The sequence below is a fragment of the Vibrio ponticus genome (genome assembly GCF_009938225.1).
In the GTDB taxonomy this organism is placed as follows: domain Bacteria; phylum Pseudomonadota; class Gammaproteobacteria; order Enterobacterales; family Vibrionaceae; genus Vibrio; species Vibrio ponticus.
Window position 1 is genome coordinate 288,358 of record NZ_AP019658.1, and the last position, 57,671, is coordinate 346,028.

The 57,671-nt window shown below is 45.4% G+C and carries 48 protein-coding genes and 2 pseudogenes (2 of these 50 only partly in view); 24 read left to right on the forward strand and 26 right to left on the reverse strand.

What is annotated here, in order from left to right; genetic code table 11:
* On the reverse strand, positions 1-539 hold the 5' portion of the coding sequence (gene lldD / locus GZN30_RS15840; protein ID WP_075648540.1) for an FMN-dependent L-lactate dehydrogenase LldD. Its footprint begins 601 nt before the window's first position; only the first 539 of its 1,140 coding nucleotides appear in the window; its start codon is at positions 537-539; its stop codon lies off the left edge, out of view.
* Positions 540-852: 313 nt separating this feature from the next.
* On the opposite strand from lldD, the gene GZN30_RS15845 reads away from it, so the two are divergent.
* Entirely contained in the window at positions 853-1,332 is a 480-nt protein-coding gene (locus GZN30_RS15845) for an aminoacyl-tRNA deacylase (RefSeq protein WP_075648541.1), read from the forward strand.
* A gap of 72 nt (positions 1,333-1,404) precedes the next feature.
* On the opposite strand, the gene GZN30_RS15850 is transcribed toward GZN30_RS15845, so the two are convergent.
* Positions 1,405-2,364, reverse strand: a complete 960-nt coding sequence (locus GZN30_RS15850) for a hypothetical protein (RefSeq protein ID WP_075648581.1) — start codon at positions 2,362-2,364, stop codon at positions 1,405-1,407.
* A gap of 347 nt (positions 2,365-2,711) precedes the next feature.
* Here GZN30_RS15850 and GZN30_RS15855 point away from each other — a divergent pair, with 347 nt between their 5' ends.
* From GZN30_RS15855 to GZN30_RS15875, 5 genes are all read left to right on the forward strand, one after another.
* The gene (locus tag GZN30_RS15855) at positions 2,712-4,397 is read left to right on the forward strand and encodes a GGDEF domain-containing protein (RefSeq protein WP_083627140.1); all 1,686 of its coding nucleotides are present in this window, start codon (positions 2,712-2,714) and stop codon (positions 4,395-4,397) included.
* A gap of 103 nt (positions 4,398-4,500) precedes the next feature.
* Entirely contained in the window at positions 4,501-5,043 is a 543-nt protein-coding gene (locus GZN30_RS21460; RefSeq protein ID WP_075648543.1) for a type II secretion system protein, read from the forward strand.
* A 36-nt stretch (positions 5,044-5,079) separates the two neighbouring features.
* On the forward strand, positions 5,080-6,345 hold the full coding sequence (locus tag GZN30_RS15865) for a sensor histidine kinase (protein WP_075648544.1): 1,266 nt from the start codon (positions 5,080-5,082) through the stop codon (positions 6,343-6,345).
* A 302-nt stretch (positions 6,346-6,647) separates the two neighbouring features.
* Positions 6,648-7,796, forward strand: a complete 1,149-nt coding sequence (locus GZN30_RS15870; protein WP_075648545.1) for an S-(hydroxymethyl)glutathione dehydrogenase/class III alcohol dehydrogenase — start codon at positions 6,648-6,650, stop codon at positions 7,794-7,796.
* A 174-nt stretch (positions 7,797-7,970) separates the two neighbouring features.
* Positions 7,971-8,303, forward strand: a complete 333-nt coding sequence (locus tag GZN30_RS15875) for a DMT family transporter (protein ID WP_075648546.1) — start codon at positions 7,971-7,973, stop codon at positions 8,301-8,303.
* A 62-nt stretch (positions 8,304-8,365) separates the two neighbouring features.
* On the opposite strand, the gene GZN30_RS15880 is transcribed toward GZN30_RS15875, so the two are convergent.
* Positions 8,366-9,043 (reverse strand): response regulator transcription factor, encoded by a 678-nt coding sequence (locus tag GZN30_RS15880; protein WP_075648547.1) that lies wholly within the window; start codon positions 9,041-9,043, stop codon positions 8,366-8,368.
* Positions 9,044-9,242: 199 nt separating this feature from the next.
* Between GZN30_RS15880 and GZN30_RS15885 the strand changes: the two genes are divergently transcribed.
* Positions 9,243-9,878 carry a hypothetical protein gene (locus GZN30_RS15885; protein WP_075648548.1) on the forward strand — a complete coding sequence of 212 codons (636 nt, stop codon included), beginning with the start codon at positions 9,243-9,245 and terminating at the stop codon, positions 9,876-9,878.
* Here the strand turns inward: GZN30_RS15885 and GZN30_RS15890 are convergent.
* The 6 genes from GZN30_RS15890 to gloA form a co-directional block, all read right to left on the reverse strand.
* The gene (locus tag GZN30_RS15890) at positions 9,875-10,822 is read right to left on the reverse strand and encodes an endonuclease/exonuclease/phosphatase family protein (protein WP_075648549.1); all 948 of its coding nucleotides are present in this window, start codon (positions 10,820-10,822) and stop codon (positions 9,875-9,877) included. The genes GZN30_RS15885 and GZN30_RS15890 overlap by 4 nt on opposite strands.
* A gap of 76 nt (positions 10,823-10,898) precedes the next feature.
* Positions 10,899-11,669: a helix-turn-helix transcriptional regulator gene (locus GZN30_RS15895; RefSeq protein WP_075648550.1), complete on the reverse strand. Its 771-nt coding sequence runs from the start codon at positions 11,667-11,669 to the stop codon at positions 10,899-10,901.
* A gap of 28 nt (positions 11,670-11,697) precedes the next feature.
* On the reverse strand, positions 11,698-12,228 hold the full coding sequence (locus tag GZN30_RS15900; protein ID WP_075648551.1) for a YbhB/YbcL family Raf kinase inhibitor-like protein: 531 nt from the start codon (positions 12,226-12,228) through the stop codon (positions 11,698-11,700).
* Between the two features lie 296 nt (positions 12,229-12,524).
* On the reverse strand, positions 12,525-16,151 hold the full coding sequence (locus GZN30_RS15905; protein WP_075648552.1) for an Ig-like domain-containing protein: 3,627 nt from the start codon (positions 16,149-16,151) through the stop codon (positions 12,525-12,527).
* A 442-nt stretch (positions 16,152-16,593) separates the two neighbouring features.
* Positions 16,594-17,694, reverse strand: coding sequence for an alkene reductase (locus GZN30_RS15910; protein ID WP_075648553.1), 1,101 nt, complete (start codon positions 17,692-17,694; stop codon positions 16,594-16,596).
* Between the two features lie 12 nt (positions 17,695-17,706).
* The gene (gene gloA, locus GZN30_RS15915) at positions 17,707-18,093 is read right to left on the reverse strand and encodes a lactoylglutathione lyase (protein ID WP_075648554.1); all 387 of its coding nucleotides are present in this window, start codon (positions 18,091-18,093) and stop codon (positions 17,707-17,709) included.
* A 228-nt stretch (positions 18,094-18,321) separates the two neighbouring features.
* Here gloA and GZN30_RS15920 point away from each other — a divergent pair, with 228 nt between their 5' ends.
* Positions 18,322-18,861 carry a redoxin domain-containing protein gene (locus GZN30_RS15920; RefSeq protein WP_075648555.1) on the forward strand — a complete coding sequence of 180 codons (540 nt, stop codon included), beginning with the start codon at positions 18,322-18,324 and terminating at the stop codon, positions 18,859-18,861.
* A 77-nt stretch (positions 18,862-18,938) separates the two neighbouring features.
* On the opposite strand, the gene rodA is transcribed toward GZN30_RS15920, so the two are convergent.
* Positions 18,939-20,048 (reverse strand): rod shape-determining protein RodA, encoded by a 1,110-nt coding sequence (rodA, locus tag GZN30_RS15925; protein ID WP_075648556.1) that lies wholly within the window; start codon positions 20,046-20,048, stop codon positions 18,939-18,941.
* A 396-nt stretch (positions 20,049-20,444) separates the two neighbouring features.
* On the opposite strand from rodA, the gene GZN30_RS15930 reads away from it, so the two are divergent.
* The 3 genes from GZN30_RS15930 (at position 20,445) to GZN30_RS15940 (ending at position 22,461) form a co-directional block, all read left to right on the forward strand.
* Complete coding sequence (locus GZN30_RS15930; RefSeq protein ID WP_075648582.1) at positions 20,445-21,020, forward strand: phosphohydrolase; 576 nt, start codon at positions 20,445-20,447, stop codon at positions 21,018-21,020.
* A 108-nt stretch (positions 21,021-21,128) separates the two neighbouring features.
* Positions 21,129-21,806, forward strand: a complete 678-nt coding sequence (locus GZN30_RS15935) for a glutathione S-transferase (RefSeq protein ID WP_075648557.1) — start codon at positions 21,129-21,131, stop codon at positions 21,804-21,806.
* Between the two features lie 190 nt (positions 21,807-21,996).
* A complete protein-coding gene (locus tag GZN30_RS15940; protein WP_232060513.1) occupies positions 21,997-22,461 on the forward strand; it encodes a GNAT family N-acetyltransferase in 465 nt (154 codons plus the stop codon).
* Positions 22,462-22,774: 313 nt separating this feature from the next.
* On the opposite strand, the gene GZN30_RS15945 is transcribed toward GZN30_RS15940, so the two are convergent.
* Positions 22,775-23,737 (reverse strand): transposase, encoded by a 963-nt coding sequence (locus tag GZN30_RS15945; protein WP_139312214.1) that lies wholly within the window; start codon positions 23,735-23,737, stop codon positions 22,775-22,777.
* A 166-nt stretch (positions 23,738-23,903) separates the two neighbouring features.
* On the reverse strand, positions 23,904-24,800 hold the full coding sequence (locus tag GZN30_RS15950) for a DMT family transporter (protein WP_075648559.1): 897 nt from the start codon (positions 24,798-24,800) through the stop codon (positions 23,904-23,906).
* A 116-nt stretch (positions 24,801-24,916) separates the two neighbouring features.
* Here GZN30_RS15950 and GZN30_RS15955 point away from each other — a divergent pair, with 116 nt between their 5' ends.
* Positions 24,917-25,399 (forward strand): MarR family winged helix-turn-helix transcriptional regulator, encoded by a 483-nt coding sequence (locus GZN30_RS15955; protein WP_075648560.1) that lies wholly within the window; start codon positions 24,917-24,919, stop codon positions 25,397-25,399.
* A 105-nt stretch (positions 25,400-25,504) separates the two neighbouring features.
* Here the strand turns inward: GZN30_RS15955 and GZN30_RS15960 are convergent, their stop codons facing one another.
* Together GZN30_RS15960 and aceB are read right to left on the reverse strand one after the other, a co-directional pair.
* Positions 25,505-25,942: a GlcG/HbpS family heme-binding protein gene (locus tag GZN30_RS15960; RefSeq protein WP_075648561.1), complete on the reverse strand. Its 438-nt coding sequence runs from the start codon at positions 25,940-25,942 to the stop codon at positions 25,505-25,507.
* A 63-nt stretch (positions 25,943-26,005) separates the two neighbouring features.
* The gene (gene aceB, locus GZN30_RS15965) at positions 26,006-27,625 is read right to left on the reverse strand and encodes a malate synthase A (RefSeq protein ID WP_075648562.1); all 1,620 of its coding nucleotides are present in this window, start codon (positions 27,623-27,625) and stop codon (positions 26,006-26,008) included.
* 313 nt (positions 27,626-27,938) lie between these two features.
* On the opposite strand from aceB, the gene gcl reads away from it, so the two are divergent.
* From gcl to GZN30_RS15990, 5 genes are all read left to right on the forward strand, one after another.
* The gene (gcl, locus tag GZN30_RS15970; protein WP_075648563.1) at positions 27,939-29,714 is read left to right on the forward strand and encodes a glyoxylate carboligase; all 1,776 of its coding nucleotides are present in this window, start codon (positions 27,939-27,941) and stop codon (positions 29,712-29,714) included.
* 80 nt (positions 29,715-29,794) lie between these two features.
* Positions 29,795-30,571: a hydroxypyruvate isomerase gene (hyi, locus tag GZN30_RS15975; protein ID WP_075648564.1), complete on the forward strand. Its 777-nt coding sequence runs from the start codon at positions 29,795-29,797 to the stop codon at positions 30,569-30,571.
* A gap of 48 nt (positions 30,572-30,619) precedes the next feature.
* Positions 30,620-31,516, forward strand: coding sequence for a 2-hydroxy-3-oxopropionate reductase (locus tag GZN30_RS15980; RefSeq protein WP_075648565.1), 897 nt, complete (start codon positions 30,620-30,622; stop codon positions 31,514-31,516).
* Positions 31,517-31,840: 324 nt separating this feature from the next.
* Positions 31,841-32,977: a glycerate kinase gene (locus tag GZN30_RS15985; RefSeq protein ID WP_075648566.1), complete on the forward strand. Its 1,137-nt coding sequence runs from the start codon at positions 31,841-31,843 to the stop codon at positions 32,975-32,977.
* Positions 32,978-33,109: 132 nt separating this feature from the next.
* Positions 33,110-33,724: a TetR family transcriptional regulator C-terminal domain-containing protein gene (locus tag GZN30_RS15990; RefSeq protein WP_075648567.1), complete on the forward strand. Its 615-nt coding sequence runs from the start codon at positions 33,110-33,112 to the stop codon at positions 33,722-33,724.
* 150 nt (positions 33,725-33,874) lie between these two features.
* On the opposite strand, the gene GZN30_RS15995 is transcribed toward GZN30_RS15990, so the two are convergent.
* On the reverse strand, positions 33,875-35,218 hold the full coding sequence (locus GZN30_RS15995; protein ID WP_075648568.1) for an NCS2 family permease: 1,344 nt from the start codon (positions 35,216-35,218) through the stop codon (positions 33,875-33,877).
* 148 nt (positions 35,219-35,366) lie between these two features.
* A complete protein-coding gene (uraH, locus tag GZN30_RS16000; RefSeq protein ID WP_075648569.1) occupies positions 35,367-35,720 on the reverse strand; it encodes a hydroxyisourate hydrolase in 354 nt (117 codons plus the stop codon).
* Positions 35,721-36,066: 346 nt separating this feature from the next.
* Here uraH and puuE point away from each other — a divergent pair, with 346 nt between their 5' ends.
* From puuE to GZN30_RS16030, 7 genes and pseudogenes are all read left to right on the forward strand, one after another.
* A complete protein-coding gene (puuE, locus tag GZN30_RS16005; RefSeq protein WP_075648570.1) occupies positions 36,067-36,990 on the forward strand; it encodes an allantoinase PuuE in 924 nt (307 codons plus the stop codon).
* A 1-nt stretch (position 36,991) separates the two neighbouring features.
* Positions 36,992-37,507 (forward strand): 2-oxo-4-hydroxy-4-carboxy-5-ureidoimidazoline decarboxylase, encoded by a 516-nt coding sequence (uraD, locus tag GZN30_RS16010; RefSeq protein WP_075648571.1) that lies wholly within the window; start codon positions 36,992-36,994, stop codon positions 37,505-37,507.
* 116 nt (positions 37,508-37,623) lie between these two features.
* On the forward strand, positions 37,624-38,610 hold the full coding sequence (alc, locus tag GZN30_RS16015) for an allantoicase (RefSeq protein WP_075648572.1): 987 nt from the start codon (positions 37,624-37,626) through the stop codon (positions 38,608-38,610).
* Positions 38,611-38,624: 14 nt separating this feature from the next.
* The gene (locus GZN30_RS16020) at positions 38,625-39,188 is read left to right on the forward strand and encodes an ureidoglycolate lyase (protein ID WP_075648573.1); all 564 of its coding nucleotides are present in this window, start codon (positions 38,625-38,627) and stop codon (positions 39,186-39,188) included.
* Between the two features lie 59 nt (positions 39,189-39,247).
* Positions 39,248-40,163, forward strand: a pseudogene (locus GZN30_RS16025) (urate hydroxylase PuuD); the annotation flags it as partial.
* 140 nt (positions 40,164-40,303) lie between these two features.
* Positions 40,304-40,546: pseudogene (locus GZN30_RS21485) on the forward strand (urate hydroxylase PuuD); the annotation flags it as partial.
* 217 nt (positions 40,547-40,763) lie between these two features.
* Positions 40,764-42,683: a methyl-accepting chemotaxis protein gene (locus tag GZN30_RS16030; RefSeq protein ID WP_075648584.1), complete on the forward strand. Its 1,920-nt coding sequence runs from the start codon at positions 40,764-40,766 to the stop codon at positions 42,681-42,683.
* 513 nt (positions 42,684-43,196) lie between these two features.
* Here GZN30_RS16030 and guaD read toward each other — a convergent pair.
* From guaD to uhpB, 10 genes are all read right to left on the reverse strand, one after another.
* Positions 43,197-44,534 carry a guanine deaminase gene (guaD, locus tag GZN30_RS16035; RefSeq protein WP_075648575.1) on the reverse strand — a complete coding sequence of 446 codons (1,338 nt, stop codon included), beginning with the start codon at positions 44,532-44,534 and terminating at the stop codon, positions 43,197-43,199.
* Positions 44,535-44,574: 40 nt separating this feature from the next.
* Positions 44,575-45,426 (reverse strand): xanthine dehydrogenase accessory protein XdhC, encoded by an 852-nt coding sequence (gene xdhC / locus GZN30_RS16040; protein WP_075648576.1) that lies wholly within the window; start codon positions 45,424-45,426, stop codon positions 44,575-44,577.
* A gap of 39 nt (positions 45,427-45,465) precedes the next feature.
* On the reverse strand, positions 45,466-47,856 hold the full coding sequence (gene xdhB, locus GZN30_RS16045) for a xanthine dehydrogenase molybdopterin binding subunit (protein ID WP_075648577.1): 2,391 nt from the start codon (positions 47,854-47,856) through the stop codon (positions 45,466-45,468).
* Positions 47,849-49,294: a xanthine dehydrogenase small subunit gene (gene xdhA, locus GZN30_RS16050; RefSeq protein ID WP_075648578.1), complete on the reverse strand. Its 1,446-nt coding sequence runs from the start codon at positions 49,292-49,294 to the stop codon at positions 47,849-47,851. Before xdhA ends, xdhB begins: the two co-directional genes overlap by 8 nt.
* Before the next feature lie 497 nt (positions 49,295-49,791).
* On the reverse strand, positions 49,792-50,523 hold the full coding sequence (locus GZN30_RS16055) for a GntR family transcriptional regulator (RefSeq protein WP_075648391.1): 732 nt from the start codon (positions 50,521-50,523) through the stop codon (positions 49,792-49,794).
* Between the two features lie 226 nt (positions 50,524-50,749).
* Positions 50,750-51,811 carry a ferric ABC transporter ATP-binding protein gene (fbpC, locus tag GZN30_RS16060; RefSeq protein WP_075648389.1) on the reverse strand — a complete coding sequence of 354 codons (1,062 nt, stop codon included), beginning with the start codon at positions 51,809-51,811 and terminating at the stop codon, positions 50,750-50,752.
* An 18-nt stretch (positions 51,812-51,829) separates the two neighbouring features.
* Positions 51,830-53,914 (reverse strand): ABC transporter permease, encoded by a 2,085-nt coding sequence (locus tag GZN30_RS16065; RefSeq protein ID WP_075648387.1) that lies wholly within the window; start codon positions 53,912-53,914, stop codon positions 51,830-51,832.
* 63 nt (positions 53,915-53,977) lie between these two features.
* Positions 53,978-55,012, reverse strand: coding sequence for an ABC transporter substrate-binding protein (locus tag GZN30_RS16070; RefSeq protein WP_075648385.1), 1,035 nt, complete (start codon positions 55,010-55,012; stop codon positions 53,978-53,980).
* A 78-nt stretch (positions 55,013-55,090) separates the two neighbouring features.
* Positions 55,091-56,392 (reverse strand): MFS transporter family glucose-6-phosphate receptor UhpC, encoded by a 1,302-nt coding sequence (gene uhpC, locus GZN30_RS16075; RefSeq protein ID WP_075648383.1) that lies wholly within the window; start codon positions 56,390-56,392, stop codon positions 55,091-55,093.
* A gap of 86 nt (positions 56,393-56,478) precedes the next feature.
* Positions 56,479-57,671: the 3' portion of a signal transduction histidine-protein kinase/phosphatase UhpB gene (uhpB, locus tag GZN30_RS16080; RefSeq protein ID WP_083627133.1), read on the reverse strand. 412 nt of this gene lie beyond the right edge of the window; only the last 1,193 of its 1,605 coding nucleotides appear in the window; the start codon falls outside the window, past its right edge; its stop codon occupies positions 56,479-56,481.

The following is a 57,671-nucleotide window of genomic DNA, read 5'->3' on the forward strand; positions in this document are numbered from 1 at the left end:
CGCATGGCGGCATTGGGACCGCTCATACCTGAGTGCATGTCGCGATAGCGTGCGCCAGGTACAGGCATATCAACAGTAAACACCAGTGTTGTTACTCCAGCGGCTTTTGCGCGCTCTAACACATTGCGCATAAAGCCACGGTCTTTAAGTACATAGAGCTGAAACCACATTGGACGAGTGATTGCTGGTGCAACTTCTTCAATTGGACAAACCGAAACCGTCGACATGGTGAACGGAATGCCTTTGTTTTCCGCGGCTTTTGCTGCTTGCACTTCACCACGGCGTGCGTACATGCCGGTTAACCCAACAGGCGCAAGCGCGATTGGCATTGCGAGCTTTTCACCAAATAACTCGGTCTCTAGGCTTAGGTCTTCCATATTTCGCAGTACACGTTGGCGCAGAGCGATATCTGACAAATCCTCGGTATTACGCTTTAAGGTGTGTTCCTTGTAGGAGCCACCATCTATGTAGTGGAACAAAAATGGCGGCAATTTAGCTTTTGCTGCTGCACGGTAGTCGGTAGAGGCTGAAATAATCATAGGTGATTCCTATCAATTAGAGTTTGGTGACGGAGCAGCAAACATTCTTATTATCATTTAGGTTACAGAGTTCGAAAAAGAACAATGAGTTGTAATGTTACGTAATTGTTATTATTCAATAAACAAAGTAAATGAAAATAATTGATTCCAAAACTGACCCAATCGTTCGGCACTGAGTCGACGCGTATGAATCGGTGATTCAACGGACAACTATTTTTGATAGAGGTTGAATTGTGAGCTCTTATGGCAACTCACTGGTTGTAGTTCAGCTCTGTTTCTATACTTAGGAGGGAAGAAGAAAGAGGAGTTTGCTATGACTATTGCAACTCGATTTGATCGCTATTTGAAACAGCACAATATTGCTTTTCAAACTATTCCACATGAGCATAGCCGCAGTTCGCTGCACAGTGGGGTCGTTGCTGGTATCCCTCTAGTTAACTTGGCGAAAGCGGTCGTGCTTGAAGACCATGAAGGACACCATGTGATGGCGGTATTGCCATCAAATAATAAAATCAGCTTGTCGCGTGTTAATGATGAGCTCAATGCCAGCTTTCATTTAGTTAAAGAAAAGCAAGTTTATGAGCTATTTAAAGATTGTGATAGCGGCGCTGTGCCCCCCATAGGTAGTCCTTACCATATGTCGACACTGTGCGATGAAACCTTGACGAATTTAGACGCAGTCTATTTAGAAGCCGGTGACCATGAGACCTTACTAAAACTTGATAGAGAGGCGTTTAATCGATTAATGAACGACAGTAAGTGTTTCCGTTTTAGTAGCCAAGTTTTTCACTGAAGCACGGGTTTGTCTCTACTGCCTCTAGTTAAACTAGAGGCTTAGTTATTTTTAGTCTCAGATTAATCGTTGTTAGAGTGAGTTAGACCAGGCATTTTGGTTAGGGTCATGTTTCTCTATCCAATTCGCATCTTCTCGAGCCTGTAGATAGAGTTGTAATCCATGGTAAGAATGAAAAACGGCTGCGCCACCTAAGTGGGCAAAATCGTCAAAGAAATCATCCTCAAATTTGCAAAGCTCGGCGAGTGAATTTACTTGCTTCGATAGTACCCATTGAATGGCAAATGCTGGTGCTGTCGCGCCTGAAATTTCGACATCGACAATTTCCGATTGGACGTAAAGTAGCGTTTGCTGCTCATGTTCGATTTGCTGGCTTTCAATTTCTTGCAGCGTAATTTCATCAATAATTTCTCGGCGTTTAGTTGGCGTTAATCGCTTATTGAGTTTTGCTATCTGCAATGCGTAGCTGAAACGAACGGGAGTGACTATCTCAACCAACTGGGTCAGCAATTCTTTATCAATGCCACTGCCATCAACGAAGAAATCGATACAGGCATCTAATGAAGGATATTGGGTGCCGTTAAACTCAAAGTTTGACGTGTCATCTAGTATTTCTAGCGCTTGGTCATCGACACTCAGAGCCCAACCTTCATATGCAATGCGTTGTTTGGCGATCAGATACATTTGCCATGCACTTTCACCAAAGCCACCGAGAATCGCACCAGAAAACTCGCTGTGTTTTAATTCCTCTTCTGTCCAGTTTTCTCCAACCGCTAAGTGTTTGGTGTATTTGGTGATCAGTGTTTGCTTTATATGCGAGCGTAGTACCCAAACCGAGCGAATATGACGAGGGTACTTAAATGAACAGCATTCTCGACACGCGGGTAGCGATAGCAATGGGTGAGCTAGACTGGCGGTGACATTACTGCTATCAGGGAATTCTATTGCGGTGGAAGAGGGTTCACCACAAAACCAGCAGGTATGACGACAGTTAAAAGGGATGTCAATTAAACTGTAGTTGAGCGTAGGCATAAGCATGATGGTTGGTTATTTTAAGCTAGTTTACCGCTTAACGTTGCGATTGTAATGAACAGAAAATCACCGTGTTCTAGGAATAGAGCAAAATCGCTTATTTAAAGAAGGTTGGATTATCGTTACGACAAAAAAATCGATTCAAAGTTGAAAGGGACGTTAACTCAGCGTTAACCTTGGCATTGCTAGTATATGCGACAAATCACAGCGCCTCTTAAAGTTTTTGACTTTAAGATGGATTTTAACACACCACTGGAGCGTGGCGTTGAGTAGAGGCCTTGTATTTATTCAGTAATTTTATTTTATGAGTTACTGCAAATAAAAATAATATAAGCCAAGGTATATTCATGTCAGGTTTTCACCTACTTTATCAGCCAAAAATTAAAGGCGAGCACGTTGTTGCATTAGAGGCACTATTGCGACCAACAGATAGTCAGATCCCTCTCAATCAGTATTTGGCAGCTATAGAGAATACCATTGCGCTCGATCTCGCTGTTTTAGAGCGTTGCTTAGCTGATCGTCAGCAGTTTGCACTCGACTTGCCCGTATCGATCAATATTCATCCTTTAAGCCTTGAAGACGAATATTTCATCGAAAAAGCAATCGAGTGCGCGGCGCATCAAAATATTACCTTTGAGTTGGTTGAATATCAGCATATTGAGATTAGTCAGCATCTGGTTAACAACATTAGCCAACTTAAATGGCATGGCATCAAGGTTTCAGTCGATGATTTTGGTAAAGATTTCGCGCGAGCAGATCTTGCGTTAAGCATTGGCGCTTCAGAGGTGAAGTTTGACCGCTCTCTTATTCGTGATATTGATACAAACTACATAAAATTTAAACATCTGCTGTTTTTGTGCTCAAAGATTAAAACCCTTTGCACGCACAATATTGTCTTTGAAGGGGTAGAGAATCGTCGTCAAAAAGAGTTGATAGAGTTAATTGTTGATGACCCGATTATCCAAGGTTTTTATTTTTATCAACCGATGGAGCTAGCATCTATCGCGAAGTTGGATTGCCTTAAAGCACCGTCTTATCAGGAGTTAATCGATACACCGCTAAATCTGGGTTTGGACCTAGATTTTAAGTTGTACAACTTCTTGGTTGAGAATGAGATTGAAGAGCTAGAAAGTCCACAAGTGAATGACTTTATTAAGCAGCACGATGTTTTAGGATTGGTCTATAACCAAGACGTTAAAAAGACCCTAAGCAATCTGCGCAATATCTACTTCAATAGTGCTTCTGTGATTGGTAACGGCGTGATGTCATTGATCGATGCAACCGAAAAACTGGTTATTATGCGTAATCAAGATGGCGTCGCTGTTTATGACAACCTTGCTCACCAAGAGCTCGTTGGCGCTTCGATAGTGGGCACTGCGCCACAAGACATCATCGCTGAAAATGCTGCGTACGAAATATGTTTAAAGAAAGACCAAATCGTACTTGAAGACGACTCTCTAATGTTTCACAAAGACACGGAGTTCTTTGATGGTGTGGGGTATGAGACGATTCGCGAGAAAATGGTCTATAACGACAACAAGTTTGTCATCACCAGTATTTGTCCAAGTGATTCTGGTTTGATGGATGTCAGTCGTGATGAATTAACCCATTGTTACACCCGTTCATTTCTAAAATATCACTTAGATTCTTATCAAGGTCGTACAGTTGCTTTTCTTGATATGAATGGTTTTAAAGCCATTAATGATCGATTTGGTCATAAAGTTGGCGATCAATGTTTGATGGAATTTTCAGCACAGCTTAAAGGCTCGTTAAGAGAGAAAGATGTGGTGATTCGTTATGGTGGTGATGAGTTTGTGGTGATTTTTGATCATGCTGTTCAACGAGATATTGAAAAGCGATTGATTCTACTTAACCAGCAAATGACACAAGAATTTGCTGCTCGCGGTTATCAACTTTCTTTTGCTTACGGTACGGCTGTTGTGACTGAGCAAGGTATCGAACAGGCGATTGAAGAGGCAGATCGCGCCATGTACACACATAAGAGTCAGATAAAGCGCGGCTTGCTTAACTGATCCTGAACGCCAAGGTTCACTCACTTGGCGCTATTTATTTCCCAGTTGTTTTCTAACCGAGCGAATTGCTCGGGGATTTCCTACGTTTGTATTCGGAGTTTAAATGAAAAATAAAGGCTTCACACTTATTGAACTGATTGTTGTGATTGTAATTTTATCTATTCTAGCCTTGGTCGCAGCCCCTCGATTTTTAAGCTATAAAACTGAAGCGCGCATCGCCGCTTTAGAAGGAACCAAAGCAGCCCTTAGTGCGTCATTTGAATTATTTGCTGCTCGTGTGGAACTGCCTTCAACCAAATTTGTTCCTTGCCAATATCACCACGAGATGCGTTGTATGGTCGTCAATGGTGTCGAAATCCGCGTGACCAATGAAGATGACCATCCGTTTTTTACAATTACGGATGAAGCGATTATTTCTCAACTAAAGCAACTGGTTGATTTAGATGTGTACAAACTTAATGACGAGTTTATCGCCGAACATTCTTTAAATTTAATCGGTGACCACGCGGGAGGTTTCTACATATTTTCTGAATTGGATGCCAACGAACGTGAGATAGACGAGTTTGGCTGCCGTATTCAATATATTCCATCCAACAAAAGCGATACGGGGCGCAGTAAATTTGTGACCGATTACAGTGAGTGCTAATGTGCGCGACAATTTTAGGCTTAGGGTCAATTAGAATTGAAAATTAGAGAGAGTTTAAGGGTTTATATCGCTTCAGTAGGTATCTCGTTAGGTCTGCTGGTGGCGATTGGCTCGGGTATTTATAGCTCGTATAACCTCTATGTCGGTGTAGACTTGGTGACACGCTCATTGATGCTAATAAAAGCTGAGACGGAGGAGCCAGTGAAAGATCATCCTGTCATTGTGCCTCCGTTTACGATTGCGGCTGATTGGCATGATTTACCTCGCTCTTTCCAACGCATCTACAGTCGTGATGAATTAGTTGCTAATCAATTGGTCAAGCGTGTGGAAACGGTAGATGCGGATCGCGGACGAGAATACACCTACTTTCTACTAAAATGCCAAACTGATAAGGGCAACAAATACGTTGCTCTTAAGCTAAATGAAGCCGCATTTGATGAATACACAGACAGCATTGATATCAATGTGATGCCTCATCAAGGTGACATCGCTGCCTTTGTTGTATGTGTGCTGCTCCTTTGTTTGATTGCCGTGTATCGGATAGTGAAAAAAATCACGACGCCAGTCGAAGAGCTAAAAGAGTGGGCGGTGAATCTGCGCGAGAAAAATGATTTTTCACAGGTGCCTGACTTTAAGTTTTCCGAACTTAATGTCACCGCAAGAGTGATTAGCTCATCTCTTAATACGGTAAAGAAAACACTCGATAGTGAGAAAGATTTTATTCGTTATGCCAGTCACGAGCTGAGAACACCTATTGCTGTGATGCGTTCTAGCTCCGAATTATTGGAAAAAATGATCATCAATGATCGACCAAAAGAGCGAGTGTTGAAGAATTTAAGGCATATTCACAACAATAGTGTCGCGATGTCGAATCTCTGTGAAAGTTTATTGTGGTTGCAGCGAGACCATAATCTGGAGCATCAACGTGAGAGTGTCTTTTTGGGTACATTGGTTAAGCAGGTGATCAATGAACAGCGCTATCTACTTGATGGTAAGCAAGTGACGGTGGAAGTTTGCGTTGATGATTCAGAAAGCACACACTTTTCGGAGATGTGCAAAATAGTGATAACTAATTTGGTTCGTAATGCCTTTCAACACACTTCGAATGGTCAAGTGAAAGTTATTCAAACGGGCTCTTGTATCGAGGTGAGCAACTTTGAACACTTGGATGATTTTCAGAGTGACAGTAGTGGTTTTGGTTTGGGTGTAATGCTGGTTAAAAAAATCTGCACTAAGTACCACTGGAAATATCAGGAAACCATCGAAGCGAAGGGTCGAGAAGTGACGGTTACTTTTGGTTAGTGCTCTTTCTTTATCGTGAGCACCGAACCAGCTTGTCTCATAAATAGCTTAACTTTAAGTAATTAGAGTTAAGCTTTTTTATTCATGATAAGCCTTCTATTTGGCAACCAGATCAACGGATTTGAATATGGGTATTATTACCTATTTGTAATAATCATTTTCACTTTGCTGGGATTATCAAAAATACGTAAACATCTATACTGAGCCCATACCGAAACAGCGAAGGCAAATAGTTGCCCACGCTCTTTCTAACTCATTTATATCTATAACGGTCTCACTTAAGACCTTTGAGGGAAAATGCTATGGCGCTTGAAATTAAACCAGGTCAAACTCACATCAAATCAAAAGCGATGGTTGCTTGGGCAGCTGGCGAACCTTTAAAAATGGAAGAAGTGGATGTCCAACTGCCAAAAGCAGGCGAAGTACTAGTTCGCATCGTTGCAACAGGTGTATGTCACACTGATGCATTCACGCTTTCAGGTGACGATCCAGAAGGTATCTTCCCTTCAATTCTTGGTCACGAAGGTGGCGGTATCGTAGAAATGGTTGGTGAAGGCGTAACTAGCGTTGAAGTTGGCGACCACGTAATCCCTCTTTACACGGCTGAGTGTGGTGAATGTAAGTACTGCAAGTCGGGTAAAACTAACCTATGCCAAGCCGTTCGTGAGACGCAAGGTAAAGGTCTAATGCCTGATGGTACTAGCCGCTTTTCAATCAACGGCGAAACTATCTTCCACTACATGGGTTGTTCAACTTTCTCTGAGTATACAGTACTGCCAGAAATTTCATTGGCGAAAGTAAACAAAGAAGCGCCACTTGAAGAAGTTTGTCTATTAGGTTGTGGCGTAACCACAGGTATGGGCGCGGTACTAAACACAGCTAAAGTAGAAAAAGGCGACAACGTTGCGGTATTCGGCTTAGGCGGTATCGGTCTATCAGCGATCATCGGTGCTCGTATGGCTGGCGCAAGCCGCATCATCGGTGTCGATATCAATGAGAGCAAGTTTGAGTTAGCAAAACAACTTGGCGCGACAGATTGCATCAACCCAATGAAATTCGACAAACCAATCCAAGATGTGATCGTTGAGATGACTGACGGTGGTGTGGATTATTCATTTGAATGTATAGGTAACGTTAACGTGATGCGTCAAGCATTAGAGTGCTGTCACAAAGGTTGGGGCGAATCAGTGATCATCGGTGTTGCTGGTGCAGGTCAAGAGATCTCTACACGCCCATTCCAACTTGTTACTGGTCGCGTATGGCGTGGTAGTGCATTTGGTGGTGTTAAAGGTCGCTCTGAGCTACCAGAAATCGTAGAACGTTACATGGCGGGTGAGTTTGGTTTGCAAGAGTTCATCACTCACACCATGGGTCTACAAGACGTAAATGAAGCATTTGAATTGATGCACAAAGGTGAGTCTATCCGTACTGTGCTGCATATGGATAAGTAAGTATCTCTGAGCCTTTTCATTAAGGTTCAGGTTATCAATGAATAAGGTCGAGGTTTAACTGTTTCTCTCGACCTTTTCATTTTTATCGCACTGCTAGTTTTTATTACTTTAATCTTTTAGCTCGAAAGAGTCGTCCCACTTTTCCCATGATTTTTAATGAGTAGGAACATTTTAATGAGTTGGCTTTTTATTATTTTTGCCGTGTTGTCCGAAGCGCTTTCTCATGTGGCACTGAAAGCTACGGATGGCTTTAGTTTGTCAAAACCTCTCCCTGCGATGTTTGTCATCGTCGGGCATCTAGCCGCATTTCTATTTTTAAGCCAAGCGATGAAAGGTATGGCTGTCGGTGTGGTTCATTCTTTGTGGGCGGGGTTAGCCATTGTTGCGGTCAGCTTGATTTCGACTTTTGTCTATCGTCAGCACCTTGAGCCAATGGTTTGGGGCGGTATTGCATTGGTTGTGGTAGGTGTCATGATGATCAACTTTTCTCAAGGTCACGTACATTAGTCATAGTCAGACCTCCTATTTGAAAGCAAAGCTATGCTGTGTATTCGATAGGTCAGTGTTAGCTAGCGAAGCACAAAGCCGAAGTTCTTAATAGTATGTAGTAATTTATCCTCATGAAGGTCATCAATTGCTTTGCGTAATTTAAACATGTGTACTTTGAGGCTATTGGAATCAGGTTGTTCATCTCCCCAAACTTTTTGTATTAGGCTTTCACGGCTGATTGGATTTGGTGTTTCTCGAATCAGTATCTCCAAGATTTTATATCCAGTGGGTGAAAGCTTAATTTCCTGCCCAGCACGCAGTGCAGTTCTTCTTTTGATATTTAGTTCTAAGTCTTTGACTTTAAATATACTGACTTCGCCGCTGCGGCGTCTTGAGAGCACTTTCACGCGAGCAATCAGTTCCTCAAACGCAAAGGGTTTGGTCAGATAATCGTCAGCTCCTGAATCGAAGCCGTTCAGTTTATCTTGTAATGAGTCTCGAGCGGTCATCATGATGATTGGAACTTCTGATCCTGACTCACGAATCGATTTGCAAACCTCCAGCCCAGACATTCTTGGCAGGTTAATATCTAAGATGATCACATCATGATAGCTATTCGCAACGAGTTCGAGTGCTGCGACGCCATTGGATACATGGTTGCATTGAATGCCTTCTAGCTCGAAATGTTCCACCAATATTTCGGCAAGCTCAAAATTGTCTTCAACTAAAAGTGCTTGTAGTGATGTGGAGCTATTCATGAGAGACCTCCGCTGCGTTTGAGTATGGCAGTTGATTTTATCACTAACGGATGACACTTATGTCAGCATTTGTTGATAAGTCAATCAGTTGGATGATTGTTCAGAGAGAATAGGAAATAGCAGAGTAGTCATCGGCTATTCAGGAAAAGTAGCAAAATTAGTCCTATATTGAAACTAATCGAATCAATTAGGTAGCGATATGACTAGAGGGTTAATAGCTCTACTGCTGTTGATGACTAATACTGTTGCGGCGTATGCATCAGACTGGACTATCTCGATAGGTACAGGTGTTGCGTATAGTCAAAGCGAGCGTTTGGTGATCAAGATGAATGACGGGGAAGATATTTTATTAGGTGATGTTAGTTTTGACACTAAGCCGTTTCAATCGCCACCCTACTATCTAATTAAGATTGGTCGGTTTATGCAAGAGAGCGATATGGGCTTCGAGTTTGAGTTTATTCACCATAAAGTTTATGCCGATTTGGATAGTGATCCTCATCCGCAAGTCACCCGGCTTAAAGTCACGGATGGCTATAATTTAGTTTACTTTAACTTCATCGATCAGATTGCACCAAAATGGATTGCTCGATTAGGTGTCGGTGGCGTTATTGTTCATCCCGATGTGATTATCGATGGCAAACGTACTCATGGCGGTTACGATTTGTCGGGTTACAGCGCACAAGTTGCCATTGAGAGAGAAATGTTTGCTTTAGAACATGTCGCCTTTTCTGTTGAAGCCAAACTGACATATTCGGATGCAAGTGTCGCGATTGCTCAAGGCAGTTTTGATCTTAAAAACAAAGCACTACATTTGGTTGCCCAAGCGAAGTTTTAGAGTACGAATTGAACCGTAACGGCGATAAATGCATGATCACTGGCTTGTTTATCCTGTTCAAAGCTCGGATTGATTAGATGTTTATCAATAACTTGATAGTCAGTGACATCCGCGAGTGAGTAGGGGGAGTCTGGCTGAAATTCTGGTGATAGAAGAATGTAGTCCAGGATATTGCCTTGGGCAAAATGGTAGTGGGTCGCTTGGCGTTGTTGCTCAGGATTGGATTGCGCGTAGATATCCCAACTATCTTGCAGCGAGAAAGTGTTAGATGACACAGTTTGTTGCACAAGTAGCCCAGTAATATTGCTGGTCAGCGTTTGATTCATATCGCCCATGAGTACAGTCGGCATAGGCTTGCGTTGGTATTGCTGTTCAATGAATACGCGCAGCATCAGCGCTTCCCAGCCTCGCTGCTGGCTAGAGAGCCATTGCCCAACTAACTGATGAGTGTGCTCTTCTGACACACTTTCTGTGGCACGTTGCGATTTCAAGTGGCACACATATACGGCAACTTCACCAATATCGGGTACTTCAACGATGGCAAAGATTGGGCTACGGCTGAAATTTGGCACCACTGCTGAGTAGCCTTCACCAATTGAAACCGGGGGCGTAACCGCTTGTAAATGATGTATCGGGTATCTGCTGGCGAGTGCGACGACCGGTTGCGAGTAGATATAGTCGCTCTCAACGTGTGGGGTGTCGACCGTAGCAACATAGGGGTAGCCCATTTGAGCAAACAAGTTTCTAGCTTCCTCGATACTAAACACTTCTTGCAAGCCGATAATGTCGGCATCAAGCGTTAACAACTGATTTCTAGTCCACTGACATTTGGCATTCCATGCGTCAGAGTCATAGATGTTTTCAAAGTCATAAAACGCATTCGGTGGCGCAATAAAATTAAACAAATTGGCGCTGGCGAAAGTGAGTTTTTTATTGGTGATCAAGTGCAGACCCTATGCTGAGGTGGCTTTAGTCATTCTAACTGAAAGTCACCTAGGGTATTAGATTTAAATTAGCCAGCTATAAAGTTAACTGATATTGATGAGGCGTCAGACCAAACTGCTGTTTAAATCGCTGGCTAAAACGCGATTCGGATTGATAACCGCAGGCAAGGGCAGTCTCCATTTGGCTGTAGTTTTTTTGCAGTAGGTTGATTGCGTGATTCATGCGAATTTGAGCCAACACCTCACGAAAGCTAGAGCCTTCAGCATTGAGTTTTCGCGTCAATGTCGCTCGGCTCATGGCAAGGTAACTCGCGGCAACTTCAATGCGGTGGTCGTCCCCCGGGGCAGAGCTCAAATAGTTAGCGAGCTTATCGCGTACCATCTGTTGGTTATTGGGAAACAGCTTGTTTAGCGCCCCCATCTCACGTAACTCAGCGTAGAAGCCGAGTAACAATTGCTTTTGAGTTTGATAAGACAATCCTTTATTGCCCATTTCACTGACCAAATCAAAGCAATATTCGAGTGGTGGCGTTGTCGCAATTTGCGGAAAACTATTGGCGGTTACGGGTTGTTCTGGGTCTAGCCACTCAGCTGGTGGCGCTAGATTGAGTGCTATTGCGCGCGAGTGAAACAGCTTTTGTTCTGGCGTATTGACGAAGGTGAGGTATTGCCCAGCAGGCACTAAGATCCAGTTGGCACGATTGAACTCTAGGCTTTGTTCGTGCCACCAGAGCTGTTTAAAGCCCTGGTCGACCCAAATAATAGTAGGCGCATGAATAAACACGTTGTTGAGTGGTTGCTCGCGTTTACCGCGATAGTGGACGGTATGGACTAACGGTTTATTCATGTTTACCTCTGCTATCTAGTCGTTGGTGTTACTCGTTAACATACGTTGCAGTGAGAGTGGCTTTATCAAGGGCGTTAGCGTTAAGCATAAAACCAATTAAAGCGTTTGATGCGCCTTGAGGGATCTCAAGTTTTTCTGTTGGCATTGCCCATACTGTAAATTGGTAGCGATGCATACCATCACCTTTTGGTGGGCATACGCCGCCAAAACCTGTTACGCCATAGTCATTTTTCATCTGTTGCGCTTTCAGGTCTTTGCTTGATGCACCTTGTTCAATCGATTTAACCGAGGCTGGAATATCTAGCGCTACCCAGTGCCACCAGCCGCTGCCTGTTGGTGCGTCAGGATCATAGGCGGTAATCGCAAAACTTTTGGTACCTGCAGGAACATCGTTCCAGCTCAGTTGAGGTGACAAGTTATCACCACTACAACCAAATCCGTTAAAGGCGTAGGTATCTGCCATACGAGAACCTTCTTGAATATCTTGACTGGTTAGCGTCATCGCTGAGCTAGTAAATGATGCTAGAAGTAGTGCTGCCGTGATAATTGTACGTTTCATTGTGCTTTCCTCTATTGAGCTGATAGACACAATGATAGTTGCTTTTGTGAGATTTTAAGTGACAGAAAGGCTCAATTACAATTTTAAATTATCTAAAATGAGCATTTCTGTTTGTTAATTCATTTGTGAAAGCCAAAAGAAAGAGGGAATAGGCAAGAAGAAAATAATGGTGCCAAGCCTGATTGTAGCAAAACAGAATTGTAGCTAACCAAGGTTCAAGTTAAGCCAGATTTCAGGAGAAAATATAAAAAGAGCCCGGCATGTTTGCCGGGCTCTAAACACTTAATTAAGCGTGATTATTTTGGGTCAAGACCAAGTTTCTGTAGTACCAGCTTGAAGTTCTCACGACGCTCTTTTACGTTGTGAACATCACCAGTGGTACAGGTTAGGTCAGGACAGCCACGGTTTACGATGCCTGATACGTCATCGATGAACTGAGAGCCTTGCAGACCGCTATCAACGTATTTCTTAAGTTCGTTGTAGTAGTTCCAATCTGCGTATTGACCACCTTCGTCATTGTAAGCCTGTACTGACGTTACCCAGTAGAATAGACCTGCAATCCACTTGATCTCTTTGTTCTCTTCTGAGCTACAGATCAAACCTGGGTTTGAACAGAAATCAAGTTCAGCGTACAGCGGGTTCGCTGGTGGCGCTTCAACGGTTACACCGTCAATTGTCTTACCGATAGTTTCAGGATCAACGTGTGAACGACCTAGGTAGTGGTTTAGCGTACCGAAGTTTTGACGACCTGTTGTCTGGATTACACCACGACCCCACCAGCCACAGCCTTCAACGCTCTCTTCACTGCTGCCATCCCAAATGAAGCTACCTGCTTTTTGACCAACGTAAATCTTACAGTTATCACGTTCCCAAACTTGCTTAGAAGTATCAACTTGCTCTGGTACATCGTTACAGTGACCGTTGTTAGTCCAACGACCAGCTGCACCGTTAACCAGTAGACCACGCTCTTCTAGTACAGCATCAGGTGCTGCGAATACTGGCGCTGGTGCACCATACCACTTAGCGTGAGTAAGCGCGCTCACTTCCATCTTGTTGTCACGTGGACAAGAGTAAGCATGGTCTAAGCCAGATACTGGGTTAACACCGTAGTCAGCGTATTTTTGACCAAGCTGACCACAGCTCGCAGTCATTGGGTAATCCGCTGGTGCACCGTACTTAGTTTCAGACCAGTTGTTCTCATCACATGCGTTGTAACGGATAGTTTCTTGCATACTTTGCGCAAGGAAGGCTGCAATCGCGACTTTAGCGTAAGTGATGTTGGTTGCATCGTCCGCTTCGTCGTTCATTAGCCAGAACTTGTTGCCAGCAACACCGATGTTGTGCATCGCATTCAAGCCGTCTAGGAAGTCGTTCCACTTGTACACAGTTGATGGAATCCACTGTGACTGCGGTGTTTCGTATAGGAACGCTTCGTTGTCCATTGCATGTTCAGCATCGGCTAACTGTTGGTTTAGCGCTTCGATGCGAGTTAGCGAACCTTTCTCTAGCTCTTCACCTACGTAGTAAAGTGGTACTTTCGCGCCTTGGTAAGCTTCAATTTTCGCCGTTAGCGCTTGGCTGTCTTGGTCAAACGTTAGTGCAAATACGTTGCTGAACGCCGCTTTACGTAGCTGTGGTTTGCCCGCAGAATCACCCATAAAGTAACCAGATGCTTGGTCAGTAGGGATATTTGCTAGCATTGCTGGCGTTTTCACGTAGTCAGAAACTTGCTTCACGTACTCAAGCGCGTTGTGCCATTGGTCACTTGTTAGTGCAGCTGTTGATGCTGACTTAGTGAAGACCACGAAGTCCGCTTTGTTTGCAGCGTCGGCTTTGTATAGTTCAAGTGTTGCTAGTAGGTCTGCGCTAAATACTGACGCTTCATCCCATACTGATTGACGACCAGAGTGCGTATCGTATGCGAAGTCACCAATGTTTAGTGACCAACCAAAGCTTGCTTCAGGTGCGATAGTGCTGATGATTAGGTTATGCGCTTGCGCCCAGCCTTTTAGATCGTCAGACAGTGCATTGATAGCGTCGATATCAAGTTGGCTGCCAGTGATATCCATAGCATTTGTTAGTGCTTGCTTAACCGCTACGCTGCCAAATGATGCGCCTTTATCTAGCGTTGCAACATCCAGTACATCACTGCTTAGGATGATAGATGAAGTGCCTGCCAGTTCAGCTTGCTCAATGATGGTCACAAACGCGCGAGTCAGTTGGTCAGTATCAGCCAGTGCATCGCTGTTTGCTGCTGCGATAGTTGTTGTCGCCGGTGCATTTGTCGATGGGCTAGCCACAACAAACGTATTCGGCCAACCTGCCACTTCTAGACGTACTGGGTCCATTGGGTTTGGTAGTGATAGTAGTGGCGCAGTACCTGGTTCTGTGCCGTCACAGTTTAGGTGTAGCGACCATGAGTCATCGCTACCTGGAATCGATTTGGTCCAGTAGATCGCTGAGTAAGCGATGTTCTTGTGTACCATGATGTCGCCGCCAGTTGCGTGGTCACCACGAGTCCAATCTGGGTAAACGTTGAAGTCGGCACACAGTCCACCTGGTGGTGTTACTGGTGGCGGCTCAACAGCTGTTTCTTCAACAGTAATGCGAATTTGAGACGTTGCCGATAGGTTTTGTGCGTCGGTCGCAATCGCTTTTAGCGTCACACTGCCCGCTTGAGTTGGCTGCCAATCACACTTGAAGCTTTGCGTGGTGTTGGCATCGAAGTTACAGATCTCTTGGTTGTTCGCTTTTACTACCACTTGAGATAGATCTTGGTCTGCATCAGTCGCGCTTACCGAGATAGAGATTGTTTCTTCCGTTTCAAACTTTGAGCCAGTTGCTGGCGCTAGGAAGCGTACTTCTGGTGCAACAAAGCTCTCTTCTTCTTCAACCACAACAGTAAGTGCATTTTGCTTAACGATTTGGTTGTCTTTATCAAGAACCACAATCTTAAGGTTCGCATTACCCACTTCACTTGGTGTCCAAGTTTGAGTGTAAACAGTTTGCTCAGGGTTAATAACACGCTGACCTAGCTTGCGATCGTTCGCCCAGAACTCAAGTTTAGTGATAAGTTCGCCATCTACGCGAGCCTTGATTGCTGTCGCTTCACCCACAGTCACAGTTTGACCTTGAGTTGGTGCCATGAAGGTTAGCTCGTGCACTTCAGGTACAACTGGTGGCTCAACTTCATCGGCTTTTACAGTAATGCTAACGGCTTGCTCTTGAGTTAGACCTGACTCATCTTCAACGATTGCTTTAATAGTGTGAACACCTTCGCCTACCGCTTTCCAGTTCGCTTGGAAAGGGGCTTGCGTTAGGCTTGAAACTTGTGTGCCATCAACGAAGAATTTTACAGTTTTCACTTCAGTATTGGTTGCCGTTACATTAGCACGCATTGCAACGTTTTGACCTTCTGTGAACTCAGCGCCATTGACTGGAGAAGCCAGTTGGATAGAGATCTCTGGTTCACCCACTTCCGCGTCATCTGCGATTAGGCGAACAGTGTCTTGAAGTAGAGCGAGATCAAGCACACCACTAACACCAAGTGTTAGTTCAATTTTGTCACCAGCTTGCAGCTGAGATTTGATCCAACTACCTGTATCGAATGATAGAGCTAGTGTGTTGTTAAATGTGTCACCTTGAGCATTGCTGCTGAATTTCATGCCTGGGTAGCTGATACCTTGCGCAGACCAAGATGGCGTTGACATTGAGATGTTTGATTTAAACACAACTTTAGCGCCGCGCAGTTCAACTGGCTTCGTACCGTCATTGGTTAGAGTGACTTTGTAAGTGTTCCACCATTGGCTTTCAGAGCCTACGATGTTTGCGTCAGTGCTTACCGCAGCTTGAGCGGCTGGTAATGCCATACCGATAGCAAGCGCTAGAACGGTCGGCATTAGAGTTAGTGTGCTTTTTTTCATTGTATCTAATGTTCTTAAATAGATGATTAAAATAGATATTTGTTAATTTATTTAACAAATAATCCACTGCATGTATGGCATTAGACAGAAAGCACGAAATGCGAGCAAGACAGATGATTCCTACAAAAAACGGAGAAATGGCGTGATTGCCATATAATAATGAGATCTTGATGCAATATGTTTTACGAAAGCACCTTGACAGAATGAAAATGATGAAAATTATTTTTGCTGAAAATGAAGCAAGATCAACTTGTTATGAAGAAATTTTAGCCGATTAACTAAGTTGTTGGATATGGCTAGAAGGGGGATAAATAGTCAGTTGTTGATTTTTTGTTGCTGCCAGCAAGTAAAACAAAAGGCTAACACTGGGGGGAGTGTTAGCCTCTTGAGTTATTGAGCTTAGGTAGCAGAGCGTACACTCTAGTTACTTAAGCCAATAGGGTTAGCTTGCTTGATATTCTGGATAATCAAGCAGACCTTTTTCATTACCGCCAAATAGCGTCGCAGGATCGTGCGCTGCTAATGGATAGCCATTTTGAATACGGTTTGGCAGATCTGGGTTGGCGATAAATGGACGACCGAAACCGATCATATCCGCTAAACCATCTTCCAGTGCTTTCGCAGCTTTCTCTGTGTCATAGCGACCAGCATAGATGATGACACCTTGGTAAGCGTCACGTACTGCACGTTTAAATTCCGCTGGAGTATCAGGTGCATCGTCCCAATCCACTTCAGCAATGTGCATATAAACCACGTTAAGCTTGTTAAGTAGCGCTGCTGCTGCGGTATAGGTTTCAACCGGCGTTTTATCGACGGTGCCGTTAAGCGAAGTAAATGGTGCAAGACGAACACCAACTCGGTTTGCGCCGATCGCATCCGTCATTGCTTCTACCACTTCGCCTAGAAAGCGTAAGCGGTTTTCAATGCTACCGCCGTATTCATCAGTGCGGTTGTTCGCTTCAGAATCAATAAATTGGTTGATTAGATAGCCGTTTGCTGCGTGTAACTCGATGCCATCAAATCCCGCTTCAATCGCATTCAGCGCGGCTTGACGATATTCCGCTACCACTTGCTCGATGTCCTCTTTGGTCATCTCACGTGGCTCAACCACATCCACAAAACCTGGTTCATCTGTGCCGTTGTCGATAAAGACTTTTACGTTTTCTGCTTTTAACGCTGAAGACGAAATTGGCTGCATACCACCGATATTATCAGGGTGAGTCACGCGACCTACGTGCCAAAGTTGAGCGAAGATTGCGCCGCCTTTGGCATGCACAGCATCAGTGACTAACTTCCAGCCAGCAATCTGCTCTTGGCTGTAGATGCCTGGAGTCCAAGCATAACCTTGACCCATTGCTGAGATTTGGGTGCCTTCCGCGACAATCAAACCAGCGCTTGCGCGTTGTGCATAGTAGTCTGCCATCATCTGATTTGCGACGTTACCAGGTTGGCTGGCACGTGAGCGTGTCATTGGTGGCATAACAATACGGTTAGCGAGAGTAAGTTCACCAAGTTGAATAGTGTTAAACATTGCGTTTTGCATCGATAATACCTCTTACTTGCTGGTTTGAATAAGTTCGATTTGGTAACCATCAGGGTCTTTAACAAAAGCGATATGCGTGCTGCCGCCTTTCATTGGACCCGGTTCACGGCTGACATTGCCACCAAGGGCTTTGATTTTGTCGCAAGCGGCATAAATATCTTCACTGCCTAACGCTAAATGACCAAAGGCGTTGCCTAGCTCATAGCTGTCGGTATCCCAGTTGTGGGTCAGTTCGATTGCCGCGCCATCTGGTTGTTCTGGATCGCCAACAAACACAAGTGTGTAGCGGTATTCAGGGTTCTCAAAACGGTCCAGTACGCTCATACCGAGCACTTTGGTGTAGAACTCGATAGATTTATCTAGGTCTGCTACTCGGATCATGGTGTGAAGAAATTTCATCTTGCCCCCGTTATTTTCATTTTTCCTAGCCTTGAACAGCTAGTGCAGGAAATTGAATCTGGACTTAGGATAGGGCGATTGGCGAACAAATAAAAATTATCAAAAATTATTATTTTTATAATTTTCTGTTATGAGCCTGCGTGAATGATGAGCATATAGGTTATTCACCCCACTTGTATTCAACTTTGTTTGTGCTTAACTTTGCTAAGGTTCTGCAAGGAGAGAGCAATGGCACATTCAGTGAAGTTGAAGGCTGGAGATGCGTTTCCAAATGTAAGCGCGACTCTATTGAATAATACGACGGTTGTACTGGGAAAGCCGCAGGAAGGGATGAGTTGGCAAGCCGTTTTCGTTTACCGTGGGAAACATTGCCCACTGTGCACTAAATATCTCAATGAACTAGAAAGTTACAAACAAGCGTTTGCTGATGCTGGTGTGGGGATTATTGCAGTGAGCGCGGATTCAAAACAGCAATTAACCGAGCACCTGGAGAAGCTAGACATTTCGTTCCCAATCGCGTTTGGTTTAACCCAATCACAAATGCAATTGTTAGGTTTGTACATTTCTATTCCTCGCTCAGAGCAAGAGACAGATCATAATTTTGCTGAGCCAGGGCTATTTATCGTCAACGAGCAAGGCGATTTGCATGTGGTCGATATTTCCAACAACCCGTTTGTAAGACCAGAGCTCGGCGCTCTCACTCGTGGTTTGGCTTGGATTCGAGATCCAAATAATCACTATCCAATTCGGGGAACGTTAGATTACTGAGCTCAGTAGCTGACATAAAAAAACCGAGAAGCAGGAGCTCTGTCTCTCGGTTTTTACGTTTGTTGGCTTCAAAGCAGTTAGTGTGCATGCCCCATCGCAGAGAATGGGGTACCCGCTTTTCGCCTTCTTGGCGCGAGCGCCATGATGATACCGAAACAAGCGCCTTGCGTGATCATTGCTGTACCGCCATAACTGATAAATGGCAGCGGGCTACCCATTACAGGCAAGATACCACTCACCATGCCCATATTGATAAAGGCGTAGAGCATAAAGCTCAGTGACAGTGCGCCGATAACCAGACGAGAGTATGCCGAATCACTTTGACTCGCGAGCCATAACGTCCGTGCCGCAATAAACAGGTATGTGGCAATCAAGGCGACACTGCCCATATAGCCCCATTCTTCAGCAAAGGTAGAGAAGATAAAGTCAGTATGGCTTTCTGGAATAAAGCCCAGTTGCCCCTGAGTCGCCATCATATAGCCTTTACCGCGAATGCCCCCTGAGCCTATTGCCACCAAAGACTGAATGATTTGGTAGCCTGCCCCCAATGGGTCTGACTCTGGATTGAGGAACTGAGTTACGCGCATCTTTTGATACTCTTCCATAAAGAACATCCAAAGAATCGGTATCGCAGTGGCAACGATGCCGATAACCGAGCCGATGATCTTCCAACTCATGCCGCCAAGAAACAGTACAAATAGCGAGTAGATTACAGTAAAGATCGCGCCATCCAAGTCAGGCTGAACCACAATCAATGCTGCCGGAATCGCCGTCAGAGCGAGACATGATAGGATCTTACTAAATGAAGGCACGCCAGGATCTTTTGCAATCATCCACGCCGTCATCATTGGAACCGCAACTTTAACCAACTCTGATGGTTGGAAACGAATGGGTCCCAGAGCAAGCCAGCGTTTTGAACCATTGGTCGCATCACCTGCAATAACCACTGCAAGTAGTAAGGTAACCGCTAAGCCAAACAGTGGTGGGGCGATATTGCGCAGAGTTTTAGCTGGTACAGCAGAGAGTATCACCAGTGCGCCAATGGCAATCACTGCACGGGCAAGGTGACGTTGTAAAATGGGCTCGCTAAAGCCACTAGCGCTCCAGACGCTAAGGCTACCCGCGGCGATCAAAAATACGATCGCGGCAAGCAACGGAAAATCGAGTTGAGGACGAAAACGCAGCACGGACGGTATGTTCAAAATGATAAGAGGATCGAAATTTAATCCTGATTGATAAGAAAGACAACAAACAATTTGTCTACTAAATGTCATATTTGTCATTTTCGGTCGCAGTCGGCATTTCTGTCCGTGAAATCAGTCAATTAAATCATCACCATCTTTAGTTTAAAAACAGCACAATTTTCTTGTCGGGACAGACATCATTAGCGAGACGCTGACGGATCCCCTCATCGACGTTATGAGGACAGTCTTAATAAGCGAAGATTCTCTAGCTTAGCAATATTGTTCTCGCATCCTCCTCGCTAATAGAGACTCTGCTATCTTTATTGATGAATTATAGATACTAAAGATGCGCGCTTGATGGTGGGTGGATGTGCGCCAGAAACAATAAGAGGTGATGCGATGCCACAGCAATTAAGACCGCATATAGAGATCAAACTTGAAAGACCGCGCGTTGAGCTTTTGTTTACCAAGTTCAAAGATCTTATGGGTGATGACTACCCAGGCTATCGTAATCATGTCTACCGGACGATTACTTACGCAATGCATTTTCTAGATAATGATGAGCAGTATGAACAGTTAGTCGAGACCGCTTTTGTTTATCATGATATTGGCTTGTGGACTGACCAAGAGTTAGCTTACCTTGAACCTTCCGAGTTATTGGCGCTGTCTGATAATGCACAACATGAGTGGGGCTTAGATCCTGATGCTTTGCGCGGCGCGATTCATTGGCACCATAAAATTTCTGCTTATAAGGGACCACATCAAAAAGTCATTGAAGCGTGCCGCAAGGCGGATTGGATTGATGCAACAAAAGGAACGGTGCGCAAAGGAATGAGTAAAGAGAATATTGAGCAAGTTGAACGCGCGTTTCCTAATTTGGGCTTTCATGACACGTTGTTACGATTAACCAAAGACTATGGTGGTTCAACCGTTGTTGGTGGTGTTCAAGTCACTTTAGGCATTATGAAGTGGTAAGACGGTGTCGGCATTGTCAAGGCAGGAACTGTTCCATTAGAGGGACAGACGCTTTAAGGTATTGCTTTTCAGGGCAATTGATGGATGAAACCTGCTGAGGAGTGAAAGTTGTCCCCCATTCTCTATTCGTTGCACAATTGCCCTTATGCCATCAGGGCTCGTTTCGCGTTAGTCAAAGCGAAGCAGACCGTACTTATTCGCTCAATCAAACTTAACAACAAACCATCGGAAATGTTAAAGGCATCACCAAAGGGGAGTGTGCCAGTTTTGCTTGTGCCGCAAAATACAGTAGAGACAAACAATTTACACACTCCATATCGGGTGCTGGAAGAAAGCTTGGATATTATGCTTTGGGCGCTATCTCATAATGATCCTAGTCATCTGCTGCAAAGCGGCAATGTAGAATCGTTACCTGCAATGCTGGCAATTATCGATGAGTTTGAACGTAAGTTTGTCCCCGCTCTTAATGCGTTCGCTTGTGCCAAACGCTACCATGAAAACAACCAATCAGATTTACGTCATCACTGCGAAATAGAACTCGAAAAGTTGGAGTCACGATTAGTCAAACATGCCTTTTTGTTCTCCAATCAAGAGAGCCTCGTGGATATCGCGTTAGTACCATTTTTGCGCAAATATGCTCGAATTGATAAGCAGTGGTTTCGCAATCGTCCTTATCCTCGCTTACGGGCTTGGTTGAATGGTTATATTCAAAGCCCTGAGTTTTCAAAAGTAATGAAAAACTATGACTTGTGGTTAGATACGCGCAAAGATGAGCACTTTGGTTAGTTTTTCAATCATGGTATCGGTGTAATCAAAAGATACCTAAGATCTCAATATTGACTTTATCGAGTTGCTTTAGTTGTAAATTACCTTAATAAAGATGGTATTTGTATTGAAATGATGGTTTCACGTAAATTTAAATGTGTGATACCTAAAATGCTACGTTTTATTGAGGTGGAGTGTGAAGGTTAGGGCAGTGTTAGAGTCTGATTGGGACTCAATACTTAAAATTCAGGCAGAGGTATATCATGATGCTGTGCTTGAAGAGTTAGAGGTGCTGAAAAGTAAAAGCATAGTGTCACCAACCAGCTGTTTTGTCTGTGAAACATCAGAAGGTGATATCGCTGGTTACCTACTGTCTCATCCTTGGGATTGCTCAACCCCGCCAAAGTTATTTGAGCCATTAACCGTAGCGAATGGAAGGCATCAGTTTTTTATTCATGACATGGCTGTTAGCGCAAGAGCGCAAGGTAAAGGCGTGGGACGATTGCTGATTAAGCAAGTTTTTACGCTAACAGAGAAGCTAGGTATGAAGAAAATCAACCTCGTTGCAGTACAAGGGGCTGATAGTTACTGGGCAACGCTAGGATTTGTCGCTAAAAATAGTGAACTTTGTGCTAGTTATGGTGACGATGCTGTGATGATGGAGATGACGGTTTAGTTGTTTAATAGTGTTTAATAGGGACAGTCACTTTAAACAACGATGTTTATCGGGACAGGCACATTAAAACAAGACTTAAGCATCTGAATCTAATCGTTGTTGTACTTAATAAGGACAGTCTCGTTAAGAGAGGCTAGAAGAAAAACGTGTTTGACCTTGGAATTTTTGGATGGCTAGCGTGATTGTAGAGTTGATCACACAGAATAGAGATACAAAAATGGAGTCGAGTGTTATTTCGTGGTTAAACGATCAATAGAGGGTAGAGGTTTCTTACTATTTTGAACTGGTCGTTCGAAGTAGGTTAAAAGTTATGTTAGCAAGTTAATTGAAGCCGGTGAATCCTTGTCTTATTTAATAGTCGCCTTACTGAATGCAGGTTATCAGTACTACTTATCACGGTATGGCGATCTTTCCCTAGCTCGCGACAGACCTTAAGCCACACGGTTTGATTAATATTAAGTCTTTGTAATATTGGTGGCGTAGTCGAATCCAAACAAGCTTTATTGCTACGGTATTGCCGGGCTGTCCAGTCAACTAATTCGATATAATCTAAGAGTCGAAACGGAATCCCATCACAATTTATTTCGCTTGAATTTCCTACGAAGGGATGTAGGCAAGGTGCGGTAACTTGATGGTTCTTTAGTGCTTCTAGTCTTGCTCGTATAGAAGTGAATTCGGATTCTTCAGGTGTTTTTGCGGTTCCCGCTCTTAACGGATTTAAGTCAACATAAGTCATTGCCGCAACTAAAGCCTGCTCATCTAGTAAAGCTTGGCTTTTGAATCGGCTTTCCCAAAAATGTCCTTTGCATTCATCTTCTTGATTTGCCTTACAAGAGATATAAAAATTCAACTCTCTCATGAACCAACTAAGACTCCATAAGCGTGAACGCCAAGAATTGATGATAGATGCGCATGCTGCCTTTTGCGTCTCACTAGTTAATTGGCCAGCCAACCAGTTTGACACAAGACTAGGTAGTTTATGCTCTTTTTGCCAGCGTCGAACAACGTCGTGATCTGATAGAGAAAGGGCATTTTCCCGATTGATATGGACGACTAAGTGATAGTGATTACTCATGATGGCATAGGCACAAATATCTATGCAGTAGATCTGAGAAAGCGAATACAGTTTTTGTTTTATCCATTCACGACGATGCTCGAAATTTTTTTCGGTGAGTGGATCTACACCGCATAAGAAACTGCGTCTGACACACCGTGAAACACAGTGGTAATAGGGTGTGGCATCTACAGAAACTTGTTGTTTTCTTGCTGTCGTCATCGTCGGTCTCACATACTTTCTATCAGTCGAGAATAGGAATGCATGGAAGAGCTAGCAAGCGTCCATTTTCTAATTTACTGCGAAGTTATCATCAATTCATACTTTGGTTACGTTATGGTGCCTGTCCTTATAAGAGAAAGCCGCTTAATGTTAAGCGGCTTGGTGGTTAGAGTTTGATGTGTGCTGGTGGGGTTTTATTTTGTCTAATGGCGAGAATGGCCTGCGGCAGCAAAGACATGATGATCATGCCGATCATTAGACTGTATTGGAAAGGCGTAAAACTTTCGCCCAGCAACACTAAACCAGACAGTATTCCGGCAATCGGGTTGGCAATCCCACCGAAGGTGAAATCTACCACTGACATGCGCTGCAGCAGCCATACATACATTCCATAACCTAGTGCAGTGTTTAATCCTACTACCCATAATAATCCAGCTAAATTGGTTGAAGAGAAACCTTCAATTACCGTTAGGTATTTGTCTGGCTCGATAACAGCATGCACGCTAGAGGCAATAAACAAGATAACGCCACCTAAAATCAGTTGCCATGTCAGCACTGTCCACCAATGCATGCGGTTACCAAGAGATTTGGTGATCGAGCTGCCGATCACAATGCAAAGAATGGCGGCAAGCATTGCCCCAAGCCCAAGTGGGTTTAAGCTGATTGAACTTGGATCAAACAGCATCCATGCAAGTGCAATTAAAGCAGCCCCACACAGTGATTGAATGATCCCTGGGCGCTGTTTGTTGATCAGCCAGTTGTATAGCATGGCAAATACAGGCACTGAAATCATCCCCACCCCTGAAATTGCAGAAGGTAAGGTCAGTGCCATAACAAAAATCAGACCAAAGAAGGTGGCGATGTTAATCAGCCCCAGACCAAAAAGAATCTTCCAGTCATCTTTTTTAGGTAAGCTTGGTCTAAATGCCAATAACAGTAATCCCGCCGGTAATGCGCGAATCGCACCCAGTAATAATGGGGGCCAGTCAGCAAGCGTAAATTGCGTTACTGCATACGTGGTTCCCCAAAAGAACGCCGGAATCATGGCAAGTAGTATATTCATTGAATTTATCTTTACGTTAAGATACTTTTGTCTCAAAGGTACGCCTAAAATCGATGTTTGTAAAGTATCTTTATGTTAAGATATTCAATCAGCATTAGTACTGGAGAATAATATTCATGGACGCTATCGATAGAGTGGTAGAACAATGGGCAAGGGAAAAGCCGGATCTAGAAACTGAGCCAATGGCGATCATGGGTCGTTTGATGCGCATCGCTAAATATATGGAAACGGAAGTCGCTCGTCTGCATAAGAGTTATGATCTGAAGCTAGGTGAGTTTGACGTGCTGGCGTCTTTACGTCGAAGTGGCAAACCATATCGCTTAACCCCTTCAGAGTTAATTGATTCGATGATGCTTACCTCGGGCGCAATGACCAATCGCTTAGATAAATTGGAATCGAAAGGGTTAATTTGCCGTGAGCACAGCAAAGAAGATCGCCGTAGTGTTACTGTTGAACTGACAGAACAAGGCTTTACTTTGATTGATCAAATTATTGAAGAGCATGCCGCTGTGCAAACTAAGTTAGTTAAGGGCATGAATGCAAGTCAGAAGAAGCAAATGAATACCATATTGAAAGGCTGGTTAACTCAATACGAGTAAGGTTTTCGATGTAAGAATAAATGACAACGCCCTCAATTATTGAGGGCGTTGTTGTTTTTGACCAGTAAAACAGTGTTAACTCCGTTGCGAAAGTTGTGCAGCGTTCTACGAAGCAAGTTCATCGCTATAGAGTTCTGCATGGTCAATGCCGCCAAGTGCACAGCTTTCGTCAACATCGGATAGATCGCCGCTCACTCCAACTGCACCAAGAATGTTTTGCTGAGCATCGCGGATCAAAAGTCCCCCGGGCACTGGTACCATATTGCCGTGCGCCAACACATTTACGGCGGAGATAAACGCTGGTCGATTATCAGCATCTTGGGCGAGTTTTCTCGACGAGCAACCGAGCGCTAGCGCTCCCCACGCTTTCGCTATAGCGATGTCGGGGCGCAGCATGCTTGACCCATCTTGACGTTGTAATGAGATGAGTTTACCGCCACTGTCGAGAATCGCGACGGTGAGAGGCGCGCTACTGCTCTGAATGGCGGCTCGAAAAGTACCGTCAGTAATCGTGAGTGCTTGTTCTAGAGTTAAACTTCCCATGTTATCTCCTATAAATGTGCGCCTCTTAGAGTTTTAGTCTAAATGAGAGCGCGATGAATCAGTTCAATTGAGTAACTGATAGCTAGGTAAGGTCAGGAAGGTGGCGAACTCTTTTGCTGTCGACAGCTCGAAGAAAAGGTCAGCAGTTTGTTCAAAGCGCCCTTCAGCATATCGAGTATCGCCCACTTCCTGTTTGATTGTGTTCAGTTCTTGATATAACCATTGTTGGAATAGTTGCTTGGTGAAGGTTTGTCCATCATCCAAAACAACACTATGGTGGATCCATTGCCAAATGTTGGCGCGAGAGATTTCTGCTGTGGCGGCATCTTCCATCAAACCATAGATGGGTACGCAGCCATATCCGCGGATCCACGCTTCGATATAGTAAAGAGCAATGCGAATGTTCTTACGCACGCCTGCCTCATCCCGACTGCCTTCACAAGGCTTGAGCAATAGCTCTGCCGTGATTTCGTGCTCTGGGCTAACAAAGTCGAGTTGGTTGGGTTTACCAGAGAGGTTTTTCTCAAACACAGACATGGCTAAATCGACCAAAGCGGGATGAGCGACCCAAGTCCCATCGTGACCATTGTTGGATTCGCGCTCCTTATCTTCGATCACTTTGGCGGTCACTTTCGCCATTTCAGCGGGGTCTTTGCTAGGGATGAAGGCCGACATGCCGCCCATAGCTAGTGCCCCTCGTTGATGGCAGGTACGCACCAGCAATTGGCTGTATGCGTTGAGAAACTCTTTGTCCATTCCGACTACATGGCGATCGGGTAGGATGCGATCTGGATGGTTTTTGAGGGTTTTGATGTAACTGAAAATATAGTCCCAGCGACCGCAGTTCATAGCGACAATATGGTCACGCATCGCATAAAGTATCTCATCCATCTGGAAGACAGCAGGAAGGGTTTCAATTAGTACCGTCGCGCGAATCGTACCAACCTGCACGCCAAAATATTCTTCGGTGAAGGAGAAGACATCATCCCACCACTGAGATTCTTCCATCGACTCGAGTTTAGGGATGTAGTAGTAGACTCCAAGCCCTTGCTCAGCGCGCGTCAGGTAGTTGTGATAGAAATAGAGGGCAAAGTCCATTAAACAACCAGGGATCGGCTGATCTTGGTATTGAATCGACTTCTCTGGCAGATGCAGTCCTCTTGGACGAGCAATCAATAGGGCTGGATCGTCACTTAATTGATAGTATTTATCTTTGCTTTGATCGTAGTAACTGATCGTGCCGGCATTGGCATCACGTAAATTGATCTGTCCTTGGATCATGTTATCCCACGTCGGCGCTGAGGCATCCTCAAAACAGCACATAAAGACTTTCGCTCCGGAATTTAGCGCATTGATGACCATTTTGCGTTCTACAGGTCCAGTGATCTCGACGCGGCGATCCATCAGTGGTGTGGGTGGTGGAGCGATTTTCCAGTTTTTATCTTCTCGAATTGCACGTGTATCCGAGCGAAAGTTAGGTAATTGACCCGCATCATAGCTTTGTTGTTGTAGTTCGCGAGTTTGCAGCAAGGCATCTCGTCGTGGGGCAAATTCTTTGACAAGTTTGGTTAAAAAAGAGAGTGCTTCTTTGGTTAGAATGCTTGAATACTCAGGGTTATCCATATTACCGACCACGTGTAGACAAGCGGTTTTCTCTCTTTCTGCTACATCGTTCAGACTCATTGTTTGTCTCCTTTAAACAATATCGAATGATTTTGTGTACAAAGTTATTTGTTCACGAATACTTATATTGCAATTCATGTAAACAATCAAAGATTATTTAACAAATATTTAGCATTTGTGTGCTTGGTAAAATAATTTTACGTTAAGATATTTTATATAAAGCAATGATTTCTAGGCTTTTAAGGCTCGTTGATGGGTTTTTGTGGTTGGTTGATGTTGTGAAAATGTTGCTTTTTGGGGTTGATAATTTTCTATTTTGGTTCATAGTACACAAAGTATCTTTGAATTGTATACAATCTAAATGGAGGTTAGCATGGCAAAGATGAAGGCAATAGAAGCCGCAGTTGAAGTTCTAAAAAAGGAAGGTGTAGATATTGCCTTTGGTGTTCCTGGGGCGGCTATCAATCCTATGTATGCCGCGATGAAAAAGCTCGGTGGCATTGATCATGTGCTTGCGCGTCATGTTGAAGGTGCATCCCACATGGCAGAAGGTTACACCCGTACAAAACAGGATAACATTGGCGTGTGTATCGGAACTTCAGGTCCTGCCGGTACCGATATGATCACAGGTCTATATTCTGCGTCCGCAGATTCAATTCCTATCTTATGTATTACTGGTCAAGCGCCAACTGCTCGTTTACATAAAGAGGATTTTCAGGCTGTAGATATCGAGTCCATTGCCAAACCTGTCACTAAATGGGCAACGACGGTACTCGAACCAGCTCAGGTACCACGAGCATTTCAACATGCATTTCATCTAATGCGCTCAGGACGCCCGGGACCAGTATTGATTGACCTGCCGCTAGATGTGCAACTGACAGAAATTGAATTTGATATCGATACTTATGAACCACTAGAGCCGTATCAACCCAAAGCGACTCGCGCCCAAGTTGAAAAAGCAATGGCGATGATGTGTGAATCGACTAATCCAATCATTGTCTCAGGTGGTGGCGTTATTAATGCAGGGGCCGAGGCGCTGCTGCAGCAGTTCGCTGAAATAACTGGTGTGCCCGTTATTCCAACACTAATGGGGTGGGGCTCAATTGCCGATGATCACGAATTGATGGCGGGGATGGTTGGTTTACAAACCGCTCATCGTTATGGCAACGCAACACTACTAGAATCAGATTTTGTCTTTGGCATTGGTAACCGTTGGGCAAACCGACATACAGGTTCACTGGATGTGTACACCAAAGGACGTAAATTTGTGCATGTCGACATTGAACCGACTCAAATTGGTCGTGTGTTCTGTCCCGATCTTGGCATTGTTTCGGATGCGAAAGCAGCACTGGAATTACTAGTCGAAGTGGCTCGTGAATGGCAAGCGGCAGGCAAACTACCTGAACGAAGCACATGGGTAGGAGAGTGTCAGCAGCGTAAAGCTACTATGCTGCGCAAAACCCATTATCAAGATGCACCGATTAAGCCAATGCGAGTGTATGAAGAGATGAACAAGGCATTTGGTCGTGAGACCTGTTATGTCAGCACCATTGGTTTGTCGCAAATCGCCGCCGCTCAGTTCCTGCACGTATATCAAGCACGTAATTGGATCAACTGTGGTCAAGCAGGTCCTCTTGGTTGGACAACGCCAGCCGCTTTAGGTGTGAGAGCTGCCGATCCTAATCGCGATATCGTGGCGATATCTGGAGACTATGATTTCCAATTTATGATTGAAGAGCTAGCCGTAGGCGCACAGTTTAACTTGCCATATATCCATGTACTGGTGAACAACTCTTACCTAGGGCTTATCCGTCAAGCGCAGCGTCAGTTTGATATCGATTATTGTGTGCAGCTTGCGTTTGATAACCAAAACGCGCCAGAACTAGAAGGTTATGGGGTTGATCACGTCACTGTGGTTGAGGGATTAGGCTGTAAAGCGATCCGAGTCACTGACCCAGAACAAATGCAAGCGGCATTTGCACAAGCGAAAGAGCTGATGAACAAACATCAAGTTCCTGTTGTAGTGGAAGTGATGCTGGAGCGGGTAACCAATATCGCGATGGGCGTTGAGATTGACTCGATTAATGAGTTTGAAGCGCTAGCAGAAAGCATTGCCGATGCGCCAACAGCACTTGCTCACAACCAGTAAGTTCCATTGCTAAGCACTTAAGCCCAGTCTTATTTTCCTAAAGGGCTTGGGTGCTGACAGACCAGAATAAGGATATCAAAATGGCAAAATTTGCAGCAAATTTATCCATGCTGTTTACCGAGCTCGACTTTGTTGACCGTTTTGCAGCAGCGGCAAAAGCAGGATTCACGGGAGTGGAGTACCTATTTCCATATGCGCTGACACCAGAGCAGATCAAACAGAAGCTGGATGATAACCAACTTACCCAAGTGTTGTTTAACTTGCCTGCAGGAGATTGGGAAGCGGGTGAGCGTGGGATTGCGGTTGATCCAAACCGCCGTGAAGAATTTAAAGCGGGTGTAGCTCAAGCTATCACTTATGCCCAAGTGTTAGGGAACAGCCAAATAAACTGTTTGGCCGGTATTGTGCCACAAGGCGTCAGTACCAGCGAAGCGCACGCGACGTTTGTTGAGAACCTACGTTATGCGGCGCAAACTTTGAAACAAGCGGGCATTCGCCTAGTGATTGAGGCGATTAATACTCGCGACATTCCAGGTTTCTTTCTCAATACCACCGAGCAAGCGAAGAGCGTTATTCAGGAGGTAGGCAGCGATAACCTGTTTATTCAATACGATATCTACCATATGCAGATTATGGAAGGTGATCTTGCGCCAACGATGAGTGCCAATATTGCACAAATCGCGCATGTACAACTGGCTGATAACCCAGGGCGTCATGAGCCAGGTACCGGGGAAATTAACTACCCATTTGTGCTAAAGCATTTGGATGAGCTTGGTTACCAAGGTTGGATCGGGTGCGAGTACAAGCCGAAAACCACCACATTAGAAGGCCTAGATTGGCTAAACCTATACCGCTAATTGCGGAGTTGCCCATTCATAAAGGGCGAAGTTATGGAGAACAAACAAATGAAAATTGCATTTATCGGTACTGGAATCATGGGCAGACCTATGGCGGCTAACCTGCAAAAAGCCGGGTATGAAATTGTACTGTCTGACCACTTCAATCCAGCGCCAGCAGATTTAGTGGCAGCTGGGGCTGTGGTTACTCATTCTGTTGAGGAAGCAACGCAACTGGCGGATGCGGTCATCTTGATGGTACCTAATACGCCGCAGGTAGAAGATGTGCTATTTGGCAATAAAGGTGTAGAAGCAGGTTTAAATGCTGGTGGAGCCTCAAGCAAATTGGTTATCGACATGAGCTCAATTTCTCCGATGGCAACTAAAGCTTTTGCTGCGCGTATCAACGAAAGTGGTGCTCAATATATTGATGCTCCAGTTTCTGGTGGTGAAGTCGGCGCGGTTAACGCCACTTTAAGCATTATGGCTGGTGGTTCTCAGGAGGCTTTCGATCAGGCTCGTCCGCTGTTTGAAGTGATGGGTAAAAACATCACTTTGGTTGGCGATAATGGTGCAGGGCAAACGTGTAAAGTCGCGAATCAGATCATCGTTGCACTCAATATTGAAGCCGTGTCTGAAGCGCTGGTATTCGCTTCTAAAGCGGGGGCTGATCCAGCTCGTGTTCGTCAGGCGCTACTGGGCGGTTTTGCTACATCAAAAATCTTAGAAGTGCATGGCGAGCGAATGATTGCAGGTACATTTGAGCCGGGCTTTAGAATTGCGTTGCACCAGAAAGATTTGGATTTAGCGCTGACTGGCGCGCGTGAGCTGGGAGTGGCTCTGCCAAACACGGCAACGGCGCAAGAGCTATTTGAAGATTGTGCTGCGCTAGGCGGCGATGAATGGGATCACTCGGCGCTGATTAAGGCGATTGAAAAACGCTCGAAACACTCAATTCGCGATTAATTTCGCTCCGGGGTAAAAAGGCTTCCTCTCCCTTTTTACTCCTTGGGTTTACCAAACCCTAAATAGAACAACTTTGGTTTAAATCGCGTATTTTTGTCTCCTTTTGTACGCGTTCCCGTTGTAAGTCAACAGGTAGGAGCTTCCGCACGGGCTTTATCTTACTCAGGTCTTTTCGCGGCTTACTTCGGGATTTTTCTTTTTACCTACCCAAGCAATAGTGTAAAGAGAGCCATCTCCGCTTTTGCACAATAGGTAAATTCTACCTTCCCCGCACGTAATACCCAGACGCAGCAGAGTCACTCAGATTGGTTTAAGGACGAGAAAATGAAAATAGTAATTGCGCCCGATTCATACAAGGAAAGTTTAACCGCAATGCAAGTCGCTACAGCAATTGAAAGTGGTTTTAGACAGGTTTTACCTGATGCAGAGTACATTAAATTACCCATGGCAGATGGGGGTGAAGGCACCGTACAATCCTTGGTTGACGCGACAGGTGGTCAGGTAGCCTCTACGGTGGTAACCGGTCCACTTGGTGAGCCAGTTGAGGGGTTTTATGGTCTGCTTGGTGATGGCGTAAGCGCAGTGGTCGAAATGGCTGCGGCGTCCGGTTTACATTTGGTAGAGCCTGATGCACGGAATCCTTTGAATACCACAAGCTATGGTACCGGAGAGCTGATTAAGGCTGCGTTAGAACAAGGCGTGCAACATATCATCATTGGTATTGGGGGCAGTGCCACTAACGATGGCGGAATTGGTATGGCGCAGGCGCTGGGTGCACGTTTTCTGGATAGTGATGGTAACGAGTTGGCTTTTGGTGGTGGCGCGATAGCGAACCTTGAGCAGATCGATTTGTCTGGTTTAGATCCGCGGCTTCAACAGGTACGGCTTGAAGTCGCATGTGATGTGGATAATCCATTGTGTGGTCCCACAGGTGCTTCGTATGTCTTTGGTCCACAAAAAGGCGCCACTCCTGCGATGGTTGAGCAGTTGGATTATAACCTTGCACACTACGCAAGCATTATAGAGCGTACCACAGGTAAAGATGTCATAAATCAAGCCGGTGCAGGTGCTGCTGGCGGCTTGGGTGCAACATTGTTAGGGCTACTCACTGCGAGTCTTCGCCCAGGTATTCAAATTGTTATTGAAGCGACCAATCTTGCCGAAGTGGTAAAAGACGCCGCTTTGGTGATTACCGGTGAAGGGCGTATTGATAGTCAGACTATTCACGGTAAAACGCCAATGGGCGTGGCGCAAACAGCGAAATTATATGATTTGCCAGTTATTGGTATAGCGGGTAGCCTCGCGTCTGATTGTAACGTGGTGCACCAACATGGCATTGACGCTGTATTCAGCGTGGTTCCTGGGGCAGTAGATCTGCCATCGGCACTTAAACAGGCTGCGTTTAACGTTGAGATGACCGCACGTAATGTCGCCGCGACATGGTGTCTAGTAGCAAAATAACCCTCTGTTAGTCATCTTTTTATACGGCCGCCTTCAAGCGGCCGTTTTAGTTTGTCGCAAAATCTTTCTCTCACCTTGCTATCACTAACATATTGTTTACACTGAGAACCTACTCAACGTTAAGGGAATACCATGAGTCGCATAAGAAAAAAGAATCAGCAGTTGATTATTGAAGTAGCCAGTAAAGAGTTTGCTACTCATGGTTATGCGGCGACTAAAATTGTTGATATTGCCAAAGCGGCGGATATTCCTAAGGCGAATGTATTTTACTATTTTAGTAGCAAAGATAAGTTGTACTACGCGGTACTACAGACCGTAACCCAACCATTACTCGAGGCTTCTCGTCCACTGGAAGAGGTGGATGATCCGGTTGAGGCACTGAGACAATATATTCGCGCCAAGCTACGTATTTCGCAAGACCACCCTTATGCATCGAAAGTGTTTGCCAATGAAGTGATGTCTGGGGCGAGTGCGTTGCCAGACGATATTGGCGATGAACTTTTCAAGCAATCTCAGATGATCATCGACAAATTTACCTCTTGGTCTGAGCAAGGCTTGATGGATAAAGTGCCTCCCCATCACTTGATGTTTGCGATTTGGGCAGCGACACAAACTTATGCGGATTTCAGTTGGCAGATTGGTAACGTGATGCAAAAGTCGCAGCTTGATGAGCAAGATTATCATCAAGCTGCTGAGTTCATTTCACAGTTGGTAATTAAAGGTTGTTCCGTTAAAACCAAGCCATAACAACACTTGATAAGAACTAACGTTAAGCGAACGTGGGTACATATTGAATTCGCTTGACCATAAATGGGGTAGAAACAAAAACGCTCTAGCCAAACAATATTTGACTAGAGCGGGTGGTTAACTAAGGCTGATAGTTGCTACAAGGCTCGCTTAGATATAAACAAGCTTAGCAACAAATACAACGGTTAGAATGTACATCGAAATGGAGACATCTTTTGTTTTGCCGGTTGCCACTTTAAGTACGGTGTAAGTGATAAAACCAAGCGCAATACCATTGGCGATAGAGAAAGTTAACGGCATCATTAGCGCTGTAATTGCTGCAGGAGCGCCATTGGTAAAATCTTTCCAGTCTACATGCTGCATGCTGCTCATCATCACAAATGCAACGTAGATCAGTGCACCTGCTGTTGCGTAGGAAGGGATCATTCCAGCTAATGGCGAAAGAAATATTGCAGCGACAAACAGCGCAGCAACGACGATGGCTGATAAACCTGTTCGTGCACCCGCAGCAACACCCGCAGCACTTTCGACATAACTGGTTACTGGCGGGCAGCCAACACACGCGCCTGCGACACTTGAGATACTGTCTGCTTTTAATGCCTTGCTAAGCCCTTCAATTCGGCCTGTCTCTTTGTTGATCAGGTGTGCTCGTTCAGCGACGCCCATTAAGGTACCTGCAGTATCGAACATATTGACGAATAAGAAAGCGAGAATCACGCTCACCATTGAGATGTTAAACGCCCCAGCAATATCCATCGCCATAAACGTTGGAGCAATACTTGGTGGCGCAGAAAAGACGCCATTGAACTCGACGAGACCTAGTCCCAACCCCATAGCTGTAACGCTTAGAATGCCAATCAGTACAGCACCGAATACCTTACGCTCGCTCAATACCGCGATAATTAAGAATGCCACTGCTGCCAAAAGTGCATCGGGCTTAGTAAAGTCACCAAGTGATACCAAAGTTGCTGGATTTTCTACCACGATACCAGCAGTTTTAAGACCAATCAGACCAAGGAATAGACCAACACCCGCGGTCATCGCGTAGCGCAAACTGTGCGGAATACTCTCGATGATCCATTGACGGATTTTGTAAAAACTCATCCCGACAAATAGGATACCGGATAGGAATACCGCGCCCAGTGCTACCTCCCAGCTATAACCCATTTCACTTACCACCGTGAATGAGAAGAAGGCGTTTAATCCCATGCCAGGCGCTAAACCGACAGGCCAATTGGCAAATAACCCCATCAGCAAACAGCCAATCGCAGCCCCGATACAAGTAGCGACGAACACCGCACCAGAATCCATTCCGGAAGCCGCCATGATTTGTGGGTTAACGAAGATGATATAAGCCATGGTGGCGAAGGTTGTGATACCACCGATCATTTCGTTTTTAACACTGGTTCCGTGTGCTTTCAGTTTAAAGAAACGTTCTAGTAAGCCACCAGATTGACTTTCGTTATCCAGTACTTCTGCTTTGCTTTCATTCATGTCAGCAAGTCCTTTTGGTTTGATGTTTCTAAAATTGAATACCACTTTCTGCATGTAAAGAATGTTATTTTCTAAGGGTATTAGGTGCAGAACTTCAATTCTCTCGGTTTAGTTTTACGCTCTATATTGGCGTTATAGTTTGACGTTGTTAGCTGCCGCGATACGTTGAGAAACTGTACGGTGATACCAATAGCGGCACGTGATAGTGCATGCTGGTATCTCCTAGCCCAAAACGAATCACCACATCATCTAGGAAAGGGATTTCACCGAGATCAACATCTCGGTTCTTGTAGTAGTCAGCAACATGGAAAACCAGTTGATATTTACCGCTGACAAGCGAGTCACCTTCTAAAATAGGTTGGTCGGTACGGCCATCAAAGTTGGTGGTGACGGTTTTAACTTTAGTTAGAGAATCGCCCTCAACGCGAAACAATTCAACTTGAATGTTCGCTCCAGGCACGCCGTGCATTGTATCCAGTACGTGAGTAGTTAGTTTGCCCATAATCTCCAATTGCGCCCAGCGCTCTCCTTAGCTTGCGTTATTAAATTGTATACAAAATTGTTTTTGTTTTTTTGTATTGATACCTATATATGTACACGAAATATTCAGATAGTAAAGCCTGATGTTGCATTTTTGTTATCAAATGTGTCGACATAAAAGCGAAAGTGTGAAGTGAGTTTTTTCGAGTTTATAAAGGTTAAAGTTGGTAACTATATGAATATTATCTTTAAATTTTATAAAAATAACTTTAACAACAAAATCTTTACATTAAGATAAAATATTGTATACAATGAATCTATGTTCTGAGTGCTAACCACAAGCACTTACTATTTCAAGGAGAGGCTGAATGGATAAGGATTATTCTCGAGATCTCATTGGCTATGGCAATCAGCCACCGCATGCAAAATGGCCAGGTGGTGCTCGAGTCGCCGTATCATTTGTGCTCAATTATGAGGAAGGCGGAGAGCGTTGTTTACTGCATGGTGATCAAGAATCTGAAGCATTTTTATCGGAGATCCCGGCGGCACAGCCGATAAAAGGTGAGCGTCACATTAGTATGGAATCAATCTACGAATACGGCAGTCGCGCGGGCGTGTGGCGTGTATTGAAGCTATTTGATGAATATGAGATTCCTCTAACCGTATTTGCCGTTGCAATGGCATTAGAACGCCACCCACAATTGGCGCAAGCTATGGTCCAAGCGGGACATGAGATTTGCAGCCATGGCTATCGTTGGATCGATTATCAATATATGGATGAATCGCAAGAGCGTGACCATATGGCGAAAGCGATCGACATTATCACCCAGCTAACAGGTGAACGACCACTGGGTTGGTATACCGGACGCACAGGTCCCAATACACGCCGTTTGGTCGCTGAAGAAGGCGGGTTTCTCTATGACTCCGACGCCTATGATGATGATTTACCTTATTGGCATACCCAAGCAGGGCGCCCACAACTCGTTATTCCTTATACGTTAGATGTCAACGATATGCGTTTTGCTACGGTACAAGGTTTCAATTCTGGTGAACAGTTTTATCAATATCTTAAAGATACATTCGACACGCTGTATGCCGAAGGGGAAACCTCTCCCAAGATGATGTCGATTGGCTTACATTGTCGTTTGATCGGTCGCCCTGGTCGAATTGCCTCTTTGAAACGATTTCTAGATTACGTAAAACAGCACGATGACGTGTGGTTATGTCGTCGTGTTGACATCGCGCGCCATTGGCACGAGCACCATCCATACACACCAAACAGGGAGAAGTAACATGACAGAATTTCGTTTTTGTAAACCATCACAAATGAGCCGAGCGGATTTTGTCTCTTACTTTGCTGACGTGTATGAGCATAGCCCTTGGGTGGCTGAAACAGTGTTTGATCAAGGGCTGACGTATGCGGACGACGCGATAGTGAATCTGCATTTGCGTATGACCACCACACTGCTAAAAGCAGATAAAACCAAGCAACTAGCACTAATCAACGCTCACCCTGATTTAGCGGGACGAGCAGCTATTAACGGCGAACTTACTGCAGCATCAACCGCAGAACAGGCAGGCGCTGGTATTGACCAATGCTCCGCTGCAGAGTTCGATAAATTCACCACGTACAACGACAGTTATAAAAGCCGCTTCAACTTTCCCTTCATCATGGCAGTGAAAGGGGCCAATCGTTACCAAATTCTTGAATCGTTCGAGAAGCGATTAGGCAATGATAGTGAAACTGAGTTTGCTACTGCGATTCAGGAAATCAACAAGATAGCTCTGTTTCGCCTGCGCGATATGTAAGTCACGGAGATGGCGACTATTGTGCATCGATATCAATTGCACAGGCAATTGGTACTCACTCTGGAAAGAGTACAACTCATTTAACCTATTTTTGATTAATTGGAAGGATAAAGGACATGTCCTTAGATTTTGAACAGTACATTAACCTTGCTGACGAAAAACTGGGTGCAACCGCACTCTACGCTACTGACGATTTCTTTGCGGATAAAAGCCGCCTACTGCGCCGCGAAGCGCCAGAGTGGAAAGAGGGCGTTTATGACGATAATGGGAAATGGATGGACGGTTGGGAAAGCCGTCGTAAACGTGGCGAAGGCTACGATTACTGTGTGATCCGTTTAGGTTTAGCGGGCACCATTGCTGGTGTAGACATCGACACGTCATTCTTTACTGGTAACTTCCCGCCTTCTGCATCGATTGATGCTTGTTATTCACCGGAAGGTGACCCAACGGAAACAACAGAGTGGCAAGAGATCCTGCCATCGATGAGCCTACAAGGTGATCACCATCATCTTGAAGCGATTGCCAACGAGCAAGTGTTTACCCACTTACGCTTGAACATCTACCCAGATGGCGGTGTTGCTCGCCTGCGTGTTTACGGGCGTCCTAGTGTCGATTGGCAGCAAATCGATAGCCAACAAAAAGTCGACCTTGCCGCAGTAGAAAATGGTGGTCGTGCGCTAGCTTGTAGCGATGAACACTATGGAAATAAGTCCAATATCCTTGGTCCTGGTCGAGGCGAAAACATGGGCGATGGTTGGGAAACCGCACGCCGCCGTACGCCTGGCAACGACTGGGTGATTGTTGCGCTTGGTCACGCAGGCAACATTGAGCGCGTAGTGGTTGATACCGCGCACTTTAAAGGTAATTTCCCGGATAGTTGCTCAATTCAAGCGGCTTATGTCAAAGGTGGTACCGATGACCAAGTAGCGACCCAGAGCTTGTTCTGGCGCGAATTGCTGCCGGCTCAGAAGCTAAAAGCGCATGATATCCATGAGTTTGTTGCCGAAGTGAATGAGCTAGGAGCGGTGACTCATGTACGTCTGAATATTTTCCCTGATGGTGGTATCAGCCGTCTGCGTTTATTTGGCACTAAAGCGGAATAAGCGAGGAGAAAAATATGAGCAATGGAACTCGTCGTTTAGCCATTGAGCCTTTAACCAAACAAGCATTTGCAGAGTTTGGTGATGTGATTGAAGTTGAGAACAGCGATTATTTTATGATTAATAATGGCTCGACACGTCGTTACCACAAACTCGCCGAAACAGATGTGCAGCAGGAAAATGGTCAGGCGATCATCAGTATTTTCCAAGCGACGCCGCTTAACTACCCATTGACGATTCGAATGTTAGAACGACATCCGTTGGGTTCTCAAGCGTTTGTTCCGTTGCTCGGTCAACCCTATCTTATTGTTGTTGCGCCTAAAGGTGATAACCCAAGCCTTGAATCATGCCGCGCTTTTTTAAGTAATGGTCAGCAAGGTGTTAATTATCACAAAGGGGTTTGGCATCACCCGGTACTTGCTCTTAGTCAAGAGGATCAATTTCTCGTCGTTGATCGCGGTGGTGATGGTAATAACTGTGATGAAGTCTATTTCGAACAAGATTTAGTCTGTTTGTATTTAGAAGATATACCGGGCAACGAGATTGAACATAGTGAGCAGCGTACGGAGTCAGCGCTGTAGAACCGAAGCGAAGGGTTAGTTGAGTAATCATCGTTTTTGGTGTGAATAAGGAGTTTATTATGGATCCACATATCACGGAGTGGTTGAATCTAGCGATTCGCTGGGTTCACATGATAGTTGGTATTGCCTGGATAGGTGCTTCGTTTTACTTTGTTTGGCTAGAGAACAACTTAAATCGAGTTAATCCTAAAACAGGTCTTTCAGGTGACCTTTGGGCAATTCATGGTGGTGGTATTTACCACTTAGAGAAATACAAACTTGCACCACCTGAAATGCCAGAGCATCTACATTGGTTTAAATGGGAAGCTTACTTTACTTGGATTACCGGTGTACTGCTGCTTGCAGTGGTTTATTATCTCAATGCGGAGATCTATTTGATCGCCCCAGGTTCTGGTCTTGCGGCTGAAACCGCCATCGCCATCGGCGTTGGTGCTTTGATTGCTGGTTGGTTTATTTACGATTTACTGTGCGACTCACCGCTGGGCAAGACGCCAGTATTGCTAGGCTTAGTACTGTTTGTGTTGTTGGTTGCGTCAACTTATGGTCTATCTCAGGTATTCAGTGGTCGTGGTGCTTATATTCACATTGGTGCGATCATCGGTACGATTATGGTCGGTAACGTATTTCGCGTGATTATGCCGGCACAACGCAATCTCGTCAGTGCCATTGAAGAAGGACGCGAACCTGATCCGAGCTTACCGGCGAAAGGTTTGCTGCGTTCACGCCATAATAATTATCTGACGTTGCCAGTGCTGTTTATTATGATCAGTAACCACTTCCCAAGCACATATGGTTCTGAATACAACTGGGCGATTCTTGCGGGTCTAGCGATTTTCAGTATTTTGGTTCGCCACTACTTCAATACCCGTCATGGTAGCCAGAAATACGCGTGGACGGTTCCGGTCGCTGCATTAGGTATGGTGACACTGGCGTTTGTTACCTCGCCTTATGCGAACAAGCCTAGTCAGCCTGTGGCTAAAGTGGAGAGCGTTTCATCTCAATCGGTTGAAGCATCGTCATCAACGTCGAATACCGTGGAGAAGGGCGTTGAGAATGATGTTTCTGCTCAGTCAGTGGCTCTGCCTTATAATACTGGTGATGTTGATTTCTCAGCGATTAAACAGGTGATTCAAGAACGTTGTGCAAGCTGTCACTCCGCCACACCAACTCACCCAGCCTTTGCCGCGGCACCAGCTGGCGTAGAGTTAGACACGCCACAACAGATCAAAGCCAATAGTCCTCGTATTGCCCAAACTGTGACCACCAAATATATGCCTTTGGGTAACCTCACACAGATGACCGATGATGAGCGAACATTAATTGGTGACTGGGTCGAGCAAGGCGCAGCGATTCAGTAACACCCCGAATGAGCGCCAGTCCGATTTATTGTCGTCCGGTCGGATTGGTTGCTCTACTTCTATGACTGCTACTGCAAGGTAGCGATTTCCCCTTTCCCCGGTTGGTTTCCGGGGTTTTTTATACCTAGACCCAAGTCATTGCGAGAGTTTGTGGTGCCAATCTTCTTTTGGCTCCGTGCTCTGCGCACTATTGGGCGAAACAAAGGAGTGTACGATGATGCGTTTTAAATTAAGTATCCGACACAAAACCATCTTAGCTACCGTAATGGCGGTAGTGCTTGTGATTGCGGTTCTGGTTGGCTTAACCATTAACCAGGGGCAGAAAATCATTCTGGAAAAAACCTATCAACAACAAATTCCTTCGGCGTTGGGGGAAGTGGCAAGCCAAATTCAGCTCGAGTTGCAAACACCTTTAGTCGTTGCTGAGACTATGTCTCAACTTGAAACGATCATCGAGTTTACCGGGGAAGAAGAACAAGCACTTATTGCACAACTCGCCGCGATCAAACAGCAGTTTAATGCTATCAGCGCATTTTATGTCACGAACGTCAATAACAGCTACTACGCTGCGAACGGGAAATTGAAACAGATTTCTGCCCATTCCAATGATGATCAATGGTTCTATCAGTTTTTAGCGAGTAATAAACAGGTTGAGCTCTCGATAGATACAGACAGTTCGACGGGCGCTGTAACGGTATTTGTTAATCAAGCCGTCGTCGTTGATGGGAAACGTATTGGCGTAACTGGTGTTGGGTTGTCGTTAGCCAATTTAGCCAGTACAGTCTCCAACTTTTCATTGGGAGCGTTAAGCCAGTTGATGTTGGTCGATCAAAATGGTGTGATTAAAGTTCACCCTAATACGGCTATGGTTGGTCAATCCATCACACAACTCGGTTTAGCCGATTTTCGCCGCCAAATGGACCAATTAAATGCTTCTCAAGCTTTTGTGGAACAGCAGGAGTTAAAGGGCAGTAGCACGATTGTGGGCTTAATGGCGTTACCACAGACAGAGTGGGTGTTGGTTTCTTTGCAGCCGACCCACGAAGTGCTAAGTGAGATCAATCAGTTTATTAACACAATGATTTGGATCGGTGCGATAGTGGCGATTATTTTCACTTGTGTTAGTGCTTATATGGCACATGTGCTGCTCAAGCCTTTGGCGACGACAGCTCAGTTATTGTTGCAAATCGGTAGTGGTGGTGGCGATCTCACCCAACGCTTAGATGAAAGCCGTAACGATGAAGTAGGCGATATTGCGCGAGGCTACAATCAGTTTGTCACCTATATGGCTGCTTTATTCGAGCAGATAGAACAATCTCGCCGCGAGCTGGTTGCGACTATCAATCAAATTGATCAACAAGCAACAGAGATGAAGCTGCATATCCAGGAGCAGACACAGAACATTGAGCAGGTGGCGACGGCAATACATGAAATGAATGTCAGCTCAGATGAAATCGCCGCTAACGCAACTCATACTTCACAGCATGTTCAAAGCTCGGCGCAAGAAGTGAAAAGTGGTTTGCAATCGGTCAGCGAGACATCACAACGCACTGAAATGATGAATCAGCAGCTTTTACAGAGTAACCAAAGCATTGAAGTCTTATCGAAAGACATTGACGCGATTGATACTGTGTTGGATGTGATCAGCGGCGTATCCGAGCAGACCAACTTACTGGCATTGAATGCGGCGATAGAAGCGGCGCGAGCTGGCGAGCAAGGGCGAGGCTTTGCTGTTGTGGCAGATGAAGTGCGAACGTTAGCGTCACGCACCCACGATTCCGCTAGTGAGATCCGCACTATCATTGAAAATTTACAAAGCTTAAGCCAAAAAGTGGTCGGTGAAGTGGAGCAGAGCCATAAGATTGGTGCAGATTGTATGAGTGCCGCTAAAGTCTCTGAGCATCATTTGGTATCGATCAACACGATTGTTGAGGACATCAATCAATTAAGTGCGCAGACAGCTACCGCAACCGGACAACAGTCGCAGGTAATCAATGAGATAGCCCCAAGCATTGCCAATATTGCAGATATCGCGCGCGACAATACCACTCGTGTTTCTCAAACATCGACACACTGTGACCAATTAAAACGCAATGCCAATTGTCTCAGTGAACTGGTAGCGAAGTTCCGTTTCTAGCTAGACTTCTTTCCAAGTGTGGTTTGCTCACCACTGCAAACCACAAATCTCGCTACTTCAAATCCTTCCTCACGTCGTAATCCACTGATTGTCTTCCCTTGCTCAAGGGAATCGAGCTCTCGCCCATGCGGAATGACAAAACTTCGTGTATTGACCAAGCTCATAGGTAACACTTCTAACTGTTTGTATTAGTGATCAATATTCATGTGTTGGTTTTCGTATTAATCGATACACTAGGTAAAAATTCAGGAAGAATTTTTAGGTTTGCGGCGTAGGGAACGCCTCAAACCGACCGAACAACATCAAATTTGCTAAAGCGCCTTTCTGATTACTCTTTGGCGCAGCAAAGAGTCATTGGCCCGCTGGCGCGAAGTAAAAGGGAAGTAGCAAGCAATTAAGCGGGACAGACCAATAAGGTAAGTATCAGAGGAATAAACAGTTAATCGAGAACAAAAAAAAACGCTCCCAATGAAGGAGAGCGTTTGGCCTAGGGAAGGAAAAGGTTGGTTCGCCTTAACTGGCGAACTTTTTAGACTCAACTTGACCTTTGGCGCAGTAAGCTTTCTCGCCGTAGATGAAGGTTTCACAGACCGTTCGGTCATCGCCAAGGCTCATTAGTACAAACAGCTTCTCTTCTAGAGTGGTGGCTTGCTTGATTCTAAAGCGCATCAATTGAGTGGCATGCAGGTCTAGGACGACAAAATCGGCCTCTTTACCTACTTCTAGGTTACCAATCTTATCTTCTAGGTGCAGAGAGCGTGCGCCACCTAAGGTTGCCAGGAAGAGTGATTTAAGTGGATGCAGCTTCTGTTTTTGCAGTTGCATGATCTTATACGCTTCACTCATGGTTTGTAGAATCGAGAAGCTCGTGCCGGCACCCACATCTGTGCCCATACCAACGCGCACTCCGTGCTCTTCAAGTTTGGGCAGTTTGAATAGCCCTGAGCCTAAAAATAAGTTGGAGGTTGGACAAAAGGCGATGGCAGATTCGCTTTGTGCTAAGCGCTGACATTCACACTCAGAAAGGTGAATACCGTGTGCGAATACCGAGCGTTTATGAAGCAGTCCATAATGGTCATAGACGTCTAAATAAGAGTCGCGCTCTGGGAACAGATCCAATACCCATTCAATTTCTTTCTGGTTTTCCGAGAGATGGGTATGCATGTAGACATCAGGGTACTCTTCCAGCAGTTTGCCGACTGTCGCAAGTTGTTCTGGCGTACTGGTTGGCGCAAAGCGTGGTGTCACGGCGTAGAGCAAACGTCCTTTGTTATGCCATTTCTCAATCAGTTGTTTTGAGGCTTGGTAGCCAGATTCGGGGGTGTCTGTCAGGTAGTCCGGCGCGTTGCGATCCATGAGTACCTTACCAGCAATCATGCGTAATTTACGCTTTTCAGCCTCTTCAAAAAAGACATCAATCGATTCTTTATGCACGGTACCGAACACCAGCGCGGTAGTGGTGCCATTACTTGCTAACTCATCCAAGAACAGGTTCGCGACTTTGTGCGCATACACCGGATTTTTGAAACGGCGTTCTTCTGGGAAGGTATAGTTCTCTAGCCAGTCGAGCAGTTGCTCTCCGTAAGAGGCGATCATCCCTGTTTGTGGGTAGTGAATGTGAGTATCAATAAAGCCGGAGGTGATGAGCTTGTCTTCATACTCAGTAATATCAAGTGGTTGAGGCTGTCTTGTTAGAACGTGCTCGGTCTCACCAATATCGACGATGTGTCCATTTTCAACCACGATCATACCGTCATCGAAAAATTGATAAGAGTTTTCCAGTCCGACATCTTTCGGATCAGCGATGCTGTGCAAAATGGCTGCACGATAAGCTTTACGTTGCATTGTCATTATTACTTCCTTTATCAATCCAAGCCTACAACTGCTTGGATCAGGCGATTTTCTCTTCCTGTGGTGAATCGCTCAGTGGTACTAAGCTACTGTGTGCTGTTGGACGTTTTTGTTCAAGTGGAATCCCTTGATAGTGTGCGATAAGTTCACCTGCAACCGAGACGGCAATCTCTGCTGGGTGCTTGCCATCGACCATGCTGATGCCGATAGGGCAGATCATGGTGTTGATTTGCGCCTCACTGTAGCCACGTTGTGCCAAACGCATATCGAATTTCTTTCGCTTGCTGAGTGAGCCAATCATGCCGAAATAGACACTATCATTTCGGTCAATAATCGCTTTTGCTAGCTCAAAATCGAGTTGATGATTATGAGTCATCACTAAGTAGTAACTATTCGCAGGGAGATCTTTCACTTCCGCTACCGGATCATCTGTCACCAGCTTAGTGATGCCGTGAGGAAGCTCTTCAGGGAAAACGTCCTCACGTTCATCAATCCAAGTGACACGAAATGGTAGGGTAGAGACAATATGTAAAAGTGCTTTGGCAACATGACCTGCGCCAAATACAACCAGGTGTTTTTGCGCCGTACCAATCGGTTCAAAACTCAGCGTTGCCATGCCACCACAACATTGCCCTAAACGAGCCCCAAGGTTAAAGCGTTCTACTTTGAGGGCGCGCTCACCCGTAGATAACATTTCGCGTGCCATTTGACTGGCGACATGTTCTAGGTGCCCACCACCAATCGTGGCGATGATGCGGTCTCGGGTGACGAGCATTTTGGTTCCTGCATCGCGAGGCACCGAGCCTCGGTCTTCTAAAACGGTCACCATGACACACGGTTCACTGTTTGTTTCTAACTGTGCGAGTTCATGAATCCAATTGTCTTTAAACATACGTCTCTCCTTGAACATTCGAGCTTAAATCACACCTGTTTACGCTTGTGTTGCTGATGTTTGCTCTGCTTGCGATTTTGTTTGTGTCACTTGCTGAATCGCCATGAGTACGCGCTCAGGAGTGGCAGGGGTATCGAGTTTTGCGATTACACCATCAGGGGCAACAGCATGAATCGCGTCTCGAAGTGCGCTCCAAACAGACATTCCGAGCATAAACGGCGGTTCACCAACCGCTTTTGAGTTAAACACGGTATCTTCAGGGTTGGCACGGTTTTCGAGTAGATGAGTATGGAACTCGATTGGCATATCGGCGATCGCTGGGATCTTGTAACTTGCCGGTCCATTGGTCATTAAGCGACCTTGCTCATTCCACACTAACTCTTCAGTGGTTAACCAGCCGACACCTTGCAAGAAACCACCTTCGATCTGACCAATATCGATTGCCGGGTTAAGGGAAGCGCCAACATCATGCAAAATATCAGCACGTAGGATCTTGTATTCTCCGGTTAAGGTATCGATGATCACTTCCGAACAAGATGCGCCGTAGGCGAAGTAATAAAATGGACGACCGCGCGCTTTTTCATGATCGTAATAGATCTTAGGTGTGCGATAGAAACCAGTACTCGAGAGCGACACTTGATTGAAATAGGCCAATTGTACGAATGACTCAAAGGTCATGATTTCATCACGAATGACAATCATGCCATTTTTGAATACCACCTCTTCTGGTGAGACCTTAAAGTGATTTGAGGCAAACTCAATCAAACGTTGCTTGATAGTTAGAGCGGCGTTTTGAGCTGCCTTACCATTGAGATCGGCGCCCGATGAGGCCGCAGTTGGCGATGTGTTCGGTACTTTGTCTGTGTTGGTAGCGGTGATTTGGATTCGTTCAACATCAACTTGGAACTCCTGTGCAACAATTTGAGCCACTTTGATATTCAAACCTTGCCCCATTTCCGTACCACCGTGATTCAAGTGAATACTGCCATCGGTGTATATATGAATTAGAGCCCCAGCTTGATTGAGGAAAGTCGCGGTGAATGAGATACCAAATTTTACTGGGGTAATCGCAATGCCTTTTTTTAGGATCGGGCTTTGCTGATTGAACTCGGCAATGGCTTTACGACGTGCATGATAGTCACTGCTGTGCTCGAGTTGTTCAGTAATTTCTGGCAGGAAGTTATCTTCAACCGTTTGATAGTAATGAGTGACGTTACGTCCTTCATCACCGTAGTAATTTGCTTTGCGCACTTCTAGCGGATCTTTATCTAGGTAACGTGCGATTTCATCCATGATGTGTTCAATGGTCATCATGCCTTGTGGACCACCAAAGCCACGATATGCGGTATTGGACGCGGTATTGGTTTTACAGCGATGTCCCGTGACCGTTGCATCTCCCAAGTAGTAGGCATTGTCTGAGTGGAACATGGCGCGGTCGACAATTGAGCTAGACAAATCTGGTGAATAGCCACAGTTACCTGCAACGATGATTTCTGACCCTTGAATTACGCCATTATCATCAAAACCAATTTTGTACTGGTTGTAGAACGGATGGCGTTTGCCCGTCATGCTCATATCTTCTGCACGTGGTAAACGCATCTTGGTTGGTCGTTTGGTTAGATGAGCAATCACCGCCGCCATACACGCGGGTGCTGCTGCCTGAGTCTCTTTGCCACCAAAACCACCACCCATGCGGCGCATATCAATCACCACTTTATGCATTGGTACGCCTAGCACTTCTGCAACCAGCTTTTGTACTTCGGTTGGGTTTTGTGTCGAGGTGTAGACAATCATGCCACCATCTTCGGTCGGCATCACGCTGCTGACTTGCGTTTCCAGATAAAAGTGTTCCTGACCGCCTATCTCGAGATCACCCTCAATTACATGCTTTGCGTTTGCGATGGCGACCGTTGAGTTGCCACGTTTTTGTTGGTGACTTTCAGTCACAAAGAGCTTTTTCTCTAGAGCCTCTTTGACATCAAGTACAGGCGGCAGCGCCTCGTATTCAACAATTGCGGCTTGAGCTGCTTTACGCGCTGTTTCCATATCATTGGCAGCAACGGCTAAGACAGGCTGACCGTAATATTGCACGAGCCCATCAGCGAGTAGGGGATCACCGGGTAATATGGCACCGATATCCAATTGACCGGGTACGTCTTCATGGGTAATCGCAATCGCGACGCCGTCGAATTCATAACAAGGTGAAACGTCGAGTTTGGTGATCTTCGCGTGCGCATGGGTACTTAAGCGCGCATAAACGTGCAGTTGATTTGGAAATTCAAGACGATCATCAATATAAACGGCTTCACCGGTAACTTGTTTTGGTGCGCTGTCGTGTTTTACGCTCTTACCAACACCAGTTTTAAGATCCTGTTTTACGATGGCGACCATCTCATCATGAGTCATGGTCTGATGGTGTGCGTTAGACATAAGACGTTACCCTTGTTTCAATCTGGTTGTTGTGATGATTTTGTTCAATAAAGAAGCGGCGCAGCATATTGGCGGCGGTTATCGAACGATATTCTTTACTGGCTCGGAAATCAGACAGCGGCTCAAAGTCGTTATGAATTTCTGCCATGGCGTCATCAATATTGGCTTGATTCCACTCTTTGCCGAGTAAAGCATTTTCACAACGTGTCGCGCGTTTTGGCGTTGCAGCCATACCGCCAAAGGCGATTCGAGCTGAGACCACTTTGTTGTCTTCAATTTGAATATTGAAGGCACCGCAAACCGCTGAAATATCATCATCTAAACGCTTTGATAGCTTGTAAGCGCGGAAGGTCTCTTCTGTTTTCGGCTTAGGAATGATTACCTGTTCGATAAACTCACTCTCTTGTTGGGCGGTGACTTTATAACTAATAAAGTATTCCTCAATTGGCATCACTCGGCTCTGCTTACCACGACGTAGCTTCACTTGCGCATTTAAGGCGATCAGTAGTGGTGGCGCATCACCAATTGGTGAGGCATTACCGATATTGCCTCCTAACGTGCCTTGATTACGCACTTGCAGAGAAGCAAAGCGATGCAGCAATTCACCGAAATCTTTGTAGTGACTGCTGAGCAGTTGGTAGGCATCACTAATCGCGACGTTCGCGCCAATGTGTAACGCATCTTCACTCTCTTCACACACCTTCATGTCTTCAACAAGGTTGACGTTAATCAGTGTCTCGATTTCACGATGGAATTGAGTCACTTCCAGTGCCAGATCGGTGCCTCCTGCAACGAGCTTGGCATTAGGATAAGTGCTATAGAGTTCAGCAAGCTCATTGATGCTACGAGGTAAGTACGCTGTCAGATTGCCATAGCTTAAACTGGCAGGCTGCTCTTGTAGGGTTTGTAAGCGAGCAATGGTTTTGTTCTCGAGTTCAACAAACTGATCCATTAAAGGTTCGTTACCCGCTAGCGACAATGCAGCATCAACAATGGGGCGGTAACCGGTACAGCGACACAAGTTACCGGCTAGTGACTCCATCACATCTTCTTTGTTGGCGTTAGGTTTGTTCTTGCTAAGCGCAAACATAGACATGATAAAACCGGGTGTGCAGTAGCCACATTGTGAACCATGGAAATCGACCATGGCTTGCTGCGTAGGGTGCAGCTTGTTTTTGTTTTGTAGATCTTCAACGGTAATAAGTTGCTTACCGTGCAAGCTAGAGACGAACGTCAAACAAGAGTTTACCGAGCGATAATGAAGCTTTCCGTCGATTACTTCACCTAATACCACTGTACAGGCACCACAATCACCCGAGCCGCAACCCTCTTTCGTACCCATTTTTTGTACTTGTGTTCTCAGGTATTGAAGCACTGTCATATTAGGCGACAGTTCACTTTCTTGTCTGAGTTCTTGATTGAGTAGGAAAGTAATCAAGAGACCTCCTTGTGCATTGACACTATTGTTCCGATGTTTATTTTCTGACCTTGTGGTCAATAATTGGATAATTTGACTCGTAGGTCAACTTTATTTTTACAAAAATGCAACATTGGAAAGGGGTAAAAACGCCGTATGGCTAATGCTATCTATTGTTTACTATCTGATATTAAGGGCTTTTAATTGTCCCTTTAAGTCAAAAATCTTCATGTAAAGATTTTTAATATTGTGTTTTATGATGTATACAATAGGCTGGGATGCGGGATGCGGGATGCGGGATGCGGGATGCGGGATGCGGGATGCGGGATGCGGGATGCGGGATGCGGGATGCGGGATGCGGGATGCGGGATGCGGGATGCGGGATGCGGGATGCAGGATGCAGGATGCGTGGTGGTATGACCCCATAAAAGTAGACACATGGAGTTAATTCATTCGTTCAATGCACAAAAAAGCCCAACGTATTGCTGGGCTTAGCGTTGAGGAGTGCGTGTTGCGGGTTAACGACTTTTTAGTATGTCAGAAAAGACAACATGTAAATCGTTGGAGGCAAGGTGGCTATCCAAATTCAATTTAGAGCGGATATGGTTGATGTGCTCTTGCATTAAAGCCACTGCGTGCTCACTGTCACCTGCTTCTATCGCATCAAGTAAGTTGGTATGTTCATCTTGCGAGCAGTTAGCGTGGTTGCCAGTCTCGTATTGGGCAATCAGTAGTGAGGTTTGCGACACTAAGCTGCGTTGAAAAGCGAGCAGCGGCGTATTGTTTGCCATTTCAGCGAGTTGAATATGGAATTCGCCCGAGAGACGTAAACCTTTACCATAGTCGCCATTGTGGAAGGCATGATTTTCTTCTTTCACCAATTGGCGACATTCCGCGAGTTTGGCGGGTGTCGCGTTAGTTACTGCTAATTCAGTGATCGCCAATTCAAGCACTTCACGCGCTTTAATGATTTGCTTCGCTTCATCTTTGGTCGGCGCAGCAACCATTGCCCCTTTGTTCGGGCGAATACTTACCACATGCTCCATGGAAAGTCTGAATAAAGCTCGGCGGATAATGGTTCGGCTAACACCAAAGATTTCAGCCAATGCCTCTTCGTTGAGTTTCGTTGCTGGTGGCAAACGCTGCTCAAGGATGGCGTCAAAGATGTGGCAATAAACAACGTCGTCTTGGGTTTGTCCGGCGATTTTGGTTTTAATATTTTTCGCAACGGAGTTTTTTAGATTTGCCATAGGCGGCGTTCACTCTCAATAAATTCATTCCTTTTATAAAACAATCATACTTTACTTTGTATACATGTGGCTAGGAAGGCTTATGTTTTGCGACATTACGCTCATCTGTTTGATAACTTAAAAGTAACAACTTGTGAGAGCTTTGAATCAGATATAAAAAGGCCGCTTACAGAGGGATTTGGATGTAAGCGGCTATACCAATGGCAAGGTGTTAAAACGTAATAACTTACTCTTTTGGCGCTTTAGGAAGTAAGAACACCCCGTTAGGGTTAATGGTTAAATAGGCATGATCGGCGTAGCTCGCATCGAATTGCGATGAGTTAAGTTGCAACAGCAGTTCGTGGCCTTGCCACTGTACGACCACTTCATACATCGATCCCATATACGCAAAGCTGCTCACTTGGCATTGCTGACAAGCGTCGCCGTCTTCAGTAAGTAGAATCGCCTCAGGTCGCACACCAATTTCGTAGTGACCAGCTTCAATATTGGCTACGTTATCTTGGTTGGCTTTCAAGCGATAGCCGTGAATATCGATATATTCGCCATCGAACTCACCACTAAACATGTTGGCTTCACCCATGAAGTTTGCCATAAACATTGATGCAGGATGTTGATACAACTCTGTTGGTGTACCTTGCTGCATGATGTCACCATCTTTCATTACGATAACCGTATCAGACACTGCGAACGCTTCCGCTTGGTCATGAGTCACGTAAAGTGAGGTGATATTAAAGCGCTGTTGCAGTTCACGGATGGTCTCACGCATATTGCGGCGTAAGTTAGCATCAAGGTTACTCAGCGGTTCGTCGAACAGCAGTACTTTCGGTTTGAGTACTAGCGCGCGCGCAAGTGCAACGCGTTGCTGCTGACCACCAGAGATTTGGTCAACGTAGCGTTCGCCAAAACCTTCGAGATCGACCAGTTTTAGTGCGTCATTGACGCGTTGCTTGATCTCGGCTTTTTCCATCCCGAGCATTTTCAAACCATAGCCGACGTTATCCGCCAGTGACATGTGCGGGAAGAGGGCATAGGACTGAAACACCATACAGATGTCACGGTGTTGAATCGAAGTGTTAGTGACATCTTCACCGTCGATAAAAATCTGTCCGCTGGTTGGTTTCTCAAGACCCGCGACCAAACGCAATACCGTGGTTTTACCGCAACCAGAAGGACCTAGTAGGGTGACGAGTGCGCCTTTTTTAATCTCAAGGTCTAAATCGCCGATAACGGTCTTATCCCCAAAGCGCTTGCAGACATTTTTAAGGACTACAAAGTTTTCTTTTTCCATGAGTTATATCTCCAATTGCTACTCTTGGTTATTGGCTTTGGAACGCGAGACGCGCGCTTCACCGACAAGAAAATCAAAAATTAAAATAATGGCTAACATGACAACAATCAGAATTGAGCCATAGGCGATGGCAATGCCGTATTCACCATCCTCAACACGGTTAAGAATGTATGAGGTTGCGACGCGAGTTTCTGGGGTCACCAAGAAAATGATCGCACTGACGGTCGTCATCGCGCGCACAAAGCTAAACACCAGTGTGGATAGAATCGCTGGGCGCAGTAGCGGCAATAGAATATGGGTAATGGTTTTGAGCGAGTTGGCGCGCAGACTGAGCGAGGCCTCATCCAGCGCTTTATCAAGCTGACCAAGCCCTGCAATGCCCGAACGAATACCGACAGGTACGTTACGCATTACCATTGAAATCACCACGATGGCTGCGGTACCAGTTAGATACATGGGCGCATCGTTAAACGCTAAGATGTATGACACACCTGCTACCGTACCCGGGACAGCAAAACAAAGCATAGTGGCAAATTCGATAACCTTCTTTCCATGGAACTGCTGACGCACCACGATGTAAGCGATAAGCAGACCAAAGAAAGCGGTCAGTGGTGCGGCGACACCAGCGTAAATCATGGTGGTGATAAGCGATGGCCATGCCCCTTCACTAAAACCACTGCCGAATAGGTTGAGGTAGTTAGCGAACGTTAAGCTGTAATCCACCCCCCAGTTCACGGTGAAGCTGCCGTAGAAGATGCTGCCGTAAAGTAGGATGTTGAATGCCATCCAGAAGTAGAGTAAACCTGATACGGTGTGTTTTAAGGTCGTTGGCAATGGCTGTACGTCACCACGGTATGACTTACCCGAAATCGTCACGTATGAGCGTTTACCAATCCAGAGGTATTGAACAACGAAGATCGCTAATGAGAACAGCAGTAGAACTGCGCCAAGCGTACTTGCTGAAGCATAGTCGAGCTGCGCACCGGCAATGTAGAAGTAGATTTGTGTCGCCAGTACGTCAAAGCTGCCGCCAAGGACTAATGGGTTACTAAAGTCAGCCAGTGACTGAACAAAAATAATCAAGAAGCTGTTGGCTAACGCCGGTTTAAGCAGCGGCATCACTATCTTGAAGAAAGTCTGATAGCGGTTGGCACGCAGAGTGTAAGATGCTTCTTCTAATGATGGGTGCAGTGATTTCATCGCGCCATCTAGGATCATAAATGACATCGGAGCAAACGCTAGCACTTGTGCCAGCCAAATCCCGGTAAAGCCATACAACCAGTTAGTTTGTTGTAAGCTAAACCAGTCAACCATCAGTTCTGTAATATAGCCGGAACGACCGAGCATTAAAGTTACACCCAGACCGACCACAAATGGTGGGGTAACAATAGGTAAAATTGAGAAAATACGCGCAATGAATGCACTGCGTTCCGCAATACGCGTGGTGTATATAGCGAAAATCAAGCCAAAGAAGGTCGCACCAATACCTACCGCAACACCCAGGCCAACCGAGTTAAATACGATGCGGATGATGTGAGAACTGCTAAGAATATCGACAAACTGCCAGGCAACAAAGTTACCCATGTCATCTTCGAACATTGGCACGAAGATGGCGAAGCTAGGGTAGATGATAAAGACAGTGATCAGCAAAATGATCGAAATCAGCGAGCCAATAACAAAGACATCACCGCCAAGGTATTCCAAGCGAGAGAAGGCGAGAGTCATCACTGCGCCAAGCACGATAAACAGGGCGATGGTCGCATATCCCATCCCTTGTCCGGTGTACCAAGATGAGATGACCACAAACAGCATACAAAATGCCGAATAGCCAATATCAAATTGATGGCGAAGTTTGGCGTATTTGTTTTGCGCTTGAATCGGGCGCAGCAACAAGACTGCAGGTAGGGCGAACCATAACCACGAAATATTAAAACTGCTCCAACCCATGGCAGCACGAAACTCATCCGAAGTTGAGTCGAGCAATCCATAGTCGAGAGCGAAAACAGGAAGAAGGACGAAAGCTACTACTAAGCTCACTAGCCAGTAAAATACTGGATCGCGCTTAGTAGATTCAGGGCTAATGTGCGCGGTGAGTTCGTTCATAATAAATACCTAGATTCATGAGCGAGTAGGGTGATGGCGAATACCATCACCCACACAGTTGGATTATTGACCCATCTTGACGACGTTAACCCACTTGTTGATCAAGCGTTTACGTTCATCTGATGAACCATATGTCTCCATGTCGTAGTCAATGAGCTCAAGCGTGTTTGGATCAAGAGCGTTTGGTGACTGTTCTGCGGTTGTATTGGTTAAGATTTGGAAAGATTTACCTTTTTTCCATGCAGTTTCCTGACCTTCTTTCGATAGCACGAAATCAAGGAATTTCTGTGCGTTGTCTAGGTTACGCGCACCTTTGATGATACTTACGCCACCAATTTCGTAGCCGGTGCCTTCACAAGGTGAGATCAGCTCAAGTGGTGCACCTTTTGATTGCTCTAGAGAGTAGTCGTGTAAGAAGCCGATACCGATAGCCACTTCGCCACGCGCTGCGTTACGAGAAGGGGTAACACCAGATTTGGTGTATTGAGAAACGTTTTTGTCTAGATCTTTAAAGTAGTTAAACGCTTTGTCTTCATCCCAAAGTTGGATAAAGGTTGCGAGCGCGGTATAAGCAGTACCAGAGCTTTGTGGGTCAGAGATTTGGATTTCACCGGCGTATTCCGGCTTGGTTAGGTCGCTCCAACAGCGTGGAATTTCAAGCCCTTTTTCTGCCAAGCGGTCTTTATTGACACCAAAGCCAAGAATACCCATGTAAACGGCCGAAGAGTAGTTGCCCTTGCGTTTGGCTGGATCTTTGAAGTCATCCATGATGAATTCAAGTTGAGGAGATTTGTAAGCGTGTAACAGATCCATCTCACCACCTTGAGATTGAGGATCGAGTGTACCGCCATACCATACGTCTGCACGTGGGTTCTTCTTCTCAGCGTCAATTTTCGCCAAGGTACTGCCAGAACCGTTACGGACAAATGATGTTTTTACATCGTATTTTTCAGAGAAAGCTTTGGTTGCTGCTTCACACATAGCATTGGTCGCACTGCAGTAAACGACCAAGCGACCATCTGCCATGGCTTGCGGAGCTGCCATTGCCGCACCAAGGATGCAGGCTGAGAGTAAGCTGCGTTTTGTTCCAACTTTCATGTTATTTCCTCTTGTTGTATCCAACTGTAGGGTTGGTAAGTCCTTGCGGTATAAAACAACGAGAGGGAATTTATTAAGTTAGGTTATGGCTATCCCTGCCCGTTGCTGAGCTTTAACAAAAGGAAGGATCAACAAGCCAATTAGTGCTGCCGAGAGCGTAATCACGCTGAAAAATCCTTCCCAGTTAAACTGGTCAATTATCAGTGCGAGTGGGTAACCCGCTAGCGCAGCACCAATGTAGGCAAATAGACCTACAAAGCCTGTCGCGGTGCCAGCCGCATCTTTGTGTGAACACTCCGCCGCGGCCATACCAATCATCATCTGTGGGCCAAAGACAAAGAAACCAATCGCAAAAAAACAGCCTGACAAAATGATGAAATTATCGAGTGGGGTGAGCCATAACGCGGCAACAGAAACAAAGATCCCCAGTGCGAACAACAAAATCATTGGTGCACGATTACCGTGAAAGAATTTGTCCGATCCCCAGCCACCGAATAGTGAGCCAAGCAATCCACCAACTTCAAACATGGCGACTACACCATTGGCGCTAAACAACTGGTATTGGTGGCGTTGGGTTAGGTAGAGGTTGCCCCAATCATTGATTGCAATGCGTACCACATATACCAGCAAGTAAGAGCTGCACAGTAACCAAATGTATTTGTTACCCAGTACATAGGTTTTTACTACTTGCCAAAATGGCAGCCCTTTACCTTCAGCCTCGTGCACTTTTTCCAGTTGGTCATCTCGCCATTCGCCAACGGTAGGTAACCCCATCGAACTAGGCTTATCTCGCAAGCGAAAACAAAGCACTATCCCCACTAAAACAGCCAATGAGCCGGGAAGAATAAAGCCAAAGCGCCAGCCCCAAGTGACAGCGGCGAAACCGATACTGATTGGAATGATCGCGCCACTTAAGTTGTGGCAAGTGTTCCAAATTGACCACCAAAAACCTCGTTCAGAACGTGAGTACCAACTGGTGAGCAACTTGGCACACGGTGGCCATCCCCAACCCTGAAACAACGCGTTCAATGTCCAAAGCACCGCGAAGGCAAACAGGGAAGAGCTCAAACCAAAAGCAATATTGATAACGCCAGTAAAAATCAGCCCAAGCCCCATAAAATAAGCAGGCTTGGTCTGGTCACTTACCATGCCAGAGAGAAATTTAGACACGCCATAAGTGATGTAAAATAGCGTTCCCAAAATACCAATATCAGCCGTGTCTAAGCCTAAATCGGTGATCATACTTGGCATCGCAAAGTTCAGGCTCTTGCGAGTAAAGTAGAAAACGCCGTAGCCAACATACATCACCATCATTAAGTGAAGCCGCCAGTAACGGTAAGTTTCGTCAATCTGATTTAGGTTTTTGTTCGCTGTTAACACGAGCTCCTCTCCTTGGCATGAAAGAATGGTAACCAAGCCATAACTGAAATGAATTGGACGGTTTTATATATCACTAGGAAAATTTCCTAGTTTGGCGGAGGTGTTTTGTGTTTTGTGGGTAAGTTAACAAATATTCGGCTACCCAATGAGTTAGAAGTGATGCTCATGGTGCCACCGAGCGCACTAATTCGCTCTTCAATGCCTTTTAAGCCTTGTCCTTTGAGTCGCCAGTTATCAGGCAGACCAATGCCGTTGTCCCGCAGTTCGAGGCTAAAGCGATCGCCTGGTACTAATGACAGTTGCACTTGAGTAGCCTCTGCGTGCTTACAGGTGTTATTCAGTAGCTCTTGCACGATGCGGTAGAGGGTTACCGCAGTAATGTCATCGAGACGGTCGGCAAAGATGCCAAAATTGAGGCGAAAATCGATGCCGCGTTCATCAAAGCGCATTTCTGCTGCCAGTTGGCGAATAGCACTCTCGAGCCCGAGTTCATCGAGCGCGTGAGGACGAAGCTGCTTAAGCAGTTGCCGAGTGGAATTGTGAATTCGCAGCGCGAGTTCATTAGTGGTATTAGCGATGTTGATTTGCTGTTCGTCTTTAGCAAGCCGTTTGGTCAGCATCGACTGAATTTGAATTGCTGTAATATTTTGCCCGATTTCATCATGCAGCTCACGGGCAACCGATTTGCGAATATCTTCTTCTACGTGAACCAATTGTCTGGCTAACTGTTGTTTGCTTGCCAGCTCTTGCTCCAACTTTTTATTGGCTCGGTGAAGCTGCTGGGCGAGGAAGTATTGTCTGCTGATAGCAATACCTAGCCCTAAGCCAATCAGAGCCTGAGTAGAGATAAAGGTTTGCAGTTCTAAATCACTGCCGAATGACCCGGTTACTTGGCGCGCCGTAGCAAGCAGAATACTGTTCATCACGCTAGCAAGCACGCCACCTTGCCAGCCATAGCGATAAGCCATAAAGATGTTAGGCAGTAAGAAGATTAGTAGTGCCAATGGCTTCATCTGCTCAAGTAGGGTGAGCTCAGTAAACAGACCAATAGCGAAAAAGAGCAAACACCAAACCAATGCCGAAGCACGTAGCGACACCTCTTGATGAATTAGAGTTGGTGTAAGCGGTTGCCATACTTGGCGCAGTAAATAGTCATAGACAAGATAAATAAAGGGTGCGAGGAGTATGCCGCCAGTTAAGGCTGCGATGGCACCTTGAAATGCATACACCGCGCCTAATCCGATCGGTTTAGTGAGCAGAAGCAGAGCGAAACCACACG

Bases quoted from the DNA above. Each gene is read 5' to 3' on its own strand.
- GZN30_RS15990 (WP_075648567.1), top strand. From the start codon at position 33,110: ATGAGTCGCATAAGAAAAAAGAATCAGCAGTTGATTATTGAAGTAGCC.
- guaD (WP_075648575.1), bottom strand. From the start codon at position 44,534: ATGACAATGCAACGTAAAGCTTATCGTGCAGCCATTTTGCACAGCATC.
- xdhC (WP_075648576.1), bottom strand. From the start codon at position 45,426: ATGTTTAAAGACAATTGGATTCATGAACTCGCACAGTTAGAAACAAAC.
- puuE (WP_075648570.1), top strand. From the start codon at position 36,067: ATGGATAAGGATTATTCTCGAGATCTCATTGGCTATGGCAATCAGCCA.
- GZN30_RS15950 (WP_075648559.1), bottom strand. From the start codon at position 24,800: ATGAATATACTACTTGCCATGATTCCGGCGTTCTTTTGGGGAACCACG.
- alc (WP_075648572.1), top strand. From the start codon at position 37,624: ATGTCCTTAGATTTTGAACAGTACATTAACCTTGCTGACGAAAAACTG.
- GZN30_RS15980 (WP_075648565.1), top strand. From the start codon at position 30,620: ATGAAAATTGCATTTATCGGTACTGGAATCATGGGCAGACCTATGGCG.
- GZN30_RS16055 (WP_075648391.1), bottom strand. From the start codon at position 50,523: ATGGCAAATCTAAAAAACTCCGTTGCGAAAAATATTAAAACCAAAATC.
- GZN30_RS15955 (WP_075648560.1), top strand. From the start codon at position 24,917: ATGGACGCTATCGATAGAGTGGTAGAACAATGGGCAAGGGAAAAGCCG.
- GZN30_RS16030 (WP_075648584.1), top strand. From the start codon at position 40,764: ATGCGTTTTAAATTAAGTATCCGACACAAAACCATCTTAGCTACCGTA.
- GZN30_RS15850 (WP_075648581.1), bottom strand. From the start codon at position 2,364: ATGCCTACGCTCAACTACAGTTTAATTGACATCCCTTTTAACTGTCGT.
- GZN30_RS15995 (WP_075648568.1), bottom strand. From the start codon at position 35,218: ATGAATGAAAGCAAAGCAGAAGTACTGGATAACGAAAGTCAATCTGGT.
- GZN30_RS15885 (WP_075648548.1), top strand. From the start codon at position 9,243: ATGACTAGAGGGTTAATAGCTCTACTGCTGTTGATGACTAATACTGTT.
- aceB (WP_075648562.1), bottom strand. From the start codon at position 27,625: ATGAGTCTGAACGATGTAGCAGAAAGAGAGAAAACCGCTTGTCTACAC.
- GZN30_RS16070 (WP_075648385.1), bottom strand. From the start codon at position 55,012: ATGAAAGTTGGAACAAAACGCAGCTTACTCTCAGCCTGCATCCTTGGT.
- gcl (WP_075648563.1), top strand. From the start codon at position 27,939: ATGGCAAAGATGAAGGCAATAGAAGCCGCAGTTGAAGTTCTAAAAAAG.
- GZN30_RS15960 (WP_075648561.1), bottom strand. From the start codon at position 25,942: ATGGGAAGTTTAACTCTAGAACAAGCACTCACGATTACTGACGGTACT.
- GZN30_RS16020 (WP_075648573.1), top strand. From the start codon at position 38,625: ATGAGCAATGGAACTCGTCGTTTAGCCATTGAGCCTTTAACCAAACAA.
- uraH (WP_075648569.1), bottom strand. From the start codon at position 35,720: ATGGGCAAACTAACTACTCACGTACTGGATACAATGCACGGCGTGCCT.
- GZN30_RS15930 (WP_075648582.1), top strand. From the start codon at position 20,445: ATGCCACAGCAATTAAGACCGCATATAGAGATCAAACTTGAAAGACCG.
- GZN30_RS15910 (WP_075648553.1), bottom strand. From the start codon at position 17,694: ATGCAAAACGCAATGTTTAACACTATTCAACTTGGTGAACTTACTCTC.
- GZN30_RS15905 (WP_075648552.1), bottom strand. From the start codon at position 16,151: ATGAAAAAAAGCACACTAACTCTAATGCCGACCGTTCTAGCGCTTGCT.
- GZN30_RS15985 (WP_075648566.1), top strand. From the start codon at position 31,841: ATGAAAATAGTAATTGCGCCCGATTCATACAAGGAAAGTTTAACCGCA.
- GZN30_RS15945 (WP_139312214.1), bottom strand. From the start codon at position 23,737: ATGACGACAGCAAGAAAACAACAAGTTTCTGTAGATGCCACACCCTAT.
- fbpC (WP_075648389.1), bottom strand. From the start codon at position 51,811: ATGGAAAAAGAAAACTTTGTAGTCCTTAAAAATGTCTGCAAGCGCTTT.
- xdhB (WP_075648577.1), bottom strand. From the start codon at position 47,856: ATGTCTAACGCACACCATCAGACCATGACTCATGATGAGATGGTCGCC.
- GZN30_RS15895 (WP_075648550.1), bottom strand. From the start codon at position 11,669: ATGAATAAACCGTTAGTCCATACCGTCCACTATCGCGGTAAACGCGAG.
- gloA (WP_075648554.1), bottom strand. From the start codon at position 18,093: ATGAAATTTCTTCACACCATGATCCGAGTAGCAGACCTAGATAAATCT.
- GZN30_RS15855 (WP_083627140.1), top strand. From the start codon at position 2,712: ATGTCAGGTTTTCACCTACTTTATCAGCCAAAAATTAAAGGCGAGCAC.
- hyi (WP_075648564.1), top strand. From the start codon at position 29,795: ATGGCAAAATTTGCAGCAAATTTATCCATGCTGTTTACCGAGCTCGAC.
- GZN30_RS16065 (WP_075648387.1), bottom strand. From the start codon at position 53,914: ATGAACGAACTCACCGCGCACATTAGCCCTGAATCTACTAAGCGCGAT.
- GZN30_RS15920 (WP_075648555.1), top strand. From the start codon at position 18,322: ATGGCACATTCAGTGAAGTTGAAGGCTGGAGATGCGTTTCCAAATGTA.
- GZN30_RS21460 (WP_075648543.1), top strand. From the start codon at position 4,501: ATGAAAAATAAAGGCTTCACACTTATTGAACTGATTGTTGTGATTGTA.
- uraD (WP_075648571.1), top strand. From the start codon at position 36,992: ATGACAGAATTTCGTTTTTGTAAACCATCACAAATGAGCCGAGCGGAT.
- GZN30_RS15845 (WP_075648541.1), top strand. From the start codon at position 853: ATGACTATTGCAACTCGATTTGATCGCTATTTGAAACAGCACAATATT.
- GZN30_RS15880 (WP_075648547.1), bottom strand. From the start codon at position 9,043: ATGAATAGCTCCACATCACTACAAGCACTTTTAGTTGAAGACAATTTT.
- GZN30_RS15900 (WP_075648551.1), bottom strand. From the start codon at position 12,228: ATGAAACGTACAATTATCACGGCAGCACTACTTCTAGCATCATTTACT.
- GZN30_RS15870 (WP_075648545.1), top strand. From the start codon at position 6,648: ATGGCGCTTGAAATTAAACCAGGTCAAACTCACATCAAATCAAAAGCG.
- GZN30_RS15875 (WP_075648546.1), top strand. From the start codon at position 7,971: ATGAGTTGGCTTTTTATTATTTTTGCCGTGTTGTCCGAAGCGCTTTCT.